Source organism: Chlamydiales bacterium, from assembly GCA_031292375.1.
Lineage (GTDB): Bacteria > Chlamydiota > Chlamydiia > Chlamydiales > VFKH01 > JARLHF01.
Genome location: JARLHF010000009.1, coordinates 1 through 49,807 on the forward strand (window position 1 = coordinate 1; position 49,807 = coordinate 49,807).

49 protein-coding genes are annotated in these 49,807 nt (G+C 36.9%); 40 read left to right on the forward strand and 9 right to left on the reverse strand.

Going from position 1 to position 49,807, the window contains the following annotated elements:
- Nucleotides 1–521 precede the first annotated feature (521 nt).
- The 3 genes from P4L16_01665 (at nt 522) to P4L16_01675 (ending at nt 1,343) form a co-directional block, all read left to right on the forward strand.
- Complete coding sequence (locus P4L16_01665; GenBank protein MDR3623827.1) at nt 522–782, forward strand: hypothetical protein; 261 nt, start codon at nt 522–524, stop codon at nt 780–782.
- Nucleotides 783–860: 78 nt separating this feature from the next.
- Nucleotides 861–1,061: a hypothetical protein gene (locus P4L16_01670; GenBank protein ID MDR3623828.1), complete on the forward strand. Its 201-nt coding sequence runs from the start codon at nt 861–863 to the stop codon at nt 1,059–1,061.
- A 24-nt stretch (nt 1,062–1,085) separates the two neighbouring features.
- Nucleotides 1,086–1,343 (forward strand): hypothetical protein, encoded by a 258-nt coding sequence (locus P4L16_01675; GenBank protein MDR3623829.1) that lies wholly within the window; start codon nt 1,086–1,088, stop codon nt 1,341–1,343.
- A gap of 5 nt (nt 1,344–1,348) precedes the next feature.
- Here P4L16_01675 and P4L16_01680 read toward each other — a convergent pair whose 3' ends face one another.
- Together P4L16_01680 and P4L16_01685 are read right to left on the reverse strand one after the other, a co-directional pair.
- Complete coding sequence (locus P4L16_01680; GenBank protein ID MDR3623830.1) at nt 1,349–2,272, reverse strand: DMT family transporter; 924 nt, start codon at nt 2,270–2,272, stop codon at nt 1,349–1,351.
- A gap of 74 nt (nt 2,273–2,346) precedes the next feature.
- Nucleotides 2,347–3,741, reverse strand: coding sequence for a protein kinase (locus P4L16_01685; protein MDR3623831.1), 1,395 nt, complete (start codon nt 3,739–3,741; stop codon nt 2,347–2,349).
- 181 nt (nt 3,742–3,922) lie between these two features.
- Between P4L16_01685 and P4L16_01690 the strand changes: the two genes are divergently transcribed.
- The 10 genes from P4L16_01690 (at nt 3,923) to P4L16_01735 (ending at nt 14,024) form a co-directional block, all read left to right on the forward strand.
- Entirely contained in the window at nt 3,923–4,915 is a 993-nt protein-coding gene (locus P4L16_01690) for an SDR family oxidoreductase (GenBank protein MDR3623832.1), read from the forward strand.
- 11 nt (nt 4,916–4,926) lie between these two features.
- Nucleotides 4,927–5,937 (forward strand): SDR family oxidoreductase, encoded by a 1,011-nt coding sequence (locus tag P4L16_01695; GenBank protein ID MDR3623833.1) that lies wholly within the window; start codon nt 4,927–4,929, stop codon nt 5,935–5,937.
- Nucleotides 5,928–6,536, forward strand: a complete 609-nt coding sequence (locus P4L16_01700) for an SIS domain-containing protein (protein ID MDR3623834.1) — start codon at nt 5,928–5,930, stop codon at nt 6,534–6,536. The genes P4L16_01695 and P4L16_01700 overlap by 10 nt, the downstream gene beginning before the upstream one ends.
- Nucleotides 6,526–8,052 (forward strand): PfkB family carbohydrate kinase, encoded by a 1,527-nt coding sequence (locus tag P4L16_01705; GenBank protein ID MDR3623835.1) that lies wholly within the window; start codon nt 6,526–6,528, stop codon nt 8,050–8,052. Before P4L16_01700 ends, P4L16_01705 begins: the two co-directional genes overlap by 11 nt.
- Nucleotides 8,049–9,035, forward strand: a complete 987-nt coding sequence (locus tag P4L16_01710) for a thiamine pyrophosphate-dependent dehydrogenase E1 component subunit alpha (GenBank protein MDR3623836.1) — start codon at nt 8,049–8,051, stop codon at nt 9,033–9,035. The genes P4L16_01705 and P4L16_01710 overlap by 4 nt, the downstream gene beginning before the upstream one ends.
- A complete protein-coding gene (locus tag P4L16_01715; GenBank protein MDR3623837.1) occupies nt 9,032–10,105 on the forward strand; it encodes an alpha-ketoacid dehydrogenase subunit beta in 1,074 nt (357 codons plus the stop codon). Before P4L16_01710 ends, P4L16_01715 begins: the two co-directional genes overlap by 4 nt.
- Before the next feature lie 116 nt (nt 10,106–10,221).
- Nucleotides 10,222–10,539 carry a DUF2442 domain-containing protein gene (locus tag P4L16_01720; protein ID MDR3623838.1) on the forward strand — a complete coding sequence of 106 codons (318 nt, stop codon included), beginning with the start codon at nt 10,222–10,224 and terminating at the stop codon, nt 10,537–10,539.
- Between the two features lie 4 nt (nt 10,540–10,543).
- Nucleotides 10,544–11,533: a GDP-mannose 4,6-dehydratase gene (locus P4L16_01725; protein MDR3623839.1), complete on the forward strand. Its 990-nt coding sequence runs from the start codon at nt 10,544–10,546 to the stop codon at nt 11,531–11,533.
- Between the two features lie 6 nt (nt 11,534–11,539).
- Nucleotides 11,540–12,199, forward strand: coding sequence for a methyltransferase domain-containing protein (locus tag P4L16_01730; protein ID MDR3623840.1), 660 nt, complete (start codon nt 11,540–11,542; stop codon nt 12,197–12,199).
- Nucleotides 12,200–12,230: 31 nt separating this feature from the next.
- Nucleotides 12,231–14,024 (forward strand): thiamine pyrophosphate-binding protein, encoded by a 1,794-nt coding sequence (locus P4L16_01735; GenBank protein MDR3623841.1) that lies wholly within the window; start codon nt 12,231–12,233, stop codon nt 14,022–14,024.
- An 8-nt stretch (nt 14,025–14,032) separates the two neighbouring features.
- Here P4L16_01735 and P4L16_01740 read toward each other — a convergent pair whose 3' ends face one another.
- Nucleotides 14,033–14,890 (reverse strand): FkbM family methyltransferase, encoded by an 858-nt coding sequence (locus tag P4L16_01740; protein MDR3623842.1) that lies wholly within the window; start codon nt 14,888–14,890, stop codon nt 14,033–14,035.
- 197 nt (nt 14,891–15,087) lie between these two features.
- Between P4L16_01740 and P4L16_01745 the strand changes: the two genes are divergently transcribed.
- Nucleotides 15,088–15,930, forward strand: a complete 843-nt coding sequence (locus tag P4L16_01745) for an SDR family NAD(P)-dependent oxidoreductase (protein MDR3623843.1) — start codon at nt 15,088–15,090, stop codon at nt 15,928–15,930.
- On the opposite strand, the gene P4L16_01750 is transcribed toward P4L16_01745, so the two are convergent.
- The gene (locus P4L16_01750) at nt 15,931–16,587 is read right to left on the reverse strand and encodes a VTT domain-containing protein (protein ID MDR3623844.1); all 657 of its coding nucleotides are present in this window, start codon (nt 16,585–16,587) and stop codon (nt 15,931–15,933) included.
- A 132-nt stretch (nt 16,588–16,719) separates the two neighbouring features.
- Between P4L16_01750 and P4L16_01755 the strand changes: the two genes are divergently transcribed.
- The 15 genes from P4L16_01755 (at nt 16,720) to P4L16_01825 (ending at nt 32,317) form a co-directional block, all read left to right on the forward strand.
- Nucleotides 16,720–17,556, forward strand: coding sequence for an SDR family NAD(P)-dependent oxidoreductase (locus P4L16_01755; protein MDR3623845.1), 837 nt, complete (start codon nt 16,720–16,722; stop codon nt 17,554–17,556).
- A gap of 3 nt (nt 17,557–17,559) precedes the next feature.
- Nucleotides 17,560–19,461 carry an ABC transporter ATP-binding protein gene (locus tag P4L16_01760; GenBank protein MDR3623846.1) on the forward strand — a complete coding sequence of 634 codons (1,902 nt, stop codon included), beginning with the start codon at nt 17,560–17,562 and terminating at the stop codon, nt 19,459–19,461.
- A 63-nt stretch (nt 19,462–19,524) separates the two neighbouring features.
- Nucleotides 19,525–20,781, forward strand: a complete 1,257-nt coding sequence (locus P4L16_01765) for a TIGR04372 family glycosyltransferase (protein MDR3623847.1) — start codon at nt 19,525–19,527, stop codon at nt 20,779–20,781.
- Nucleotides 20,782–22,215, forward strand: coding sequence for a TIGR04372 family glycosyltransferase (locus P4L16_01770; GenBank protein MDR3623848.1), 1,434 nt, complete (start codon nt 20,782–20,784; stop codon nt 22,213–22,215).
- Nucleotides 22,216–22,228: 13 nt separating this feature from the next.
- Nucleotides 22,229–23,035 (forward strand): phytanoyl-CoA dioxygenase family protein, encoded by an 807-nt coding sequence (locus P4L16_01775; GenBank protein ID MDR3623849.1) that lies wholly within the window; start codon nt 22,229–22,231, stop codon nt 23,033–23,035.
- 2 nt (nt 23,036–23,037) lie between these two features.
- The gene (locus P4L16_01780; GenBank protein MDR3623850.1) at nt 23,038–24,348 is read left to right on the forward strand and encodes a putative sugar O-methyltransferase; all 1,311 of its coding nucleotides are present in this window, start codon (nt 23,038–23,040) and stop codon (nt 24,346–24,348) included.
- A gap of 1 nt (nt 24,349) precedes the next feature.
- Complete coding sequence (locus P4L16_01785; protein MDR3623851.1) at nt 24,350–25,261, forward strand: sugar nucleotide-binding protein; 912 nt, start codon at nt 24,350–24,352, stop codon at nt 25,259–25,261.
- Between the two features lie 15 nt (nt 25,262–25,276).
- Nucleotides 25,277–25,960 carry a methyltransferase domain-containing protein gene (locus tag P4L16_01790; GenBank protein ID MDR3623852.1) on the forward strand — a complete coding sequence of 228 codons (684 nt, stop codon included), beginning with the start codon at nt 25,277–25,279 and terminating at the stop codon, nt 25,958–25,960.
- Between the two features lie 13 nt (nt 25,961–25,973).
- The gene (locus P4L16_01795; protein ID MDR3623853.1) at nt 25,974–26,789 is read left to right on the forward strand and encodes a phytanoyl-CoA dioxygenase family protein; all 816 of its coding nucleotides are present in this window, start codon (nt 25,974–25,976) and stop codon (nt 26,787–26,789) included.
- A gap of 5 nt (nt 26,790–26,794) precedes the next feature.
- Nucleotides 26,795–27,466, forward strand: coding sequence for a class I SAM-dependent methyltransferase (locus P4L16_01800; protein ID MDR3623854.1), 672 nt, complete (start codon nt 26,795–26,797; stop codon nt 27,464–27,466).
- Between the two features lie 14 nt (nt 27,467–27,480).
- Nucleotides 27,481–28,518: a zinc-binding dehydrogenase gene (locus P4L16_01805; GenBank protein MDR3623855.1), complete on the forward strand. Its 1,038-nt coding sequence runs from the start codon at nt 27,481–27,483 to the stop codon at nt 28,516–28,518.
- A 6-nt stretch (nt 28,519–28,524) separates the two neighbouring features.
- Nucleotides 28,525–29,403, forward strand: a complete 879-nt coding sequence (locus tag P4L16_01810) for a glycosyltransferase (GenBank protein MDR3623856.1) — start codon at nt 28,525–28,527, stop codon at nt 29,401–29,403.
- Nucleotides 29,404–29,415: 12 nt separating this feature from the next.
- Nucleotides 29,416–30,738, forward strand: coding sequence for a glycosyltransferase (locus P4L16_01815; GenBank protein ID MDR3623857.1), 1,323 nt, complete (start codon nt 29,416–29,418; stop codon nt 30,736–30,738).
- On the forward strand, nt 30,729–31,496 hold the full coding sequence (locus P4L16_01820; protein MDR3623858.1) for an FkbM family methyltransferase: 768 nt from the start codon (nt 30,729–30,731) through the stop codon (nt 31,494–31,496). The genes P4L16_01815 and P4L16_01820 overlap by 10 nt, the downstream gene beginning before the upstream one ends.
- 2 nt (nt 31,497–31,498) lie before the next feature.
- Entirely contained in the window at nt 31,499–32,317 is an 819-nt protein-coding gene (locus P4L16_01825; GenBank protein ID MDR3623859.1) for a class I SAM-dependent methyltransferase, read from the forward strand.
- Here the strand turns inward: P4L16_01825 and P4L16_01830 are convergent.
- Genes P4L16_01830 through P4L16_01840 form a run of 3 tightly spaced genes read right to left on the reverse strand, consistent with a single transcriptional unit; the run spans nt 32,312 to nt 34,976 of the window.
- Nucleotides 32,312–33,256 carry an NAD(P)-dependent oxidoreductase gene (locus P4L16_01830; GenBank protein ID MDR3623860.1) on the reverse strand — a complete coding sequence of 315 codons (945 nt, stop codon included), beginning with the start codon at nt 33,254–33,256 and terminating at the stop codon, nt 32,312–32,314. The genes P4L16_01825 and P4L16_01830 overlap by 6 nt on opposite strands.
- Nucleotides 33,257–33,268: 12 nt before the next feature.
- Complete coding sequence (locus P4L16_01835; protein ID MDR3623861.1) at nt 33,269–33,970, reverse strand: nucleotidyltransferase family protein; 702 nt, start codon at nt 33,968–33,970, stop codon at nt 33,269–33,271.
- 7 nt (nt 33,971–33,977) lie between these two features.
- On the reverse strand, nt 33,978–34,976 hold the full coding sequence (locus tag P4L16_01840; protein MDR3623862.1) for a hypothetical protein: 999 nt from the start codon (nt 34,974–34,976) through the stop codon (nt 33,978–33,980).
- A gap of 171 nt (nt 34,977–35,147) precedes the next feature.
- Here P4L16_01840 and P4L16_01845 point away from each other — a divergent pair, with 171 nt between their 5' ends.
- Genes P4L16_01845 through pyk form a run of 11 tightly spaced genes read left to right on the forward strand, consistent with a single transcriptional unit; the run spans nt 35,148 to nt 48,160 of the window.
- On the forward strand, nt 35,148–36,047 hold the full coding sequence (locus P4L16_01845; GenBank protein MDR3623863.1) for a glycosyltransferase family 2 protein: 900 nt from the start codon (nt 35,148–35,150) through the stop codon (nt 36,045–36,047).
- 10 nt (nt 36,048–36,057) lie between these two features.
- Nucleotides 36,058–37,263, forward strand: a complete 1,206-nt coding sequence (locus tag P4L16_01850) for a class I SAM-dependent methyltransferase (GenBank protein ID MDR3623864.1) — start codon at nt 36,058–36,060, stop codon at nt 37,261–37,263.
- Nucleotides 37,260–38,192, forward strand: a complete 933-nt coding sequence (locus P4L16_01855) for an NAD-dependent epimerase/dehydratase family protein (GenBank protein ID MDR3623865.1) — start codon at nt 37,260–37,262, stop codon at nt 38,190–38,192. Before P4L16_01850 ends, P4L16_01855 begins: the two co-directional genes overlap by 4 nt.
- The gene (locus P4L16_01860) at nt 38,192–39,316 is read left to right on the forward strand and encodes a hypothetical protein (protein MDR3623866.1); all 1,125 of its coding nucleotides are present in this window, start codon (nt 38,192–38,194) and stop codon (nt 39,314–39,316) included. The genes P4L16_01855 and P4L16_01860 overlap by 1 nt, the downstream gene beginning before the upstream one ends.
- Entirely contained in the window at nt 39,313–40,464 is a 1,152-nt protein-coding gene (locus P4L16_01865; protein MDR3623867.1) for a glycosyltransferase family 9 protein, read from the forward strand. The genes P4L16_01860 and P4L16_01865 overlap by 4 nt, the downstream gene beginning before the upstream one ends.
- Complete coding sequence (locus P4L16_01870; protein ID MDR3623868.1) at nt 40,461–41,777, forward strand: O-antigen ligase family protein; 1,317 nt, start codon at nt 40,461–40,463, stop codon at nt 41,775–41,777. Before P4L16_01865 ends, P4L16_01870 begins: the two co-directional genes overlap by 4 nt.
- On the forward strand, nt 41,774–42,706 hold the full coding sequence (locus P4L16_01875; protein ID MDR3623869.1) for a GDP-mannose 4,6-dehydratase: 933 nt from the start codon (nt 41,774–41,776) through the stop codon (nt 42,704–42,706). Before P4L16_01870 ends, P4L16_01875 begins: the two co-directional genes overlap by 4 nt.
- A complete protein-coding gene (gene gmd, locus P4L16_01880; protein ID MDR3623870.1) occupies nt 42,688–43,860 on the forward strand; it encodes a GDP-mannose 4,6-dehydratase in 1,173 nt (390 codons plus the stop codon). Before P4L16_01875 ends, gmd begins: the two co-directional genes overlap by 19 nt.
- Before the next feature lie 15 nt (nt 43,861–43,875).
- Nucleotides 43,876–44,985, forward strand: coding sequence for a glycosyltransferase family 4 protein (locus P4L16_01885; GenBank protein ID MDR3623871.1), 1,110 nt, complete (start codon nt 43,876–43,878; stop codon nt 44,983–44,985).
- Between the two features lie 5 nt (nt 44,986–44,990).
- Nucleotides 44,991–46,391, forward strand: coding sequence for a mannose-1-phosphate guanylyltransferase/mannose-6-phosphate isomerase (locus tag P4L16_01890; GenBank protein ID MDR3623872.1), 1,401 nt, complete (start codon nt 44,991–44,993; stop codon nt 46,389–46,391).
- Nucleotides 46,388–48,160: a pyruvate kinase gene (pyk, locus tag P4L16_01895; protein MDR3623873.1), complete on the forward strand. Its 1,773-nt coding sequence runs from the start codon at nt 46,388–46,390 to the stop codon at nt 48,158–48,160. The genes P4L16_01890 and pyk overlap by 4 nt, the downstream gene beginning before the upstream one ends.
- On the opposite strand, the gene P4L16_01900 is transcribed toward pyk, so the two are convergent.
- Together P4L16_01900 and P4L16_01905 are read right to left on the reverse strand one after the other, a co-directional pair.
- Nucleotides 48,130–49,281 carry an ATP-binding protein gene (locus P4L16_01900; GenBank protein MDR3623874.1) on the reverse strand — a complete coding sequence of 384 codons (1,152 nt, stop codon included), beginning with the start codon at nt 49,279–49,281 and terminating at the stop codon, nt 48,130–48,132. The two genes, pyk and P4L16_01900, sit on opposite strands and share 31 nt — an antisense overlap.
- A gap of 126 nt (nt 49,282–49,407) precedes the next feature.
- Nucleotides 49,408–49,807: GxxExxY protein (locus P4L16_01905; GenBank protein MDR3623875.1), on the reverse strand; the 400-nt coding region annotated here is incomplete at its 5' end.

Sequence of the window (49,807 nt, forward strand, 5' to 3'; positions counted from 1 at the left end):
ATCCTATTCATTCTGTTCAACTTCTTACATACTTGCGCTTAACAAGACATGAACTAGGTTTACTCATTAATTTTGGCAATAAACAAGTAAAAAACGGTGTAGAACGCATCATAAATGATAAATTATAAGTCTCCGTGTCTCCGCGTCTCCGTGTTTTAATTATTCAAGTTATTGATTAGCAGATAGTTGAAAATCGAGCTGGCGTTATTTTACACAGGGCAAATGCCTATAAATCAGGCCTTCAGCCTGCAAATCATATCCTGGTATTACCAGGGCATTCGCCCTAGGATAGTGCCTTTAGATTGCAGGCTGAAGACCTCTCGTTATAAAAGCCTAGGGCATTCGCCTTAGGTAATGATTGCCATGTGTAGTTTTTAGGGCGGACGCCCTGCGTTATAAAATCTTAGGGCATCGCCGTAGGAAAAGCTAATTTATTATAATAAACATAATTTGACAAATTAGAGATTTGTTAATACAATACAGTTTTATAGACAGGGAATAATTCCCAAGAGGAGGTCTGTATGAAAAAGATAAATAAAACAAAAGATATATCAAAAATTCCTAAAGCTGCACCTGCAAAATATGAAGATAAAAAATACCTAAAAGGAAAATCTCTTAAAAAAACTAGAGGTGGCCAAGGTGGTATAATTAATAATTACTCAGGGGCTTCAATAGGCGGTGCTTCTTCTGGCAAAGAGACAATTATTATGTCATCAAATAATAATGATGACAATTACAATACTGGAGGAGTCGTTGGGCGTGGACGTATTAGCGACCTATAAGGCATTATGTCTATTATTTAAAGCGGGAGGATTTTTCCCGCTTTATTTATAAATAATATTTATTAATTAGAGGCAGATATGAAACATAAAACAAACAAGTCTTATGAATTAAAAAAAGGCTCGCCCAAGAATTTAAAGAAAAAAAATCTGAAAAAGACCACAGGAGGATTTACTGTAGGTGGTTCTAGTGGCGGCAATGAAACAATTAATATGAATTCAGATAATGAAGATTTTAATAATATGAGTGATGTAACTATTAATTTTGGTAATCCATTTTAAAAAACGCGAGTTTTGGGAGGCATTGTGAAAAAATCAGGAAAAATTAAGCATGAGAGAAAAAGTACTCCTAAAAAAAATAAAAAAACTCCTTTGAAGCGAAAAAATCTTAAAAAGGCCTCAGGAGGTAGTTTACTTACAGACGTGGAGGGCTTATTTGATATAGGAGAGGGAGTAAGCACAATTGCAAGTGGTGGTAGTTTAGGTAGCACAAGTAGTACTACAACTAATACCAAGTCTTTTACTAACGATTTTGATAATATTAATGCCACCCTTAATTTTTAAAGGTTTTATTGAGATGGAACGGGCTGTGGTTTTTTTATCATGTTTTTGAGCTCTTCTCTATAGAAAATCATGAGAGCTATACTGATGGTCCCAAGAGAGACCCAATAGTGCCAAGTAATGCTTTCATCCCTAAAGAACCAACCAAAGAAAGTCCCAAAAAGAGGGCATAAGAAGCCTGCAAAAGTTACAAAAGTAATAGAGTACTTTTTCAAAAGAGTACCATACATATTGTAAAATACAACATTAGATAAGAAGATAAGGATAAGCACATATTTTAAAAAAGGTAGAAACTCGGTAACCGGAATACCAGATGACCAATCTTCTGTACCAAGCGATGTGCAAAAAGCGCCAATTCCGCCCACTAGCATTGCAAGTCCATTAATTAAAATAAGAGAATAGCCCTTATTCATTAACTTCTTAATGTCAAACCATGCATAGGATGCAGAGGCTACTGCTACAAGCAGCACAATTTCTGGTATGGAGATGTTGAAAAAGTCTGTTGTAACAAGCAAGCCTGAATTTTGTGAGAAGAGGATGGGACAAAGTCCAAGCACACCAAGGGTCATTCCGATAACTTTTTTTGAAGTAAGGCGCTCTTTTAAGAGAAAAAATGAGAGTATTGCTGCAATAAATGGAGTTAGTGAGTAAATCAAATTCGTTTTTGAAGAGGAGACATATTGCAGAGCCCAAAATTCTGCAATAAAGGCAATGTATACGTGAAAAAAAGCAACTCTTAAAAAGAGAAAAATATCTTCTTTTTTTATTTTAAAAACTTTACGTCTGAAGAGAAACAGGTAACTTAAAAGAAGTATTCCTGCAAGGGTCATTCGAAATCCAATTAAAAAGATAGGGGATGCATAGTCGAGAGCAAATTTTGCAAAAACAAATGTGGAGGCAAGAAGCGCATAAAGAAGAATAATTAGGTACATAAAGCAAGTAGACTCCTCTATAAAATAAATATTTGCACGAGTCTATCATAAAATGAGTATATACACAAACAAGTTTAAGGATTTTGCTTGAGTTGTTTGATCTTTGCTTCAAGGTGTGTTTGATATTTTTCAAGAGCTTCTTTTGCAGAGAGCCGCTTTGCAGGATCTTGTCGCAATAGGTCATATTGAAGGTATGATAAGGGGTTATTTTCTATACTTCCCTCCAGGTATGATATAGTTTCGGGAATAGGTAGATCTTCTTTAAGCTTATACGGATGTTTTCTAGTTTCCATAAAGCGGATGATCCCGCCAAGTGCCCAAGCATCGAGTTTAGAAGTTGTTGCTTGTCGTATTTGTTCATTTTCATTCTCGAGAGATTCGAAAACTTTATCACGGAGTACAGAGTACTCGGGTGCAAAATAAGCACGAGTGCCGGCAATCCATAGGGGGTCAGTGCTCTTTTCTTCCACTGCTAAGCCAAAATCTGCAATGAATGCATGTACAGTGCCATCGCGCTCTGTTGATAAAAAAATATTAGCAGGTTTTAAATCGCGATGGATTACGCCTTTTTCCTCCATGAGAGCTGCTCCCTTAAGAAGGTCTAGTGTAATTTGGAGTTGTTGCAACTTAGAGAGATTTTGATAGGAGGCTTTTAGATCACTCTCATATAGCGGTTGTATGAAGAACTTTTTTCGAGTTTTGCCATCGACAGTAATGATTTCGGAAAGTTCTGCAATACCTGCGCCTTTGCATTTTTCGAGAAATACAACTTCTTTATCTAGCTCTTTCTCATCTACCTCTTTCATCATTCGTGCAACGGCATAAAAATCACCTGTATCAGCATTAACGGCTCTTCTAACTGTTTTAAAACTTCCTTCTCCTATAATGTCGTCTCCAAGTCGCCTTTTATTGAGATGGACGATGATTTGACCCTTAGGAGTTATTTGTAGAGCTCGAGGTATTTCTTTAGAGGCTCTTATGTATATCGTTTTTCCACTTGTTGTAGCTTGCTTGACAAGGTCATTTTTGTGTTTTATGATATAGGTAGAAATTTTTAGTACTTCGTTTGGAGATAGGCCAAGATTTTGTATGGCTTTAGCATGCTTGGCAACAGCTTGAGCTTCTTTGGTAAACAAAGTTTCAAGAGTGCCTGCTTTTGCAGCTTCAAATATAGAGTCTTTCGTGAGACCCAAACGCTTGGCCATACTCCTGATATTTACTTCAACGTGTTTGTTTCCTATGAGTGCAGGAACAAATCTTCTAAATATTGAGCGAGTTTCTTGCTTTCTGAGTTTATTAAGTTCTTTAGTATAGCTCTTTTCAGTAAGAGTTCTATAGGCAATTTGTGCTACGCTCCCTTCTGTTTCTGAAAGAACAATGCGCGGTTTAAATTTTCCTTTAGTCTCAGGAAGTGCTAGCTTATCGAATTGAAATTTTGAGCCTTCTCCAAGATCGCTTATATCAGACATTTTCTTACCTGTTGCTTTGATTGATATATATAATTATAATATTTAATATTCAATAAAAGAGTACTGCCAATGAAACAACCTCATTTTCAACACTTTCTACCGGAATAGATTTTCTTGTTGTTTTTTATTTTTTACTGCTTTACAAACTAGCCTTTTATGTGCTTGTTTTTAGGTGAAAAGAATGAAAGTATTAGTTGCAGGTGGTGCAGGTTATGTTGGCTCAAGACTTGTTCCTGAGTTGTTGAATAAGGGTTATGAGGTTACTGTTTTTGATTTGTATCTTTATGGAGATGATGTTTTTTCACATCTCAAAAATAATGTGAAATTAAAAGAGATAAAAGCTGATATTCGTGATCTTCAAAGAGTTGAAAAAGCACTTATCGGACAAGACGCCGTAATTCATTTGGCATGCATTTCTAATGATCCAAGTTTTGAACTTAATCCAGAGCTTGGAAAATCGATTAATTTAGATGCGTTTGAGCCTTTTGTTCAGCTTGCAAAGAAGGCGGGTGTCAGACGCTTTGTTTATGCCTCATCCTCCTCTGTATATGGTGTTAAGGCTGAATCAAATGTTACAGAAGAGATGTCTTTAGAGCCCCTTACGGATTATTCTAAGTTTAAAGCGGATTGTGAAGAGATCTTGTTAAAGTACAAAGATCCAAGCTTTATATGTACTGTATTGCGTCCTGCAACGGTATGTGGATATGCACCTCGTCAAAGGCTTGATCTTGTTGTCAATATTTTGGTTAATCTGGCTTATAATACGGGCAGAGTAAAAGTGCTCGGCGGCGCTCAAATGAGACCTAATATCCATGTAGAAGATATGGTAAGGGCTTATATTCATGTTTTAGAGATGCCTGAAGAGAAAGTGCAAGGTGAAATATTTAATGTAGGCTATCACAACCATACTGTAATGAATCTTGGAAAGATGGCGGCCGAAATAGTTGGTAAGAAAAGAAGCGTAGAGCTTGTTGTTGAGTCAACAAATGATAATCGTTCTTACCATGTTTCATCAGATAAAATTGCAAAAAAACTTGGGTTTATGCCTAAATATACGATAGAAGATGCGATGAGTAGTTTAGTAGATGCTTTTGAAAAGGGACATCTACCTAATTCTTTGGATGATGCGCGCTATTATAATATTAAAGTGATGAAGGCTGTCAATCTGCAGTAAGAGGAGTATTTATGAGAGCGTTAGTTACGGGAGGCGCTGGGTTTATTGGTAGCCATTTGGTAGAGCGCCTCTTGCAAGAGGGGCATGAAGTTATTGTTCTTGACAACCTTGCAGGTGGTCATTTAAAAAATTTAAGATCTGTGCAGAACCATCCAGCTTTTTCTTTTGAAAAGGTCGATATTCGAAATATTCAAGAGATTGAACCCTTTTTTAATGCAGTAGACTGGGTCTTTCATTTAGCTGCGATGGCAGATATCGTGCCATCAATTGAAAAACCAGATCTTTATTATGAAGTCAATGTGAATGGTACTTTTAATGTATTAGAATGTGCAAAGCGTGCAAAAGTAAAACGCTTTGTCTATGTAGCTTCTTCTTCTTGTTATGGCATAGCAAAAGAATACCCAACGCAAGAGAGCGCAACAATTTCTCCAGAATACCCTTATGCTTTGACGAAGAATTTGGGAGAGCAGCTTGTAATGCATTGGGAAAAGTTATATCATCTACCTGCTGTATCCCTTCGTTTTTTTAATGTATATGGACCAAGATCTAGAACAACGGGTGCTTATGGCGCTGTATTTGGTGTCTTTTTGGCACAAAAATTAAATAATAGGCCTTATACAGTTGTAGGAGATGGTAAGCAGACAAGAGACTTTACCTATGTAACAGATGTTGTGGATGCTGTATATAAAGCTGCATGTTCTGAGCTTAGTGGTAAAATCTTTAATGTGGGAAGCTCTGGACATTATAGTGTGAACCGTTTGGTGGAGCTTTTGGGTGGCGATGTTGTTTATATCCCCAAACGTCCAGGAGAGCCAGATTGTACCTTTGCAGATGTTTCTAAAATCCAGGCAGAGCTTGGCTGGAAAGCTTCCATCTCTTTTGAAGAAGGAATTAAAAAGATGTTAGAGCATATAGATGAATTTCGTGATGCTCCTCTTTGGGATCCAGAGAGCATTAAAGTAGCAACAGCTTCTTGGTTTCGCTATTTGGATCCAAAAAAGGATGAGTGCATATGTTCGTAAAAAGGTTGGAAGAGCTTGTTCAATTGGTTAAAGAGTGTGTGTACACAACGCATGAAGGCGTAATAGAAGAAGAGAGTGCTCTTCAGCTTGCTCATAGCTTGCTACATGATACAGAAGAGGCAAAGGGTATTGTGTATGTTATTGGTAATGGGGGAAGTGCAGGTATTGCTTCTCACTTTTGTACAGACCTTTTAAAAGCTTTAGGAATACCTGCCAGTACACTCGTAGATTCGAATTTATTGACATGTATCGGAAATGATCTTGGATATGAAAATGTGTTTAGTAAGCCTCTTCAAACATTGATGCACTCACAAGACCTTCTTGTTGCTATCAGTAGCTCTGGTAAGTCACCAAATATTATCAATGCAGCAGATGTTGCAAGAGAAAAGGGTGCTAAAGTAATTACGTTGAGTGGTTTTGCAAATAATAATCCTCTGAGAACTAAGGGAGATCTCAACTTTTGGCTAAAAGCCTCTGATTATGGTCTTGTGGAAACAGGGCATTTTTCGCTATTACACACAATTGTTGATAGTTGGAAGGATCGTAAAATGGCTAGTTATAAATCACTTTTACAATCGATGATGACACATGCACACTAAAATTAAGACATTTCAAGAAATTCAAAATATTTTACGCGATGATAAGCAAAATGGATTCTCTGTTGTTCAGTGTCATGGTGTTTTTGATTTACTTCATCCAGGACACATTAGGCACCTTGCAGAGGCTAAAAAGCAAGGAGATAAGCTTATCGTAACACTTACTCCTGATCGCTTTGTGAACAAAGGGCCAGGACGCCCTGCTTTTAATGAACAATTGCGCTGTGAAACGCTTGCGGCAATTGTTGCAGTTGACTATGTTGTTCTTAACGAGACTGCAGATGCGGTTTCATGTATTCAAAAAATTAAGCCAGATGTCTATGTGAAGGGCGTAGAGTATGTAGATCACGCAGCAGATGTAACGGGAAAAATTTCTGAAGAAGTAAGCGCCGTTAATTCTGTGGGTGGAAAAGTTCACTATACAGATGATATCGTATTTAGTTCTTCTTCTCTTATCAATCGCTACATCGATCCAGTAGCTCCTGTGGTGACGGAGTTTTTAGAGAAAATTAAAAAAGAGTACCGAATAGAGGATGTCATCCGAGCAATTGATGGGCTTTCTACTTTAAAAGTTTTGGTTGTAGGTGATGCGATCATTGATGAATATCAATATGTATCTCCTCTTGGCCAATCGGGTAAAGGACTTCACATGGCTGCTCGTTGTTTAGAAAAAGAGGTGTTTCTTGGTGGATCTCTAATTGTCGCAAATCACGTGGCAGGTTTTGCTGGTCAAGTTGATCTAATCACATCTGTTGGCAGGGAGTGTCCTCATCTGCAGTTTATTCATCAAGCATTAGATCCAAAAGTAGGTAAGCAGTTTACCTATATTGATAAAGCAACAACACTTACAAAGAAGCGTTATGTTTTAAAAGATGGTAAGACACTTTCGAAACTTTTTGAAACATACTCTACAAATGAGTCTCTTCTTACAAGTGAGCAGACAGAAGAAATTGTTGCTGATTTGCGCGTGCATGCAAAGGAGTATGATGTTGTTATCGCTTGCGACTTTGGCAATGGTTTTACTAATCCAAAAATTGTGGAAGCACTCTCTTTGGCACCTACTTTTCTAGCGGTGAACACGCAGACTAATAGTGGCAATAGGGGCTTTAATGTAGTGACTCACTATAAGAGAGCAGATTTTATTTCACTCAATGAACCAGAGCTTCGCTTAGCAGCGCATGACAGACATAATCCTTTAGAAGATGTTGTAGAAAAAGTTGCACATAAATTAAACTGTCCCTCTGTTGCAATAACAAGAGGTGTAGAGGGAGTTGAATGTTATGCTCGAGAGACTTCTTCTTTTACAATACCAGCGCTTACCACAAATGTAATTGACCGTATAGGAGCAGGAGACAGCTTTTTAGCTATAGCGTCTTTGGGCCTTGCAAAAGGGTATTCTTTTCCTCTCTCTGGTTTTTTAGGTTCTGTGGCAGCAGCTATGGATGTGCAAATTGTTGGTAATAGAGAATCTGTACAGAAAGCTCCTTTTTGTAAATATGTGACAAGGCTTTTAAAATGATGGAAGATGTAAAAGAAGATATAGCCTTGCAATTATTTTATAAGACTTTGCGTATACGGATGGTAGAAGAGGCTATTGCAGAAAAATATTCAGAGCAACAGATGCGCTGCCCTGTCCACTTAAGCATTGGACAAGAGGCTATTGCTGTTGGAGTGTGTGCGCATTTAACGGCTCGAGATTATTTAATCAGTAATCACAGAGCTCATGCTCACTATCTTGCAAAAGGTGGCAATTTAAAGCGTATGATAGCAGAAATTTATGGAAAAGAGACAGGCTGCTCTTCTGGAAGGGGAGGCTCTATGCATCTTGTGGATTTAGATGTGGGTATGCTTGGATCAACTCCCATTGTTGGTGGTAGCATTCCTGTTGCAGTAGGTGCTGCCTTTGGATCCGTTTTAAAGGGTGAAAATCGTGTTACCGTACTTTTTATAGGTGAGGGTGCAACAGAAGAGGGTGTTTTTTCTGAAGCGCTCAATTTTGCAGCCTTGAAGAAGCTACCTGTGCTTTTTGTTTGTGAAAACAATTTTTATTCTGTTTATTCGCCCTTATCTGTACGGCAACCAGAAGAGAGAGATCGCGTGGCTATTGCAAAAGCTCATGGCTTTTTTACAAAAGAAGGAGATGGCAATCGCGTTGAAGAGGTTCATCAACTCTCTGGTTTGGCAATTCAACACATAAGAGAGGGCAAGGGGCCTGCGTATGTTGAATTTACAACATACAGATTTAGAGAGCATTGTGGGCCTAATTTTGATAATAATATAGGGTACCGAGAAGAGTCGGAATATTTAGATTGGAAAAAATCATGCCCTGTGGATGCATTTTTAGCCTATTTGCTGGAAAAAAAGCTTGTGTCAGATCTTTCTATTGAAGAGGCAAGAAAAGAAATCGCATTAGAAATTGAAGAAGCTTTTGATTTTGCCAAAAGTAGTCCTTTTCCTGTTTATGATCCCAATGTTGATACCACTTATGTAAGGGCACTATGAGTCGTCACATCAAATTTCACGAAGCAATCTTAGAAGCAACAGATCAAGTGATGGAATTGGATCCTAGAGTATACATTATGGGTCTTGGTGTTCCAGATCCTAAAGGTACCTTCGGAACAACGCTTGGATTGCAAAAAAAGTATGGTGAAAACCGAGTAATGGATATGCCAACTTCTGAGAATGCCATGACGGGTATTGCTATTGGCTCTGCAATTGTTGGTATGCGACCTATCATGACACATCAAAGGGTGGATTTTTTTTTACTCGCTCTTGATCAACTGATTAATAACGCTGCTAAGTGGCACTATATGTTTGGCGGTAAAATGCAAGTGCCTCTTGTGATTCGTCTGATTATTGGTAGGGGCTGGGGGCAAGGGCCACAACATTCACAAACCTTGCACAATATTTTTGCACATATACCAGGTTTAAAAGTTGTAATGCCATCTACGCCCTTTGATGCAAAAGGATTGCTTGTGGCATCTGTTGAGGATAATAATCCTGTTGTATTTATTGAGCATCGTTGGTTGCATGGGATCTTTGGAGAGGTGCCTGAAAAGTTATATGAGGTGCCTTTAGGCAAAGCCAAAGTGATCAAAGAAGGCACTGATGTTACATTAGTTGCATGTTCTCAGATGACACTTGAGGCCTGGAAAGCTGCAAATGCTTTAGAAAAAGAGGGTATTTCTGCAGAAGTTGTGGACCTTCGCACAATTAAGCCGCTAGATAAAGAAACCGTTCTTGACTCCGTTAGAAAGACAGGAAGGCTTGTTGTATGTGACCCTGATTGGAAGACTTGCGGGCTTGCAGCCGAAGTGATTGCGTTTGTTACGGAAGAGGCTTTTGGGGACTTAAAATCTCCTCCTGTTCGCATCACTTATCCAGATTCCTTGAGTCCGACGAGTTGGATGCTTGCAAATCACTATTACCCAACCTCTAAAGATATTGAGATCAAAGTGCTGGAAATAATGCATAAGAGTCCACAAGCAAAATTATTATTACAAGAGTTGTTACAAGATTTAAGTCAAAAGCCACATGATGTGCCAGACAATGCATTTACAGGGCCATTTTAGCCTGAGAGGAAACTAATGCCAGAAATCAGTCGTTTTTTAGGAATAGTTATTAAGATGTTTTTTGATGATCATAATACACCTCATTAATTTAAAAAAATTAAGGGTCTTGTGTGGTTATGAGAGTAAAAAAAGTCGAGTATGTTGATGGATATAGATTGAAACTACAGTTTAGCGATAAAAAAGTAAAAATTATTGATTTTGCAGATAAATTACAGAACACTAAAGGTATTTTTAAAGAATTAAAGGACTTTGAATTTTTTAAACAGGTATCTTTAGATGACTGTCTATTGAGTATTTGCTGGCCAAATGGTGCAGATATATGTCCAGATGTTTTGTACAGTATGGGTGAGGATGTTAAAGAGGTAAAGAAATTTATATCGAAACAAAAAATGGTAGAGCATAATCGTAGAAGGATCAAGAAGGGATTGCTATAGTAGTATGGAAAAAGTATTAGTCATTGGAAGTAACTCCTTTTCTGGGAGTGATTTTATCGACCTTCTTCTTGAAGAGGGAAATTATCAAGTGCTTGGAGTTAGCAGATCACCAGAAAAGCCTGCTCTCTTTCTTCCTTATAAGCAAAGAGATTGTTCTAACTTTCGCTTTCGGCAAATCGATCTGAATACAGACTTTGCAGAATTGAAAGATTTGCTTGAGAGCTTTAAGCCCGATTATGTTGTGAATTTTGCAGCCCAAAGTGAAGTGGCTCCCAGTTGGCAAAACCCAGACCATTGGTTTCAAACGAATGCGGTTGCACTCACTCGCCTTGCAAACATGCTCAAAGACCAGCCCTACTTAAAACGTTACGTGCACATTTCATCTCCTGAAGTATATGGAACTTGTGTGGGGAACATTAAAGAGGATGCTCCTTTAAATCCAAGCACCCCTTATGCAGCATCGAAAGCTGCAGGGGATTTATCACTCTTTACGTTCGCCAAGAATTTTCATTTTCCTCTTGTAATGGTGCGAGCAACAAACGTTTATGGGGCAGGACAACAGCTTTTTAAAATTATTCCTCGTTCTATCATTTACTTAAAAACGGGTAAGAAGATAGAGCTGCACGGAGGCGGTGTTGCTGTTAAGTCTTATATTCATATCCGTGATGTCTCTAAGGGAGAGCTTATGGCTATGAAGCAGGGAAAAATTGGAGAGATCTACCATTTTTCTCCAGATCAAGGTGTTGCTGTAAAAGATGTAGTCGATATGATTTGCCATAAAATGCAGATACCTTTTGATAAGGCAACCATTGCGGTTGAGGAGCGTCTTGGACAAGATAAGGCGTATACAATTGATTCGCAAAAGGCAAGGCAAGAGTTTGGATGGTCACCTAAGATCACGCTCGAGCAAGGCATTCAAGATACGGTGTCCTGGGTGTCTAAAAATTTAGAAACTATTGAAAAAGAACCACTACAATACATTCATAAGGCTTAAAACAGTATGGGAAATGAAGTAGATCTACTTGCAAACTATCCAAAAGCAAAGAGAAATGTTGAAGAGCGTGGCAATACAAAAACAGAAGAGGATAGATCCATTGCTCGCCAGTTTGGAAAGGAGTTTTTTGATGGAGATAGAAAGACAGGTTATGGTGGTTTTAACTATCAGCCGCGTTTTTGGCAGCCGGTGGTTCCAACTTTTTTAGAGTATTATCATTTAAAGCCAAAAGATAGGGTTTTGGATGTTGGTTGCGCAAAAGGCTTTATGCTTTATGATATGATGCAAATGGTTCCAGGTCTTGAAATTCAAGGTGTTGATGTCTCTTCTTACGCTATTGAAAATGCTATTGAAGAGGTAAAGTCTTTTGTACAGGTTGCAGACGCTAGAAAATTGCCCTTTCCAGATAACTCTTTTGATCTTGTGATTTCCATTAACACGGTGCACAATCTTGAAAAAGATGATCTTGCAATGGCTTTACAAGAGATTGAAAGAGTGAGTCGTGGCAAGAGTTTTATAACCGTGGATGCTTATCGTGATGAGCGTGAAAAAGAGCTAATGTATGCTTGGAATTTGACAGCGAAGACCATTATGCATGTAGATGAATGGAAGGCTTTTTTCAAACAGGTAGGTTACACAGGTGACTTTTATTGGTTTATACCTTAGTAACTCAGGTTAGTACACAGGATTTATATTTATGAAATTAGCTGATTATGTTGTAGATTTTTTTGTAAAACAGGGGATTAGTCATAACTTTTTAGTCTCTGGTGGTGCAGTTATTCATCTTGTAGACTCCACTGCAAAGCATGATCAAATCATGCCTGTGTGTGTGCAACATGAAGAACATGGTGCTGCTGCTGCTGATATGTATGCGCGTGTTACAGGAAATTTGGGTCTTACAATGACGACAAGTGGCCCTGGAGCTACAAATATTGTAACTAGCGTATGCAATGCCTATACAGATTCTATACCTATGGTTTGTATTACAGGGCAAGTTTCAACATTTCGAATTAAAAAAAGTGAGAAGCTTCGCCAACGTGGGTTTCAAGAAACAGATGTTGTATCGATTTTTTCAAGTATTACAAAATACGCCAAATTGATAAGAGATCCTTTAACGATCCGCTATGAGCTTGAAAAAGCTGTTTATATAGCAAAAGAGGGACGTCCAGGTCCTGTTCTGTTAGATATTCCAGATGATCTTCAAAGAGTGGATATCGATCCAGATAACTTAGTGTCTTATATGCCCTCTAGTGAACTTCCAGTTGTTTCAAATGATATTGTCAGACAGCTTTTTCAGATGATAGCAGATTCTAAACGTCCTGTTTTTGTTATAGGAGCAGGAGTGCATTGCGCCAAAGTGGAAGAGGCTGTAACTGTTTTTTTAAGGCATTTTAAAGTACCTGTTCTTTTGACGTGGGGTGCTTTTGATCTACTTGCCTTTGATGATGAGCTCAATATGGGAGGAGTTGGTGTTTGTGGGCCAAGAGCTGGTAATTTTGCTGTACAAAATGCGGACCTTGTTGTAGCTATGGGCACGCGTCTTTCTCCAATGATAACAGGGGGCAAGCAAAATTTATTTGCACCTGGTGCAAAAAAAATAATGATTGATGTCGATGAGGAAGAGCTCAAGAAGTTTGATAAAGACACATTTGTTTTAGATTTGCAAATTCATTCAGACCTTGGCAAGTTTTTTAAAGTATGTGAAAGTTTTTATATAGAGAATATTGAAGATAGGTTTTCTTCTTGGAGGAAGCTTATCCATGAGTGGATGCGAGAGTACCCTGTTTGCAATCTTGATGATTATCACCGTAAAGACCGCGTGAACCCTTATGTTTTTATTAAGGAGATGTCTGGTTTGGCAAAAGAGGGTGATATTATTATTGCTGATACAGGAGCAAATGTCAGTTGGACGCTGCAGGCGTTTGAAACTAAAAAAAGGCAAAGAATATTTTCTGCTTGGAACCATACTCCAATGGGGTATTCTCTTCCAGCAAGTGTAGGTGCTGCTTTTGCTACGAAGGAAGATGTCATTTGTATTATTGGCGATGGCGGACTCATGATGTGTTTGCAAGAGCTTGCAACGGCTCGTAGACATAATTTGCCCATTAAAATTTTCATATTCGATAATAAGGGACATGGTATTCAAAAGCAGACAATTGATACATGGCTCAATTCTCATTATGTTGCTGTTGACGAAGCTTCTGGCCTTTATTTTCCGGATTATCATAAATTGGCAGAAAGTTTTCATATTCCCTATTTTTGTATTAGGAATCACAGTGATTTGCTGTCTAATTTTAATGCCATTTGGAACACTCCAGGACTTTTTATTTGTAACGTTGAGATGATTGAAAATCAAAAAATCGTTCCCATGCTCAAGTTTGGAGCAGGTCTTGAAGACTTAGATCCAAAGCTTCCCAAAGAGGAGCTTGCAAAGATTATGTCTCAATGCATGCACTTAGCACAGTGTGAAGTAGATTTGTACACATCGTAAATGATGCGCTATTCCCAAGGCATCTCTTTTTTAGAAGAAATGAACAGAGAGCCTTCTCGGTAAGATATAGGCATATCGCTGGATTTTTTGACCTTTTCCCAGCCAAGTTTTTGTGCAAACATGTTGATCTGTAGTTTGCTTAAGTGAGCATAAATTTTTTCGGCGTTTTCTTCAGTACCTATTTCTACAAAAGCATCTGTATTTTTCCAGTCATCTTTTGTTGTAGCCATAATAATCTGATCCTCATGACTCTCTACATCCATTTTAATTAGATCTGCTGAAGAAATAAGTTTTTTAATATCAAATACAGGTACTGTAAAGCGTTCAAGATCGCCATAGGGCTGTTTAGATCCTGCTAAATGGCTTGAAGTTGTATTGCCAATTACTCGAACAAATTCAGCAGTTCCATCTTTTATTGAGACAGCTGCTTGGTGTAGTACAATATTGTTTATATCATTGAGAGCAAGCATCTCTTGTAACTTAGCAAAGTGTTTGGGATCTGGCTCGAACGATTCTACGCTATAGCCGCACTTTGAGAGTAATATGGAGTGTAGCCCTATGTTTGCACCGATATCTAAAGCTTTTTTATAGCGGTGGCGGTTAATCCAGTAAAAACTAAAGATCACGAGTTCATCAAGTCCAAATAGATCAAGTGTATTGACAGCTCCCATACTGAAGAAAGGCAAACTTAGGTTTCCAAATGGCTCAAAAGGCTTTTTTTCGCTAGAATTATCATGAAATACTTGTTCAACTGCAGGCTTTGTAATCTTTTCTAGTAGTTGATAGGGTTTGGTTGTTCTTGCATGAAAAGCTTTAATAGAGGGAAGGGTTTGCAGGATATCAGAGAGGATAGATGTTGTTGTCATAAAATGCCTTTTTACAGGGAAGATTTAGTTGTACGTAAGAAGTCTATTGGGAAAATGTTGTCAGACTAGTTGATTTAGCTCAAGTAACTTTTTCTAATGGATATAAAAATAAGTGAATAGTAACCTGAGTTTTGGGTTTAAATTATACGCAAACCAATTCTTGAACTTGTTTGTGTATATATAAATTAAGGAAAAACATGTCGTCAAAGCAAATAAATGCAATTATTATTTCAGCCTCTAGTGATATTGGAGCTGAAATGTGTAAGGAGTGGTATGAAAAGGGGTGGAAAGTATGCGGAACTTATCGTACCAAGACGCATTTGTTAGAAGATCTTGAACAAAGGCATGCAATAGATTTAGTTGCTTGTGATTTATCGTCCAAAGCTTCATTAATTGATGCAAGCTCAAAGTTGATAGAGCACTGTCCTTCTTGGGACGTTCTTGTGTTTGCGACTGGTAATTTAGAGCCAGTGGGTTTGTTTGAGTCTCTTGATTTTGATGAATGGGAAAAGGGCATACAAGTTAATTTGCTTGCTCAGTTGCATATGCTTCATAGACTCTTGCCCTACAGAAATAAAAATACAGAATTGCCACAGCCCTCTGTTTTGTTTTTTGCAGGAGGAGGAACCAATGGTGCCGTGCTGAATTATACAAGCTATACATTATCCAAAATTGCACTTATAAAGATGTGTGAGTTATTGGATGCCGAAATGCCAGATACGCGCTTTACAATAGTGGGTCCTGGTTGGGTTAAAACAAAGATACATGAGGCAACACTACAGGCTGGCATGCTTGCTGGTAAGAATCAGCAACAAACGAAAGATAAGCTAAATAGCAAGGAGTGTACTCCCATGGAAGATGTCATCCAGTGCTGTAATTGGCTAATTACGACATCTTCTCTTGGAGTATGTGGAAGAAATTTTAGTGTCGTATATGACCTTTGGGGTACTCGCAAGCTAGAAGAAAGTTTAGAGTTGGATCCTCATTTGTACAAACTTCGAAGGTGTGGCAATTCTCTATTACAAAAAGACTCTCTTTAGTTAGTCATCTAGAGTGTTGGCTGGTTTTGTTTTATTTCGTAAGATGAATGCAATTAGGGCGTTGCGAGTTTCTTTGTCTTTTAAAGCATGGAATAATGCAGGAGACAAGGAAATAAGTATGATAGCAATAATGATAGGTAGTAGGTAATGGTCGATATTAGGTATGACTTTACCCAAATAATAGCCTGTAATAGGCAGTCCCATTGCCCAGAGTATGCCTCCAACGATATTATATATCAAAAACTTCTTGTAGGGCATTGTTCCAATGCCTGCAATGATAGGTGCAAATGTTCGAATAATGGGTACAAAGCGTGCAAGTATAATTGCCTTTCCACCATGTTTTTCGTAAAATGCTTGAGCTTTAAGTAAGTTGTTTTTATGGAAAAGAAAAGAGTCTTTTTTGCAAAAGAGTTTCTTCCCAAAACGTATGCCACACGCATATCCAACGCCATCACCTATGATCGCTGCAATAAAACAGGTTATGACTAACACAGGTAAGCTTAAAAAATCTTGCGCGGCCAAAAAGCCTGCAGTAAATAGCAAGCTATCTCCTGGTAAAAAGAAACCAATCAATAAGCCCGACTCTGCAAATATGATGAGGAATAGTCCTAGGTAACTTGTCGACTTAATCAGATCTATAAAGTAATCAGAAAACATGTTATGGTCCTTGCAGCCCTTAAGAGTATAGCGATAGGGCAAAGAATTTACAAGCAAAGTTTTAAGTAGAATTTTTTAATATGAGGGCGTATAAAAGGATGCTTCTATTTGTGTGAATAAAGAGGTGCTTGTGTGAATAAAGAAGGAGATACAACTAAAACATTAGTGGTAGGTGCTGCAAGTGGCATTGGTAGGGCAGTTGTTTCATCACTTCTTGATCAATCCAATGATTTTGTTATTGCTGCAGACTGTGATCTTATGCGTCTAAAGGAAGTAAAAACATTGTTGAAGGCTAAAAATGTAAGTAAGTTTGAAACGCTTAAATTAGATATTTCCGACCCTGTTTCCATTCAGCAGACGGTTCAGGAGATAGAAAAAGTATATGGCAAGCTGGATACTTTAATTGTAACTGCTGCTATCCACTCTGCCTGCCCTGTTGAGTATTTAACAGATTCGATGATTGATCGTGTCTTGAATGTAAACCTAGTTGGACATATTAAATTTGTAAAAAGTATGCTTCCACTCATGCAAAAAGATGCTCATATTATTGGAGTAAGTTCTATTGCAGCTGGGCTTACAGTTCCCATGGAATCTCTTTATTCGGCGTCAAAGGCAGGTCTTGAGGCGTTTTATGAGGCTTTAGCTGTGGAATTAGCTTATCGTAAAATAAAAGTTTCTATTATTCATCCAGGAAATGTTAACACAGGCTTTAATGAAAAAGGGAATGATTATCAGCCAACTGGAAACCGGGTTGTTGATGAGGGGTATAAACGAGTTGTTAAAAGCATTGATAGCTCACATGGAATGCCACCCAAAGAAGTTGCAGCTGTTATTGTTAAGGCTTTGAAATCAAGAAGACCTAAATTTTGTTATGTTGTAGGGTCAAACGCCATGAAGGCAACATTAGCAGTGCGTTTTTTAGGGCGCAATTTGGCTCTTAAGTTAATAGCTAAGTATTTCGGTTTTTAATTTATGTGCGGCATTTTGGCTCACCTTGCTTTTAAGCAAAAAAATAAGATTGCTTTTAAGCAAAAAAATAAGATTGCTTTTAAGCAAAAAAATAAGAATGGTTATGTGCTATGGGAGATGTTTTTTGCAGGAGGCAAAAAGAATTTCCTACTGTTGTTGGGGGTTATCCTGACAAATTTTTTATCTGCATTTCTAGAGGGGATATCTTTTGCTTTAATGTTGATAGCTCTTGCAGTGCTTGGTGGAAGCCCTTTAAATTTAAAGATTTATCCATTTCTGTCTAATTCTTTTTTTGAACAATTTATTCAAAGTATGTCGTCTCAGGGGTTATTTACTTTGTTTATTGTTCTTGCAGTAGTTATGCAGGCATTACGTAGTGGTTTTGCTGCTTGGGGACAAGTGTATACAACATTCTTAAGTACATCTATTGAAAGTGAAGCACAGCACAGAATTTATCATCAAATTTTAAGACTTAGTTTTCCCTGTATTAGCACATACAAGGTGGGTGACCTTGTAGAATATGCTAATACACCCTCTAGAATTGTGAGTGTGATGAGCTCATTTAACCAGTTTCTGGTTTCTTTATTGACTATTATAGCACTTGTTTTTGTGATGTCTATGATTTCGCTATCTTTAACGATTGTTGTGCTCACTTTATTTATTATTTTGGGGGTAGTGCAGAAGCGAATAGTGAAAAAAATTACTGTAGCTTCAAGAAAATTAACTGAGCATCTTGTTGAATTTAGCAAGCATACAATACAAAGTTTAAATGGGATAAGAACGATTTTTACATTTAATCGCCAAAGGAATGTAGAAGATAAAATACACAATACTATTTTGGAAATGGTGGGTGCTAATAGAAAATTGAATTTATTAAATTCATCTATTATGCCCCTTAACGAACTTATTGGTATTAGTCTTGTGGGTACATGTCTTATTATTGGCCCGTTTTTACTAGATGGAGAGCCTTCTTTTGTGCTTCCTCTTTTACTTACATTTATTACAGTAACTTATAGGCTTGCATCAAGGATGCAAGCCCTAATGGTGGGTTTTGGTGCAATAGCCTTTCAGATGGGAGGCATTTTGCGTCTGCAAGAGATTTTAAGTGATGATGACAAAGAGTTTGCGCCTATTCAGGGAGATCCATTCCCAGGGTTATTTCAAATGATTGAATTTAGACATATATCTCTTAATTATTCAAAGCATCATGAATTTGCTGTAAGAGATCTTACATTTTCAGTTCCAAAAGGATCTGTGTTGGCGTTAGTTGGAAGTTCGGGTGCTGGTAAATCATCCATAGTTGATTTGTTGTTAAGGCTTTACGAGCCAACTTCAGGGGAAATTTTTATAGATGGAAGAGATTTAACGCAGTACAGTATAGGAAGCTGGAGAGATGCCTTGGGCGTTGTAAGTCAAGATACATTCATTTTTAATGAATCGATTGAAGAGAATATTTGTTTTGGTTGCCAGGATGTTTCTGAAGAGCAAATAGTAAATGCTGCAAAGATGGCAGGTGCTCATGAGTTTATTTCAAGGCTATCCTCTGGTTATCATACTGTTGTAGGCGAAAGAGGGTATAGACTTTCTGGTGGAGAAAGACAACGTATTGCACTTGCAAGAGCTTTTTTACGAAGGCCAGAAGTTTTAGTGTTAGATGAGGCTACAAGTAACCTTGATAGCCATTCAGAAAGCTTGATTCAAGAAGCAGTAGAAAAATCTCGTGAGGATAGAACTATAATTGTGGTGGCTCACAGGCTTTCTACTATTGTGAAAGCAGATCAAATTTTGGTGTTGGATAAAGGATTTATTGTAGAGCAAGGCACACACATGAGCCTGCTTCAGAAAAATGGAAAGTATGCTTATCTCTGGAAGATGCAGTCACATCCTAGTGACAATAGGCATTAGGCGGTTATTATTTTGGAGAGTTTATTAGAGCAATTACAAAAAATAAAGTTTTCCAAAGAGGGAATGGCTAAATTATGGACTGGAGTAATAAAAAGAATACAATTTGCTTATGAAGGAAGAGTGGCTCCTGTAGTTGCTAGATATATTTTTATACTTTATTGGCCTCTTTACAAATTATGTAAATATTTAGACGTTTGTTTTGTTGTTAACATTGAAAGTGGAGCAGGTCATACTTCATTAGAACTAGATAATTTCTTTTTAATGCGGTACTTAAAAGAAATCGATGAAAATAAACGTTATGTGTGGATAAAATCGAATGATCCTTTGATAAGAACTTGTATGCAGTTGTACCATCATAAGTTTACTTTGGCACTGAGTAGCACGTGGGTATATGATCTTATATTGCCGATGCTTATGCGCTACAGAGAAATAACTATAGATGTTGGTTTATCACGTTTGAAATATCAATTGAGAGAGGATTTAAAATTTTTTCTGCAAAAGCGTTGTACGCATTTATACGAAATATCTAAAGCAGAATGGCTTCTTATCCAGAGAGATAATTACAAAAGACAACAGGCAAGTCTTGGTTATTATCCATTAAGAGAGCATAGAAATGCAAATGCTGATGAGTTACTTAAGTTTTTAGGAAAAAAAGGGAGTTTACTTGCTCTTATCCATATTAAAGATGTTCTTAGAAATTCAATAGCAGAGCCTTTAGATTGCAAAACGTATATGGAATCTTTGGTATACCTACAAGGATTGGGTTATCAATTGGTCTTAGTAGGTAGGGAAAAAATGCCAGAGGCGTTTTTGCAGTTTAACATATTGAATTATGCTGAATCAAATATTGCCTCTTTTAAAAATGATCTTCTTCTTTTTGGTATGGCAAATATTGCGATAGTTTGTGCGTCGGGTGTTGTGAATCTTGCTGATCGACAAAATACCCCATCTTTGTACTTAAATTTTTGGCATATAGGCACGCCAACGTGTGCACAGAATAGTGTGTGCGTGCCTGCTTTAGTATCTAAGAAGACGGGGCAATTTTTGACATTTCAAGAGCAGCATGCACTTTATAAGTCACTTCCAGATATAGGCTCAGAAACCTTTCCTTATCGAGATTATGTGGCTAGAAATGCATCTTCTGATGAAGTTTTGGCTGGTCTTAAAGAAGTAATTGAGTTAAAAGATAGGACTGTTTCTCAGACGGCATTACAGAAAGGAATGAAGGCATTGGACTATGATGCACCTATTTCCTATGCGATGTCTCGATATAGCGAGTATTTTTTAAATAAGCATAGACATCTATTCCAAGAGGATTAAATGGTAGCAAAGAATCCGACAGCATTTAAGCAAATGTCGTTTAAAGATATTGCTAAAAAAAGTGTAAAGTTTGTTCTTAGAAGGCCTGCACGGTTGTTTCGCTATTTTTATAGAGTCGTAAATTTTTTTATATTTCCATGGATTTATCGATATTATTCTTCTAGGTTGGAAAAAATTCCAGAAACATCTCAGGTCTTTCTTGCAACAAGACAAGATTTTGGTTGTCTCATGACTTTAATTCACTATGTCTACTGTTGGCATAACTACCGAAAGGTTAATACTTGCCTGTTTGTTTTGACAACAGAGTTTGATAGGGTTTTACAGCTTGTTGCGAACATGACTCCAGAGACTACCATTATCTGTTTTAATCGCACTTTTTTAAAGTTGCTGGTTTTTCTTTTTGGCACATCAAATGTTCAGATGAGGACTTTGAATAGAGTATACGCTCAGTTATGTGCAGAAAGACCAAATGCGCTTTATATTTTTGAGAGATCAATGCGCGAATACCTAGTATTCCCAGCTACTAATTACATCAAATTTTTTGATGAAGATTTAAAAAAAGTTGAAGAAATAGGAAGAAAGTTTACAGATGCGTATTTGAAAGCAAGAAAGTTTCTTGATTATCGCATTGATCGTTATGCTGATTTCTTGAATTTATACTATCAAGGTCCCTTAGATAAACCGCATCTTAGGGCAGATTGTAATTTTGAATTGTTGCAGAAAAATTTATGTATTTCTGTTCCTTATGTAGTTTTAAACATAAGTCGTAATAACTATTTTGATAACATTTGCAAGAGTGTTCTTACAAATAAAGGAACGTGTTATCCAGAAAGATATAATACCGTAATTGATTATCTTATTGAAAAAGGGTACTGGGTCGTGCTACAGGGAAGAAAAGAGCAGCCCATGTTTGAACCAAGAGATAAATTTATTGATTACTCAAAAAGTTCTTACTGCTGTGTCCAGAATGATTTTGCTCTATTTGCTAACTGCGCGTTTTTTATTAGTTCAAAGTCAGGCCCAGAAAATTTTGGTACCGTTTGTAATATCCCTATGTTGGGTTTAAACTATACAGAGCTTTGCTCAATGACGGGTAATTTAAGGCTGAGGTACTATCCAAAGTTTATCAGAGAAATTTCAACAGGACGTTTTTTATCTTGGCAAGAAATGCTAAAAAGTCCAGTCTTTTTTGACTTAGGCCATCATGCTTTTCTTGAAGATGTTGAATATGTAGAAATGCAAGAAGAGGAACTTATTGCGGCTGTTGATGAATTTTTGCCATCTGTAACTAATCCAAAACAAGATTGGTTAAAACTTACAGAAAAACAAAGAGAATTTAAGAACTTATTAAATCCTGGGCACATGGATTTGTATTACATAAAAGGATTGCCTTGTGAGTCTTATCTTACGGCAAGTCAGTTTCGGTACAGTTAAGAGGAGAAAAAGAATGGAACAAAGCGTGAGTATAAGCATTAAAGAAAATGAAGAGATGCAACGCAATGGATTTATGATCATCCCATTTCCTGATGAATTATCAACAAGTATGGTCTCTCATATAAAATCCTTTGTTCAGGGCTCTGTGCATGATAAAGAAGAGGTCATGGATCATGAGACCTCTTTAACGGATCTGGTGACGATGTTGTCGGATGAAGAATTTGTAAAGCGCTACAGTAAGCCCCAAAGAATGTTTCCAGAACAAGTTACAAAAAAAGCCATTGCCTGGGTGGAAGGTTTAGCTTCTTTTTTGGGAGGCTCTCGTGCGGGGGTGAACTTTGTATCTGAGGATGAATATACACAGAATGCTAAATTGAATAGATACTCTTATGATGTTTTTTGGAGGTGCGTGCGCCCTAGAAAGGCTGATATAGGTGCACCGCATTGTGATTATCAATTTTGGGAATTGGCAAAGGGTACTAAAGCAGAGCCCATTGTTCCTTTTGAGTATAAGGAGCGCTGGAAAATATGGGTTCCACTTCTTGGATGTAATTCTCAAAATAGCTTGCATGTTATACCAGGTAGCCATTTGGAAGATGTTCCCATTGATTACATTAGTACAAAGAATGGAATTAAGCCCGATATTCAAGAGGAGTGGTTGAAACAAAATAGTTATAAATTTGTATGCCCATTGGATAAGTTTCAAGATTGCTGCATCCTTTTTCATGATAAATTAGTTCATAAGGGAACTCCAAATCATGGTCAAGAATTACGTATTTCTGGAGAGCTAACCATACTGTTACAGCAATTAGAGGCATAATCATGATTAAGAATAATTTACTAGGTATTTTGAGTTTTTTTGTTTGGATGAGTTTTACCTTTTCTTGTCTTTCTTTTGAGCGTACCTTGACGAAAGAAGATGAAAAAACCATCATTTCTGAAGCCAATAAGCACCTTGAAGGATACTTAAGAGGCGATGTATCAAAATCCAGCAGCATTACGTGGGATGAGTTTTTGTCTAGGATGAGGAGTGATATTTTAAATTTACATTCAGTAGAAGATATTGTTGGGTACGCACAAACTAGAATAGCTTTTGATCACCGAAGAAAACCCTCAATAGAAGAAATTACGGCTTATGAAAATACTTTGATGGCAGAGTTTCCACATTTTGCGAAGAGTATTGAGCTAATGAGTGACTCGTGTTATTCATGCTCAGATTCTTTATGTTACTACAATGGACGCCCTGTTAATATTGTCTTTTACTATCACTATAGATACATCCTTCAGTGCCTAAGTTACATTAAAAATCCTAAAACAATTTGTGAAATTGGTAGCGGATATGGTGCGATAGCTCGATTATGGACACTAAATCCTATTTGCGCTTCTGATATGTATATATTGCTAGATTTTCCAGAGTGTCTGTTTTTTGCAGAAGTCTTTTTAAAGGCTAATTTTATACATGATGAAAAAGTTGTAGTTTTACATATTGATGATGTAGCCCCTGAAGAGCTAACTCATTTGAGTAAGTTATATAAAGTTATACTGTTATGCCCTGTGGGCAAGGAAAAATTATTACAATCGATTCCTATAGATTTGGTTACAAATACTGGATCTATGCAGGAGATGACTCAAGAATGGATTGATTACTGGATGCAATGGTTAGATCAATCTAAGGCCAAATACTTCTATTCCTTAAATTATTTTGGATTGGAATTTACAAGAAAACCCTCTCATTCTGCAAATACTTATGCGCCACGCCTCTCTAATCAGTGGGTCAGTTTATTAAAAACAACAAAAGTACCATTTTGCCCTCCTTTTAGTGTGGGAAGTACTTTTGCAGAGATAATAGCAGAGAGGAATCCTGACGCTTTTAGTAGAGAAGCGTTGAGAAGTAATTTTTGGGTAGCTTTGGATCAAAAATTAGATATGCAAGGATTTTTGGATTGCCTTGATATTCTGCGGCTATGCCCTGAAGAGGACCTTATATGGGCATTGGTACAGAAAATTTCTTACGACATGCGTTGTGTCCCACAAGAAACGTATTATTTAGTTGAGTGGTTAAAAAAGCATGGATCTGTTTCATTTTTAATGGATAAGAGCGATCTGTTGAATGAATATGGAAATATAGATTAAAATGACTGGCAAAAATTTTAGTTTACCCGGAAAAACATTGGTAATAGGGGCAGAGAGTTTTCTTGGAAAGCAAATGCTGAAGGCCTATCAAGTTTTTTATCCTGGTACTCTTGGCACGCATTATAAGTCATTAAATCCAAGGTTGTGCATTGATTTGCTGCGTCCTAACTTAAGTAGGTTAGAGCTTACTTCTGGGGAATATACGCATGCCTTTATTGCTGCAGCAAATACAAAGCTTGCTTTATGCGAAGAAGAAAAAAATATGCCTTTTCGTAGGAATGTAGAAGGAGTACTAGAGCTAGTTAAGCAGCTGGTTGCTTTGAATATCCAACCTATTTTATTTTCTTCGGATTATGTTTTTGATGGGGTTACTGGAGAATACACTGAAGAGTCTGCAACGTGCCCTGTTAATGAATATGGAAGGCAAAAAGAGGAAATGGAAAGAGGCATTCGCAAGATCTGCGGAGATAATTATTTGTTATTAAGATGCAGCAAAGTTTTTGGATTGGAACTAGGTGATGGAACGCTTGTTGATCAAATTGTCTCACCCCTTATAAGAAATGAGCCTGTTAAGGCAGCCTATGACCAAATTTTTAGCCCTATTTATATTCAAGACGTAGTAGACGCAGTTATTTGTTTGCAGGCTTTGAGTGCTAAAGGTCTTTTTAATTTATGTGGTAAGGAAGTTTGGAGTCGTTTAGATTTGGCAAAAACAATTGCTAAGACTTTATTGATAGATGAAAAACTTGTTGAAGAGATCTCTTTAAGTGATTTGAAAAGACCTTATAAATTACCAAAGCGTACGAATATGAATTGTAATAGGTTTTATACATACACAGGAATGCAGCTTACCCCACTTAGTAGTTGTATTGAAAGCTTAAAGAAATATGCGCTTACAACGCGATTTAGATAGAAGAGGACATATATTATGAAACTTATAGAGCAAAATGATTTAAATGAGGAAGAGATGAAGTGTAGTATATCTGAAGGGGATGTTTCAAAACAAATAGCTTCTTTTGGAAATCATTGGTCATTTAACTTTAGAAACGATCCAAAAAGGCTTGCCTTTGTTTTATCACGCTATAAATTCGCTGCTAAAATGGCTTGCAAAGGAATGTCCGTTCTGGAACTGGGTTGTAGCGAGGGGATTGGTGCTCCAATACTAGCTGAACATGCTGAACATTACACAGGAGTCGATCTTGATAAACCAGCTATTGATACGGCAAAAACGAATTTTCAAGAACCTAAATATAAGTTTATTTTTGATGATTTTATGGGTAGAAAATATGGGGCTTTTGACGGCGTTGTGAGTTTAGATGTAGTGGAGCATATTTTACCTGAGTTTGAAACAATTTATTTTGACACGGTGGTAAATAACTTATCAGAAAAGGGAATTTGCGTGATTGGCACTCCTAATATTACTTCGGTTCCCTATGCTTCAGAGTATAGCCAACTTGGACATGTGAATATGTATTCACAAGAGAGGCTTGCAAATGTTTTAAAGAAATATTTTCATTATGTCTTTCCATTTGGCATGAATGATGAAATTGTCCATACTGGTTTTGCTGCAATGTCACATTACATTGTGTGTGTATGTTGTTATAAAAAGTAATACAGGATTTTTTATGGATCATTTGTTAGATCATTTTTTAGAAAATGGTTGGATCGTTCTGGATCTTCTGAACCCATTGCCTGTAATTGAGGCAAGAGAGGGGCTGCAGGGGCAATTAAATGCTTTGTTACAAAAGAATGTGCCTCTTGAAGAATATCATAATATAGCAGAGCAAGATGCTTTTCATACCGATATACAAGTAAAAATGACTCAGTTTTTTCGAGAACAGAAGTATGCAAGAGAAATCCTAAAAGGTCAGAAGCAGTTTTTCAAAGAGCTTTTAGGAAGGGATTTACTGATTCAAGCAAATCCTTATCTTAGAATGACTCGCCCATTTAAAAAACAAGATAATATAGGATATCATCGGGATACATTTTATGGAGGATCTCCTTATGAAGTATCTGTGCTTGTACCTTTTGTTGATTTAAAAGCAGAAAGTAGCTTGAAAGTTATGTCAAAATCACATTATTTCTCTGAGTCTCTTTTTCCAACATTTAAAGTAGAAAATGAAGATAAGCAAGTGACTAAGGGATCTGCTAAGCATCAGTTGGGCTTCTTATATGCTCCAAAGCTTATGGACCCTGCAATAGAAGAACAGATGCAAGCAGTTCCATTAAAAATGGGCCAGGCACTGCTTTTTAGTCTGGCTACAGTACATGGAAGTGTTGAAAATAGAGGTGATATTACAAGATGGAGCTCAGATATGCGTGTTTTAAATGCGCTAGCTCCAGTGGATCTGAGTGCGCGTCCAGATTATTACGAAACGCTGTGTCTGTCACCTGTGACAGCATCAGTAAAAAAATATGAGCAAGCTAATAGGGAGGCTTAATAGTTATGCAAGAGACGAAATCAAATTGGGCTTCTGTAGCTGAACAAATGAAGAATGAGCCTCCAATTATTTTTGGAGAGAATGTATCTCATTGCTTTTATAGAGAGCCAAGAAAAATGTTGAATTTTCTTTCTTATTATAAGTTCGCGGCTAAGTTAATAGGAGTGGGAAAAAAAGTTTTAGATATAGGCTGTGACGAAGGGCTTGGAACGGTTGTTATTGGTAAAGAGTGCGGCTTTGCTAAAGGTATAGATGTTAACGAAGTTGCAATTGAGGCTGCAAGAGGGAATTTTACCTCTTCGAATGTAGAGTTTGAAGTTCAAAATGTTTTGCAAAAAAGTACTCAAGAGCTTTGGGATGCGGTGATCAGCTTTGGTTTCATTGAAAATGTGCTTTTAGAGAATGTTTCTAAGTTTTTTAAGAAGATCACTTCCTCATTAAAAGAGGATGGACTTGCAGTGATTGGCACACCTAGCCTTATCAGTCAACAATTTGTATCTGAAACATCTAAAAAAGGCTATGTGAATATTTATTCTCCAGAAAGGCTTGAAAAAGAGATGAAAGAGCATTTTGAGTTTGTATTTATGTTCGCTGCAAATGACGAAGTTGTACATGCTGGGTTTTTACCGCTTGCAGAGTATCTTATTGTGGTTGGCTGTAAGAAGAAAAATAAGTAACGCGAGTTTTATATATGCAATCATTAGCTGCTGTATTAGTGGAATTACATTCTCCTCTAGAGTTTATAGATCTTGAATTTCCTGCTTTAAAGAGAGGGCAAGTATTAGTAAAAATGGCCTTTAGTGGTATTTGTAGAACTCAAATTAATGAAATTAAAGGATTTAAAGGAAAAGACAACTATCTTCCACACACTCTTGGCCATGAGGGGTCAGCAGTTGTTATGGAAGTAGGAGAAGGAGTTTCTAAAGTAAAGCCTGGAGATCATGTTGTTACAACGTGGATAAAGGGAAGTGGTTTAGAAGAGAGATCTGTGGTTTATAAACATAAGAATATGCAAGTTAATTCTGGCGCTATTAGCACCTTTATGGATTATTCTATTATCTCTGAAAATCGCTTAGTGCCCATCCCTAAAGATTTTTCTTTAAGAGAGGCTGCATTGTTTGGATGTGCAATTCCAACGGGTGCAGGTATCATTTTTAATGATTTAAGATTACAAAAAGGTTCTACTGTAGCTATTTTTGGAGTGGGTGGGATAGGGTTAAGTGCTGTTCTTGCTGCATATGCAAAGGAAGCCGAAATCATTATTGCTGTAGACATGGAAGATGATAAGTTGTTAATAGCAAAAAAAATGGGTGCTACACATACAATTAATGCTGGAAAAGAAAATGTTTTAGATGAGATTTCTAAAATTACAAAAAATGTTGGTTTAGATTATGCAGTAGAGTCCGCTGGATATAAAAATGTAATGGAAGTGGCTTTTAAAGCTGTAAAAGATAAAGGTGGTGTATGTGTGCTTGCTGGAAACGTACCTTTTGGAACATGTATAGAATGTGATCCTTTTGATTTTATTAAAGGAAAAAAAATGATAGGTAGTTGGGGTGGTGGTGTGGACCCTGATAGAGACATCCCCTTATTTTTGGATCTTTTTATGAAGAGAAAGATGAATTTATCAGAAATGATTACACATGATGTTCCTCTTGAAGAGCTTAACGAGGCAATTCAGATGGTTGAAGACAGGAAAGCTGCAAGAGCATTAATTCATTTTGGATGAGATATCGTGGTAGCTATTTCTTATATTTTACCAAATTATAACCATGGACATTATCTTCCAGAGGCATTAGACAGTGTTTTAAGGCAGTCAGTAGACTCAATGGAAATTGTAGTTGTTGATGATGCCTCTTCTGATAATAGTATAGAGATAATCAAGGAATATCAGAGTAAGTATTCGCAGATTAAATTAATCGTTCATGAAAAAAATCAAGGTCCAGTTACTGCTCTCAACAGAGGAATCAAAGAATCAGTAGGTGAGTACATTGCTCTTGGAGCGGCTGACGATAAAGTTCTTCCTGGTTTTTTTCAGGAATCAACCGATCTTTTGAATCAATTTCCAAATGCGGGTCTCTGTACAACAAACTTTTGTTATTTTTATGATGGAGAAAGTAAGGAACATGTAAAAGCAAGCATTTTGAATGTAAAAGAACCTTGTGTTTTTACGGTTAATGAAGTTGTGAATTTAATCAAAAAATATAATTTTTGGATACCTGGTAATGGTTCAGTCTTAAGAAAATCATGCATAGTAGAGTGTGGCCTATTAAAGGAAGACTTGAAGTCGTTATGTGATTGGTTTTTATGCCTTGCAATAGCATTTCGTTATGGGGTATGTTACATCCCAAAGGCGTTAACTGCATTTAGAATGAGTGTAAATAGTTATTCATTACGCTCTCCTCAACATAAGCTGTATGATGCCTTATTTCAGCGTTTAGATAGTCCAGAATATAGTGATATTAAAGAGCTATTTTTGAAGTCGGGTATTTTTTTTCAGCTTGATAAAGCAATTTTTCCCTATCTTTTTAAAAAAAAAGGGTGCAAGAAGTATGTTTTTTCTATTTTTATGCAGAAATTTCGACAAAAAATGCACAACTTAAGAGAGCAATAAGAGGATAGCTTAATGACTTATCGTATTTTAAGAATATGTGCAGCATATCCTTATATAAACTCGTTTGAAGAGGCCTATCGCCAAAAGAAGGGGCATTTACTTACCTATGGCGAGGTACTTCAATCTTTTCAGCAAGAGGGGCTTGTAATTCCTGGTGGTTGGGCTAAGTGCATGAAAGAGTTACAGTGGCAAGCAGAAGATATTATTCCAGATTTCACAATATTACAATGGCATTGGGCAAAAGAGCAGGGCATTGCCCTAACGCCTCAAGAGCCATTTTTTTCTGAGCAAATTTTTTTAAAACAAGTTGAACATTTTAAGCCGGACGTAATTTTTTTTGAAAGGGGAGGGATACTGACGATCTCACAGGCTCTGCGACGTACTTTAAAAGATCGTTTTCCTTTTTTATGTGCTGTTGTTGGACTATGGGGCGATGATTTGCAGGTCGGCTGGGAGTGGCATGGCTTTAATGATCTGGACATTTTGTTTGGAACTTATACTTCTCGTGTTGAGTGTATTCGACAAGCAGGTATATCAAGTGATTTAATGCCGCTTTGCTTCGATCATAACTTAGCTTGTAAGATGATCGCAAAACAGGAAAAACCTATTTTTGATTTTGTATTTGCAGGAACTTCTGGCTATCGTTTTGATGATCACCAAGAGCGCTATGAAATGCTCTGTGCTTTGATGCAAGCTACGCCATTGCATTTATGGTGCTCTGAAAAACGTTTTGAAAGGGATTCTAAATGGGTAGAAAGTGTGCTTGCTTTTTTGCATTTTATTGGAAAGAGGATGGATGAAAGTACATTACAGAGGATAGATAAGTGGATATCAAAATCTGAGAAATTATCGTGTACAATCAATCATATGATTAGAATTAAAAAGGGACTTGCTCCCAAAGATCCTTTGTATTGGCGAAAAAATAAGCCTCTTGGAAATTTATTCCCTTCAAGGGTAACTCCAGCTTTGTTTGGAACAAGATATTATCAATTGCTTGGGCAGTCGAAAATTGTTTTTAATCGACATCGAGATGATAAATCAGAATTTGGTAACATACGTATGTTTGAAGTAACGGGTATGGGCTCTTGTCTATTAACGGATAGAGGCTGGGAATCTAGGGGGTTATTTGAGCTGGATCAAGAGATTGTTGCCTATTCCTCAGTAGAAGAATGTATTGAAAAGGCAAATTATTTACTTGAAAACGAACCAGTACGTAGCAGGATTGCACATGCAGGTCACATACGAACACTAAAAGAGCACACCGTTTTTCATCGCTGCGAGCAACTTGCTCATGCCCTTACAAATTATTTAAAAGGGAATCATGTATGTTTTTAAGAGTTAAGTCATATCTAAAAAGTAGAGTATCTGTTGAGAAATGGATTGAGTTAAGTCATTTTAAAAATAGTTTAAAGGTCTCTTTTAGTAGACTATGTTTTGGATTTGGCACAAAATCCTATGCGCAGTTTGGAGAAGACATGATTTTAAAATCAATTTTTGATGGCCAAAAAAAGGGGTTTTATGTGGATGTTGGGGCACACCATCCAAAAAATCTCTCAAATACGTTTTATTTTTACAAGCGAGGTTGGAAAGGTATTAATATTGATGCAATGCCAGGGAGTATGAAGAAGTTTCTTCATAAGCGAAAAAGAGATATTAACTTGGAAGTGGCTATTTCAGATAAAGAGCAATTTTTAGATTTTTATACATTTAATAAGTCAGCTATTAATAGCTTTTCTAGGGAACATGTAGAAGAGCTTGAAAATGTGGAGAATGTAGTTGTATCAAAACAAAAAATTTCAACAACAACGCTTGCAAAAGTTTTGGATCAATATTTTCCTAAGCAGCAGTGTATCGATTTTCTTTCAATAGATGTAGAAGGGTTAGATTTAAGTGTTTTGCAATCGAATAATTGGAGTAAATATCGCCCAAAGGCAATTGTTGTAGAGGATCTTAAAGTCTCTTTAAATGATTTACAGAGTAGTTCAGTTTATCAATATTTAAGAAGCAAGGGTTATGTATTATGTTCGCTATCTGGGCCGTCGCTAATCTTCATACGAGAAGATGTTAATTGGTACAACAATAGAGAGGTATAGTAATGAAAACAATTCAAACTTATGCCAATGAGTGGGAAAAAAATGCCCAGAAAGATGCCTTTTGGGCGATTTTAACAGATTTAACAAAGCTGGGGGGCAAGTGGGATAAAGAAGAATTTTTTAAAACTGGAAAAGAAGAAATACAAACGCTTTTACACTATATGCAAGGCCATAGTGAACTTCAGATTGTTCAATTTGATAAATGTGTAGATTTTGGATGCGGTCTTGGCAGATTAAGTAAAGGACTCAGCCATCATTTTAAGCAGGTAATAGGAATTGATATTTCTCAATACATGATTATAGAGGCTAAAAAGTATAATCCTGGCATTGAATTCATATGTAATCAAGAAGAGAATCTAAGAGTGCTTTCAGGCTCTTCTATAGACTTTGTTTATTCTAATATTGTTCTTCAACATATGCACCCTTATTTTCAAAAGATGTATATCAGAGAATTTGCAAGAATTTTAAAGCCAAATGGATGGGCTGTTTTTCAGGTACCAGTGGAGCGTAATATGCGAACGTTTAAGGATTTTGTAAAAAAGTGGTTGGGTGCTATGCTCCCACGTTTTCTTAAAAAGTGCCTTATAAATAAGCTGTTAAAAGGGGATAGTGATTTTGAAATTGAGATGAATTGCTGCAAGGAAAAGGAAATAGTAAAGGTTGCTGCTGAGAATGGGTTAGTTGTAAAGCAGATTGTATGGTCAAATGCCACTCACCCTGATTTCAATGGTAAGTTACGTTTTTTTGACAGGAAGCAGCCTTGCGTAAAGGCAAAGCTGGGACCTTTTATTAGCAATACTTATTTTGCAAAAAAACTATAAGTTATTGAAGTTGCTTTGGACAAGGAGGGGGTAGGCTTTAATGATCTCTTTAATGCCATCATCGAGTGTTTTTGTGGGTTTCCAGCCAAGAGACTCTAACTTTTCATTGCTTACAATGTAGTCACGCTTGTCTGGATCCTCTCCAATTGCAGCCCCATGGATATAAAGTTTGGGAATATGTTCTTTGATCTTTTCACACAATTCTCTTTTGCTTAAGTTGGCACTTGACAGGCCTACATTAAAAGCTTCACCTTTCATTTTATCATAATTGTTGATAGCAAAGATAAAAGCGTTTGCAACATCTTGTACATGGATGAAGTTGCGCTTAAAATGCTCTTCAAAGAGAACAATTGCCTTGTCGTGGCAAGCTCTAAAGGTAAAATCATTGACAAGAAGGTCAAGGCGCATTCTTGGAGATACTCCAAAAACAGTTGCCAATCTAAAGCATACAGCTCTCTTTGATGCAAGAAGCTCTTTTTCGATATCTACCTTAAGTCTTCCGTAAAGTGACACAGGGTTTAGAGGGCTCTCTTCCGTACAAAACTGAGATTTTTCCCCGATGCCATATCCACTATTAGTGTTGGGAAATAGGATTTTTTGCTTTTCATTTGTGTGCTTTAAAATAAGTCTTATAGCATCAAAGTTTACTATTTGTGTAAGAGAAGGTAGCATGTTGCAGGCAGGTGCTCCTACAATTGCAGCAAGAGGAATAATAATGTCTGCACCCTTAAGTAGATGTTGCATTAAAGGCTCATTTGCAACATCGCCCTTAATCAAGTGAAAGTTAGGGTGACTACAGCACTGTAAGAGTGAGAGTTGTTTATACATCAAGTTATCGATGACAGTTACGTGAAAACCCTTTTGTAAGAGCATGGGAACTAGTGTGGAGCCAATGTATCCAGCGCCTCCTGTAACGATAACTTTTTGGGAATGTGTCATGTAGATCCTTAATTATGCCAGTTGATTGAGTAATGTTTGAGCCCTTTTAAATGAGTCTGGAGTTCCTATATCGATAAAAGTGCCAGCGCAAGGGGATGTATAGATTTTCTTTTGTAGTAGACTTGGAAATAGATCCTTTTCTAAGGAAAAAACATCTCCAAAGGATAGAGAGTTAAAGATGGAGCGTTTGGCAAGATAGACGCCGCCACTGATGGACCCTTTCTCTTTTTGCGCAGATTTTTCCTCAAATGAAAGGATCCTATTATTTTCTTTGTCGATCACTAATTTACCATAGCGACTTACATCCTCTACTTCAAGAGAAGTAAAAACTATATCAGCATCCATTTCTTGTTGTTTGTGGATGAGTGCTGAAAGGGAAAAATCCAAGTAGGAGTCGCCATTGAGAATAAGAACAAGTTCTGATGTAGTTAGTGATAGCGCTTTTTTTATAGCCCCTCCTGTGCCAAGAGGAGTCTCTTCTAAAGAAAAGGCAAGAGGGATCAAGCTTTTATATTGGGCGTAATGATCAATGATTTGATTTGCTCTGTATCCTACTGCAAGAATGGCTTTAGAAATAATTTGGAATAGGGATAGCTGCTTGAGTAGTATATCTAGAAAGGCAGATCCATTGATAGGCGCAAGTGGCTTTGGAAGGTCTGGAACTGCTTCTTTTAAACGCGTGCCAAGGCCACCTGCTAAGATGATTGCTTCCATTTAGAATTTATTCCTTCATATAGATAATGCTTGCACCTGTGTTTTCGAAGCGCACTTTGACTTCAAGAAGATCTTTTAGAGCTTCTTTTACTTTATGTTGCCTTTCAGGTGGTACAAAAAGGGCCAAAAAGCCACCGCTTCCAGCGCCGCACAGCTTGCCAGCATAAGCACCAGCATTTCTTGCCGCAGAATAAGCTTGATCTATAAATGAAGAGGATACTTTGCTAGATAATTGTTTTTTCATCTCCCAGCTTTCGTGTAGAAGGAAGCTAAGCTCTGGAATCATATTCTCTCTAGAGGAGTTTGCAATGATCTCTTCTGCTTTGTAGACCATATCAACCATTTTGAGAAGGTGTTCATCATTGGATTTATTATGAGTCTTTTCTATTTGTTCTTTTACAACATCACTTGCATGCCTTGTAAGACCTGTATAAAACATCATGAGGTGATTATTAAGATCTTGTAGTTTTTCTTGAGATACGATTACAGGCCTGGATTGAATTCCTGAGTTGCTAAATTCAATTACGTTGAATCCTCCAAGAGATGAGTGAAACTGATCTTGAGAGCCAACATTTTCTTTGATCATGGATTGTTCTATATGACATGCTTCTTCTGCAAGCCTTTGTTTAGAAACTTTTTGGCCACAAAAAGCATATAAGCTATTTAAGAAGCCTACTGTGAAAGAGGAAGAGGAGCCAAGACCTGTTCTTGCAGGTAAGTCAGAAAAAATATGGATATCGAGGTTTTGGTCGATACCTTTAAATTTAAGGCATTCTCTGATGCTTGGATGTTCAATATGGTCTACTGAATTAACAAGCTCAGTTTTAGAGTAGGCAATGCGAATTTTATGGTCAAAGAAGCCGCTTTGGGTGCTAATACTTACGTGAGTATATTTGTCGATAGACGTGCCAAGAACAGCTCCTTTATTTCTAAGATAAAATCCAGGATAATCGGTGCCACCACCAAAAAAACTAATTCTTACAGGGGTCCTTGAAATGATGATCATTATTTCTTTCTCATAAAAATCTAAAGCATCACAAGATATTTAAATGGAAGTTCTTCTGTCAACTCAATTGTTATAGTTGTAATTTTTTGGCATAAGAGAGTAATCTTTTTTGAAGTTATACATAAACAAGTTCAAGAAGTGGTTTGTGTATAGAAGTAATTTGGAGTTTTTATGACGGTGCTTTCAGTTGTTTTAGCTAATTATAATCATGCGCACTTTCTTCCAGAAGCTTTGGATGCTATTTTGAGTCAATCAGTTGACTCTATGGAAGTTTTGATTTTGGATGATGCTTCTACGGATAATAGTATTGAGGTAATTAAGGAGTATCAAAAGCGGTTTCCTCAAATTCGCTTAATTGCTCGCGAAAAAAACGGAGGGCCTATTATTGCAGCAAATCAAGGGATAGGGGAGTCAAAAGGAAAATACATAGCTACTTGTTCTGCTGATGATAAAGTGCTACCTGGGTTTTTTAAAGAGTGCATTGAGATGTTAGAGCGATTTCCGAAAGCTGCTCTTTGCACAACAAATTTTTGCTGCTTTACGGAAGGGGAGACAAAAAAATTTGCAGAAAGAGGACTTATTCATGTTAAGCAACCCTGTTTTCTTGAGCCCCAAGATATCATTAAGGCAATTAAAAAATATGACTTCTGGATTCCTGGAAATGGATCTATTTTTAGAAAGTCTTCTCTTCTTGAAGCAGGTCTTTTAAGGCAGGATTTAAAGGCATTATGTGATTGGTTTTTAAACACTACAGTAGCTATTCGCCACGGCATATGTTACATTCCTCGTCCGCTTGCCTCATTTAGAATCGTTAAAAATAGTTATTCTTCAAAAAGTCCTCAAGCACTGTTGTATGATGCTTTATTTAATATTCTAGAAGAGCCTCAATTGCAAGATATGAAAAAGGCTTTTTTTGCTTCCGGTATGGTATTTCAACTGGATAAGGCAATTTTTTCCTACATACGCAATAAGCAAGGGCTAAAAAAATATTATCCAAGAATTGTGATTCAGAAGTTGATAAGAAAATTGTTTAGAAATAGATATAAAAGAATGCTTCAAGAGGTAGTTTAAGAGAGATAGTATGCTGTGTCGAGTATGTGATGCAAATCATTTTAGTTTGGCTGTAGATTTAAAAGATCAGCCTTGGGGAAATCATTTTCTTAGCAAAGAAGAAGTAGGAAAAGAGCCATACTATCCTTTGCGTGTTATTTATTGCCATAAATGTAAAACAGCGCAGTTGGATTTTACTGTAAAGAAAGAGGTGATGTTTACGGATCATACCTATCTTTCAGGAGTTACACGTTCTTTAACTGAGCATTTTAATCAAACGGCAATCGATGTAGATAATAGATTTTTTAAGGGTAATCAAGAAAAAACAATGCTAGATATTGGCTCCAACGATGGTAGTCAGCTTGCTTGCTATCAAAATCAGGGATTTGATGTGCTTGGAGTAGAGTCTTCTAGGCGTGTTGCACAGATTGCCAATGAAAAAGGATTGCCAACAGTTCATGCTTTTTTTAATTTGGAAACAGCTGAAAAAATAGATAGAACATTTGATGTGATCAATGCATCGGGTGTTTTTTTCCATTTAGAAGAATTGCACTCAGTTACAGAGGCCATCAAGAAAGTTCTTAAAAAGGATGGCATATTTGTTGTTCAGTTTTTATACATGAAAAGTATCATGGAGAATGTAGCTTTTGATCAGATTTACCATGAACACCTTTTATTTTATACGTTAAGGACGATAGATACCCTTTTGCAGCGTCATGGCTTGGAACTTTTTGATGCTTATTTATCGCCTATTCATGGGGGATCCATGATAGCTTTTGTCTCTCATAAAGGCTCAAAAATGCAGACAGAGAGGCTTTTAAAGCTCAAGAGGGAAGAGGAAGACTCTGGTTGTAATGAGCTTAAAGCTTATATACAGTTTGCAAAACGTATAGAGATTTTAAAGGAAGAGAATTTATCTTATTTGTCTTATAAGAAAAGCAAAGGCAAGACGATTTATGGCATGGGAGCTCCTGTAAAGGGGAATACGCTTCTTAATTATTTTGATATTGGCAAAGAACTTTTAGATTGCCTTATTGAAAAAAACGAATTGAGAAAAGGTCTTTTTAGCCCAGGAAAACACCTTCCTATCTTGATTGAAAAGGAGCTTGTCTCTCCTCCAGATGTTTATTATGTGCTTGCATGGAATTTTAAGCGCGAAATCTTAAAAAATAATCAAGAATTAATAAAAAAAGGCGTTGAATTTTATTTTCCTATTGATCCAGAGAGGAATGTATGAATATTTTAGTTACGGGTGCAAGGGGTTTTTTAGGTAACTTTCTCTGCTCGGTGTTAGAGTCGCAAGGACATACACTTGTTAAAGTGCATTCTCAGAATTGCGATTTAACAAACAAATTTTCTTTGAGGCAATTTGATGATACTTGTTTTGATCAGATCTACCACTTAGCTGCATGGACGCAAGCGGGTGACTTTTGCTTACACCATCCTGCGGAGCAATGGTTGATTAATCAGAAAATTAACACAAACGTTTTAGATTGGTGGTTACTTAAACAACAAAATGCCAAAATGATTTGTATGGGAACAAGCTGCGTATACGACCCAGAACTGCCTTTAGAGGAAGAATATTATTTGAAGGGGCAGCCTATAGATAGTTTGTTCACATATGCTATGACAAAAAAGATGCTTCTTTGTGGTCTTCAAGCCTTAAATAAACAATTTGGTTTGAATTATCTCTATCTTGTTCCTTCTACACTTTATGGTCCTGGCTATCATACAGATGGAAGGCAAATGCATTTTATCTTTGACCTTATTAGAAAAATACTAAGAGGCCTGTTTTACAATGAACCTGTGGTCCTTTGGGGAGATGGGAATCAAAAAAGAGAACTTGTTCACATCAATGATTTTGTAAAAACACTTATAGCTCTTGTTGACATGGAAACCAATCATGTAATCAATATAGGTGCTGGCATTGAGCATTCTATAGCAGAATTTGCAAGAGAAATTTGTGAGCAGGTTGGTTACTCTTTTTCTTCTATTCAATTTGATATAAGTAAATATGTAGGAGCAAAATCAAAAGTATTATCTATTAAAAAACTAAAGCAGATTGTTCCTGAATACCAAACACTTTCTTTAAAAGAGGGCTTAAAAGAGACGATCGCTTGGTTTTTACAAAATAGAGAAGTTCTTATACCCATTAAGAGTAATTGATGAAAGTGTGGTCTTTAATACCAATGCTGCGCTATGAAGAGGGGCATCCTTATCAATATAATTTAGCAGTAGGTAAAGCATGTGGATTAAATGGATGGAAACATGAGGCATTAGTTCCAAGGTCATGTTGTATAGAAAATTTACCTGAAAGTTGGCTAAAAGTTCTAGGGAATGATCGCATTAGTGAGAAGCATGGCGTGGTATTATGGAAGACTCCTCTATCTAAATTAAAGATTTTTTTAAAGGTCTTTTTTCCCCTTTGTAAAGCCCTGTCTAAAGTAAAATATGAAAAGGGAAGAAAGGTTATTTTCTTAGAACAGTTTTTTGTTCCTCAAATGGTGGGATTTACCTTGGCCATGTGTTTAATGAGGCCGAAAGCTGAGGTTTGGTTTGTTCACCGCTATTCTCCAGAGCAACTTGGATTTAAGGCTAAAATATACAAATGCATGCATCAATTGCTAATTTGTTTTCTTGGAAAAGAGAAGATAAAGCTTTTTGCAGATAGTGAGCTTTTGGCAAAAAGTCAAAGAGAATTTTTTAGACAGGAAGTAATCATTTTGCCCGTACCCCATACAGATTATTGTAATGGGCTTGTTAAAGAGAAAAAGGAAAAAGATACACTTCTTTGGTGGCCAGGAGGGTATACAACCGTTGCAAAAGGCTTAAAAGTTATTCAAGATCTTGTTAAAAGGGATTTGAAAGGTAATTTTAAACTTGTTGTAGCAGATAGTGCTCGGGAACATTTAAAAGAGTACGTTGTTCCTATTCAATTCATTTCAAGCGCGCTTTCAAGAAAAGAATATATGAAATGGATGAATAAAACAGATCTGGTGCTTTTGCCCTATGATCCCGAAATCTATCATTTTGCAACTTCTGGAATATTTGTAGAGGCAATTGTTGCGGGAAAAATACCCGTAGTTACGGATGGCACATGGATGGCTTATGAGTTAAAGAGGTTTCAGTTACAAGATTTTATTGTAGATTGGCATCGTAAAGACCTTTTTGAACATTTTCAAGAGATTCTTGCAGATAAGCGTCTAAAAATTTTATTAGAAAAAATGCAAAAGACGTATGGTGATTATCATTCGATACAAGGGTTTGCAGATATTATTAGCAAGGTATGAACAGAAAAAACTATTTAGTACGCTATCCTGGAATTAAATACATCCTTTGGATGATAGACTCTTTTCTGTCTTTGAGAAAGCCCCTCTTTAGGGGTGTCATTTTGCCTCCTAAGCGTATTTTGCTTAGCAATCTTGCTCATTTGGGTGATATTGTGAATGCAACGGCTGTATTGCCTGTGTTAAAGCAAGCATTTCCTGGAGTGAAAATTGGCTTTGTTGTGGGTAGCTCATCAAAGGATCTTATAGAAAATCACCCCATGATTGATCATATTCATGTAGTGGATCATTGGAAATTTAATCGTTCTAATATTTCTTTTTTTGCAAAAATAAAGCAGTATTATAGAAGCAAAAATATGGCCCTAAAAGAAATTCAAAAGCAGCGCTACGATGTAGCAATGGACCTTTATTTCTACCTTGGAAATGCAATACCTTTATTGAAAAAAGCTAATATTCCTGTTCGTATTGGCTTTACAAGCGGAGGATTTGGCCCATTATTGACCCACCCAGTTGATTGGAAGTTTGAAAAAGGGCAAGTTATTGAGTATTATAACGAATTACTTAGTCTGTTGCCTATTTCTCAAAGTAATTTACTTGCATTGAGGCCAACGCTTTCATTCAAGGATGAAGTTCTTTACCATCGTCTGAGAAAACGCTTTAACTTAGAAAAAAAATATATCGTTTTTCATCCAGGGGCAGGGGCGCAATTTAAAGAGTGGCCACTTTCTAATTGGAGAAAATTGTTAGAAGAGTGCGTTGCGAAAGGATATGCAGTTGTGATTACAGGACAGGGAAAAAGAGAGAAAGAAATTGCTGTAAAACTTGTTCAAGATGTACCAAATGTCATAACTTGCGTAAGTCTGCTTACATTGAAGGAGTTTGTTGTACTTTTGCAAAAAGCAGATCTGTTAGTAGGTGTTGACTCTGCCGCTGGCCACATAGCTTCAGCTGTTGGAACGCAATCACTGCTCATTTATCCAGGTATAAACCGTATAAATGAATGGGCGCCTATTACTGGAGCACATGTTTTGCAAAAGCCTGTGCTTTGCGCTCCTTGTTTTAAAAGAAAAGGATGCAAAAGTATGGAGTGTGTACAAGGTGTTTTGGTTGAAGATGTTTTATTGCAAATAGTTCAGAGGGTAATTAAGTGAATGCTCTTCAAAAGATTAGAAATGCGCGTCTTGTAGTTTTTACAATCATTTGTATGAGTCTTTTGTTTACTTTAACAAACCTAATACCACTTAGCCTTACATTTGGGGTGCTTATTATTTTATTGCCAGCACTACTATTAGGACAAAAAACATGGCATCCGATTCTTATTATAACGAGTGTTTTGTTGTTTTATTTTTTGTGTTGGACCCTTATATATAGTCCTTCGGCTTTTTTAGATTACTCTTTCTATCGAAGAGATGGCAATGTATTTGCAACTCTTTTGCCCATTGTTCTTTTTGGTGCCATGTGCTTTCCTATGGATGTAGAGAAGCTGGCAGAATATTTTGTTTATATTGTAAGTAGCATTAATTTTATAGCAGCTCTAGGTTATAAGTTTTTTGGCATAGGCCAAGAGCTTGCAGGTTCTTGTTATTGTTTTATGTTTTTAACACATAATGCGGCAGGAGGCTTTTTAGCGATGCTTTCAGCACTTTCTCTGGCATTGTGGCTGCGTAATAAGACGACGCCTTTATTACTGATAGTAATTGGGAATTTGACTACTCTTTACATGTCAGATTCAAGGGGGAGTGTTTTGGCGCTCGTAGGAGCCGTTTTTATGCATTATGTGTTAAAAGAGCGGCATATTAAAAAGATTATGACTTTAGTTGTTATAATCACGGTTGTAACTATAAGCATTACTTATACTTTATGGGATTCTTATGGAAGGGACTTGAATTATTCTACAGCAGACATGGATTCAATAGAACAAAATGTTCAGTTAAATTTTGAGAGAAGTTATACATTCGTTGATAGAGTGCTTTTTTTGTGGCCAAGGGCTGTATATCTATGGTTATATTCTCCTGTTTTTGGAACAGGATTTGGAAGTTATAATGATTTACCCTATAATCTAGAGGGACTAGAACATATTTTTATGATAAATATCCCCAAAGAATACATTTACTCTGATGGACATGCTCATCATACATTCTTTCACATCCTTGCAGAAACAGGCCTCTTGGGGTTTTTATTTACTCTATTATTTCTTGTGACTATGCATCGATTCATCTTAAGTCTAAATTCTTCTTTTCTTCGTAGTAGCCTTGGACTTATGTTTTGGGTGGCAGTTTGGTCTTCGATGACGGAACATAGGCTTTTTACACCCTCCCAAATGTTACCATTTACTATTTTATTAGGATTGACGCTTGGTAATGAAAGAGTAAAGTCTGTAGTATTACAAAATATTAAGGCACTCAAATTCCCGTTGCAGCAATATGGCTTTTTAAAGCAGATTCGTGGTATTGTTAGAAAATGAAGATCCTTTTGACAGGTGATAGTGGTTTTGTTGGGCAATATGTAAAACAACATGTAAAGCAACATATAGATATTGTTCTTTTAAGGGACGCCAACGGAAACAAGAACGGAAATAGGATAGATCTTTGTGATGAGAATAAGCTTTATAGTTTCATTGCATTGCACGCTATCGATCATGTAATTCACTTAGCAGCGCAAAGTCATGTTCCAACATCTTTTGAAGATCCAAAAAGAACTTTTGAAGTGAATTTTTTTGGTACTTTTAATTTATTAAATGCATTAAAAAAAGCAGGATTTAAGGGAAAATTTTTATATGTAGGCTCTTCTGAGGTTTATGGTCTTGTCAAAGAAGAAGAGTTGCCAATTATCGAATCACAACTCTTGAAGCCAAGAAACCCTTACGCAGTAAGCAAAGTGTCTGCAGAGGCGCTTTGTTATCAGTGGAGCCTTTCGGAGCAGTTTGATATAGTGATGGCAAGACCGTTTAATCATATAGGGCCTTTTCAGAGTGATAGATTTGTTGTATCTAGTTTTGCAAAGCAGATCATGCAGATTAAATTGAAAATACAAGAGCCTGTTATTGATGTAGGGGACATCTATGTGACTCGAGATTTTACCGATGTAAGAGATGTTGTAGATGCTTATTTACTTCTTCTTGAAAAAGGAGAAAATAGTGAAGTCTACAATGTATGTACGGGTGTTGAGCATTCTTTAGAGTGCATTTTAAAAGAACTTCTTAAGATTGCGCAAGTAGATGCTTCTATAGGTACTTCTAAGAACTTAATGCGTCCTTCTGAGCAAAGGCGAATGCGTGGAAGCTTTCAAAAATTAAAAGATCATACGGGCTGGAGCCCTAAAATACCCTTTCATAAGACACTGCAAGATATTTTAAATGGTTGGGAGAAAACATTATGCCAAAAAGAGCATTGATTACAGGAATTACGGGTCAAGATGGAGCCTACCTTGCAAGATTTTTGCTTCAAAAGGGTTATAGCGTTCATGGCCTTCAAAGAAGAGCATCTACTCTCAATACAACACGTATTGACTCGATACTTACAGAATATCAAGAAAGTTGCTTGTTTCATCTTCATGAGGGGGATTTATCGGATGGGCCTGCTTTAAATCAGATTATAAAAAGTGTTGAGCCAGATGAAATTTATAATTTAGGCGCTCAAAGCCATGTGGCAACATCTTTTGAATTGCCAGAATATACAGCAAATGTAAGTGGGCTTGGGACACTTCGTCTTTTGGAGGCATGTCGTCTTTTAGGCCTTGAGAAAAAAACGCGTTTTTATCAGGCATCTACTTCAGAATTGTTTGGAAAGGTTCAGGAAGTTCCGCAGAGAGAGACAACGCCTTTTTATCCAAGATCTCCCTATGCTATTGCTAAACTTTTTGCGTATTGGACAACGATTAATTATAGAGAGTCGTATGGAATGTATGCCTGTAATGGAATTTTGTTTAATCATGAGTCACCCTTTCGTGGAGATAATTTTGTAACAAGAAAGATTACAAGGGGGCTTTCTCGTGTCTTACATGGAATACAAAAATGTCTTTATATGGGAAATTTGGATGCTAAGAGAGATTGGGGGCATGCAAAAGATTATGTTGAAATGCAGTGGATGATGTTACAGCAAGATAAGGCTGAGGATTTTGTTATAGCAACAGGTGTGCAGCACTCGGTAAGAAAATTTATAGAGCTTGCACTTGCAGAAGTAGGTATAGAGCTTGATTTTGATGGTACAGGTGTATCTGAGGTGGGTATTGTACGTAAAGTTCCCAAGGAATATAGTGTTCATGTAAAAGAGGGCGCTGTAATTGTTGCAGTAGATAGTAAACACTTTAGACCAGCAGAAGTAGACACCCTTTTGGGCGATGCAAGCTTTGCCTACCAAAAGCTTGGATGGAAGCCTAAAATATCCTTTGAGGAGTTAGTAAAAGAGATGATGCATCACGATATGAAGTTAGCAAGTTTGCATAAAATAGACTTTAATTTTTTACATCAGATGCCAGAAAACATAGTTGAAGGGGTTAAAAAAATGTTTGCGCCTCAAGTTTATGAGAAATTAGAGTTACCTTCCTAAAATAGGGCACAATGTATGCGCGTTGCAATTGTTCATGACTGGCTTAAGACCTATGCGGGATCAGAGCGTGTTTTGGAGCAGATGCTCTTAGTCTATCCAGAAGCAGATCTTTTTAGTGTAGTTGATTTTGTTCCAAAGAATGAAAGAGCTTTTATTCAAAATAAACAAGTGACAACAACATTTATACAAAAACTTCCTTTTGCAAAAAATAAGTTTCGCTTATTTTTGCCTCTCATGCCCCTTGCAATTGAGCAGCTTGATGTAAGTTGTTATGATTTGGTCATTTCAAGTAGTCACGCAGTTGCAAAGGGGGTAATTACAGGTCCTGGTCAGTTGCATATATGCATGTGTTATTCTCCTATTCGTTATGCATGGGATCTACAGCACCAATACTTGCACGAAACAGGTTTAAACCATGGAATGAAGGGAGCTATTGCAAAATACCTGTTGCATAGGATGCGCCTTTGGGATGTTAGGACTGCACATGGGGTAGATCATTTCATTGCAATTTCTCAATTTATTGCAAAGCGCATTCGAAAGGTATATGGAAGAGATTCTACAGTTATCTATCCACCTGTTGACATCTCTGGTTTTTCCTTTGAAGATCAAAAGCAAGAGTTTTATCTAACGGCATCTAGGATGGTTCCTTATAAAAAAATAGACCTCATCGTAGATGCTTTTTCAAAGATGCCAGAAAAAAAGCTAGTTGTTATTGGAGATGGTCCTGATTATAACAAGATACGAAAAAAAGTGAGCAATAATATTACTTTACTTGGTTTTCAACCTTTTAATGTGTTAAAAGATTACATGCAAAGGGCAAAAGCTTTTGTATTTGCAGCAAAAGAAGATTTTGGTATAGCTCCCCTAGAAGCGCAAGCTTGTGGTACCCCTGTGATTGGCTTGGGATCTGGTGGGCTTTTGGAGACAATAAAGGGTTCATCTCACGATGAGCCTACAGGTTGTTTTTTTATGGAACAAACAGAAGAATCTATTATTGAAGCTGTAGAGTATTTTGAGCGTTTGCAAAAGAAGATTGATTTGCAAGAGTGTCGCAGCAATGCAGCAAGATTCTCTTCAGAGAGGTTTAGACAGGAGTTTCGAGCATTTATTGATAGCAAGGTTTAGTGAATATGAAAGCATTAATTTTGGCAGGTGGAAGTGGCACTAGATTATGGCCTGTATCAAGAAGTGCCTATCCTAAACAGTTTTTAAGTTTTGGAGAAAGTGAGTCCTTTTTACAAAAGACAATTAGAAGGAAATTGTCTTGTATGCCTGCAAGAGACATTTTTATCTTAGCTCATGAAGAATATATTCATGATATTAATAAACAGGTAAAAGAAATAAGCCTTGAAGTTGCAGACAATATTTTGTTGGAACCGCATAGAAGAAATACAGCCCCTGCAATTGCTCTTGCATTAAAATACATTGTAGATAGGAAAAGGGGGACATTAGATGATGTTCTTATAGTATCTCCTGCGGATCATATATTTAGTCCGGAAGAAGATTTTGAGGGCTATGTCAGACGAGCAGAATACCTTGCAAAAAAAGGGCATATTGTCACATTTGGTATCCAGCCAACCTATCCAGAGACTGGCTATGGTTATATTAAACGAGAAAAGCAGGTTTTGTATGAGGATGGAACTGCAAAAGTAAATAAATTTGTAGAAAAACCTAATTTTGAAACCGCTGAGCGCTATGTCTCTAGTGGCGAGTACCTCTGGAATTCTGGGATGTTTGCCTTTTCGGTAGGCGTCATGTTGAAAGAGATGGAGGATTTTACACCAGACGTTCATAGATTGTTAGAGGGCTCATACGATGATGCTTATAAAAACTTTCATCAGATGCCCTCCCTTTCTATTGACTATGGAGTTATGGAAAAATCGCAAAAGGCGGTTGTGCTACCTTTGAACTTATCTTGGTCTGATATTGGATCGTGGGATAATGTTTATGAAATGCTTCCAAAAGATGTTAATCAAAATGCAACACTTGGTTCTGTGGTTGATATAGACACTAAAAATTGTTTGATCTTAGGTGGTAAAAGACTTGTTGCAACAATTGGCTTAGAAGATATGCTTATTGTCGAAACGGATGATGTGATTTTGATTGCTAAGAAAAATGAGTCTCAAAAAGTTAAAAGTCTTGTTGATAAGCTTAAAATGGCAAATAGAAAAGAAGTTGTAGAGCATGTAACTGTCAATAGGCCTTGGGGAACTTATACAATTTTAGATCAAGACACGCGTTATAAAATTAAAAAAATACTAGTAAGTCCCGGGCAGATATTGAGCTTACAAAAACATTACCATCGAAGTGAGCATTGGGTTATTGTAAAAGGGACTGCAAAAGTTACTATTGGTGATCAAGAAACATATGTTCATGAAAATGAGAGTATTTATGTTCCAAAGGGATCATTGCATAGAGTAGAAAATCCAGGAAAAGTGCCTCTGGAAATTATAGAGGCTCAAGTGGGGGAATATCTTGGAGAAGATGATATCGTACGGTTTGAAGATATTTATGGTAGGGGTAATAGATGACAACAAGAACTAAGATTATTTGTACAATTGGGCCTGCATGCAATACTGTTGAGAAGATGATAGCCCTTATGGAAGCTGGGATGAATGTAGCTCGTCTCAACTTTAGCCATGGAACGCATGATGCGCACTTATCTAGTATCAACAATCTTAAAGAGGCAAGGAAGAGATCAAATAAGCCTCTTGCAATCCTTCTCGATACTAAAGGTCCTGAAATAAGAGTTGGTAAAGTAGAGGGGGATGGACTCTCACTTACTGCAGGACAACATCTTCTTCTTGTTAAAGAGGAGGTAATGGGTACTAAGGATGGTGTAACAGTTGTGCCTTCCATTATTTTTGAGTCAGTACACGAAGGTATGACAGTGCTTTTTGATAATGGATTCATTTCTTCAAGGATCGTAAAAGTTGTGCAAGATGGCTTTATTGTAGAAATTGATAATCCTGGTATTTTAAAGTCAAACAAGGGTGTAAATATTCCCAATAAGGCAGTAGACCTACCTGCTATGACAGAAAAGGATATTGAAGATATCTGTTTTGGTTGTAGGCATGACATTGACTTGATAGCAGCTTCTTTTGTGCGCTCAGCAGAAAATGTTTTGGAGATCAAACGCCTCCTCATTAAAGAGGGAAAGCCTGATATTTTAGTATTTGCAAAAATTGAAAGCTTTCAGGGAGTAGAAAATTTTGATGCTATAGTACAAGTTGCAGATGGAATCATGATAGCAAGAGGGGATTTAGGTGTTGAATTGCCAGTCTACCAAGTGCCAAGATTACAGAAGATGATGATTAGAAAAAGCTGTCTTGCAGGAAAGCCTATAGTGACAGCTACACAGATGCTTGAATCGATGATGAATAATCCAAGGCCTACAAGGGCCGATGTTTCAGATATCGCAAATGCTATCTATGATAGCACATCTTGTGTAATGCTCTCTGGAGAAACAGCTGTTGGTTTATATCCTGTTGAAACGGTACGTGTTATGAAAAGTGTGATACAAGAGGCCGAGGGAGACTTTAATTACCGAGAATTCTTTTATCATGATGTCAAACGAGTTTATCATGATATTGCCTCTTCTGTTACCCTTGCAAGTGTTAAAACGGCTTATAGTGCGGGTGCAAAGGCAATTTTTACCTTTACTAGCAGTGGAAGAACCGCTCGTCTTATTTCAAGGTTGCGTCCTGAAAAGCCCATTATTGCAATGACCCCAAGTGAAAAAATTTATAATCAGCTCTCATTTAATTGGGGAGTTGTTCCTTTCCTTTGCAAAGATGCAACAACTTTTGAAGCTGCATTTGCAAAAATTTCTCAGTTTGCATTGGAAATGGGTTTGGTAAATTATGGCGATCTTGTTGTAGTAACTGCGGGCAACCCATTTGGAGTTTCTGGAACGACTAACATGATGTTGGTAGAGAGCATAGGAGATGTTGTAGTTAGGGGAAGTAAAGGTTCTGGCTCTGTTATAAGTGGAAAAGTTGCAATTGTTTTAGCGCCAGATTCTCGTTTAGAAAAAAATACTAAGGGCTGCTTAGTTGTAGTTACAAGGTGTAATGATTCTTATATTCCTATTATTAAAAATGCTCTTGGTATAATTTTACAAAACCATGTGGATGATGTAGATTCAGAGCGCTATGTTATGGCTATTGCAAAATCTCTTGGAATACCTGTGATTGTGCAGGCTGACGCTGCTTGCCATGTCTTGAAAGATGGGCAAGTGATTACAATCGATCCACAAAAAGGACTCGTTTACAAAGGTGTTGTAGAGGGATTGGGTTGAATTATCCAGAGAGGGCGGGCAGAGATCTTTTCGTCGAGTGGAAAGCTGTCATTACCTGGATGAATAACAAATAGGTGATCAAGGTTTAAATCTTTGCAAGCAGTTTGCATAGAGGCTGTTTTACGTACCCTATCTGTATATTTGAATTCAAACCCTATTCTCTTTCCATTTTTAAAGATTAAAAGGTCTAACTCTGCTCCTGATTGTATTTTCCAAAAATAGCATTCTTCAGTACGTGCTTTAAACTCTTGAATAATCTCTTCTAAAGCAAAACCTTCCCAAAAAGAGCCCATTTTAGGATGAAAGCTTAGATCATTGAAAGAGTGAAGTCCAATTAAAGCATTTAAAATACCAGAATCTCGAAAATAAATTTTGGGTGTTTTTACTTGTCTTTTACTTAGATTTTCATGCCATGGTGTAAGTAATCTTATCATAAAGGTTCCAACTAAAATATCTAAATACTTGCGGGCGGTATGATGAGAAATTCCTAAAGATTTTCCAATTTCCGTGTTATTAAAAATTTGACCATGGTAGTGGGCAAGCATCATCCAAAACCTACGAATTTGCTCGGGAGGTATATGAAAGCCTAGGTTAGGGATGTCTCTTTCAAGAAAGGTTGTAATGTATTCTTGACGCCATAGAAAACTGGTCTCTTCATCTATAGCGAGAAAAGAACGAGGAAATCCACCCCTTACCCATAAGCGCATATCTCCTAGTACTTCATTTAAGTTAAAAGGGGAAAGTTCAATGTAGCCAATGCGTCCAGCTAGGCTTTCCGAAGATTGTTGAATAAGATCACGAGATGCACTTCCTAAAACTAAAAATTTTCTTTTTGCGCTATGCTCATCAACAAGTACACGAATGAGAGGAAAAAGATCAGGTCTTCTTTGAATTTCATCGATAATAATCAATGTATTCTTGATTTGTCCTAGTGTAAGTTGGGCAGATTCGAGACGAGCAAGATCGCTTGGTTTCTCAAGATCAAAATGAACATGGGGCTTTCCCTCAGCATAAACATGTGCTAAGGTAGTTTTACCTACTTGCCTTGGGCCAAGTAGTGCACAAACAGAATGTGCACGATAAGTTTGCTCTATTTTTTTAAGATAATCTTGTCTTTCCATAAAAATACCCTGTAATTTGGAACCTTATATTCCAGATTACAGGGTATTTTGGAAAAATACAATTAAATACTATCTTAATAACGCCAGCTCGATTTTCAACTACCTGCTAATCAATAACTTGAATAGTTAAAACACGGAGACGCGGAGACACGGAGATTTATCATTTATGATGCGTTCTACACCGTTTTTTACTTGTTTATTGCCAAAATTAATGAGTAAACCTAGTTCATGTCTTGTTAAGCGCAAGTATGTAAGAAGTTGAACAGAATGAATAGGATACTCTTTCTCTGTTGCTTTAATTTCAATGATAATTTTATTTTCAACTAGGATATCCAAATAAAGTGGTTCTCTAATTTTACACCCTTTGTATATTACATTTAGAGGGACTTGTGTTTGAATTTGCAATCCTTGCAACAACAATTCATGACATAATGCAGACTCATATACACTTTCAAGCAAACCAGGCCCTCCAAGCACCTTATGGACTTCAATAGCTGCTCCAATAATTTTATAAGACAAATCGTTA

Coding starts and splice junctions, on each gene's coding strand:
- P4L16_01665 (MDR3623827.1), top strand. CDS start 522: ATGAAAAAGATAAATAAAACAAAAGATATATCAAAAATTCCTAAAGCT.
- P4L16_01670 (MDR3623828.1), top strand. CDS start 861: ATGAAACATAAAACAAACAAGTCTTATGAATTAAAAAAAGGCTCGCCC.
- P4L16_01680 (MDR3623830.1), bottom strand. CDS start 2,272: ATGTACCTAATTATTCTTCTTTATGCGCTTCTTGCCTCCACATTTGTT.
- P4L16_01685 (MDR3623831.1), bottom strand. CDS start 3,741: ATGTCTGATATAAGCGATCTTGGAGAAGGCTCAAAATTTCAATTCGAT.
- P4L16_01690 (MDR3623832.1), top strand. CDS start 3,923: ATGAAAGTATTAGTTGCAGGTGGTGCAGGTTATGTTGGCTCAAGACTT.
- P4L16_01695 (MDR3623833.1), top strand. CDS start 4,927: ATGAGAGCGTTAGTTACGGGAGGCGCTGGGTTTATTGGTAGCCATTTG.
- P4L16_01700 (MDR3623834.1), top strand. CDS start 5,928: ATGTTCGTAAAAAGGTTGGAAGAGCTTGTTCAATTGGTTAAAGAGTGT.
- P4L16_01705 (MDR3623835.1), top strand. CDS start 6,526: ATGCACACTAAAATTAAGACATTTCAAGAAATTCAAAATATTTTACGC.
- P4L16_01710 (MDR3623836.1), top strand. CDS start 8,049: ATGATGGAAGATGTAAAAGAAGATATAGCCTTGCAATTATTTTATAAG.
- P4L16_01715 (MDR3623837.1), top strand. CDS start 9,032: ATGAGTCGTCACATCAAATTTCACGAAGCAATCTTAGAAGCAACAGAT.
- P4L16_01720 (MDR3623838.1), top strand. CDS start 10,222: ATGAGAGTAAAAAAAGTCGAGTATGTTGATGGATATAGATTGAAACTA.
- P4L16_01725 (MDR3623839.1), top strand. CDS start 10,544: ATGGAAAAAGTATTAGTCATTGGAAGTAACTCCTTTTCTGGGAGTGAT.
- P4L16_01730 (MDR3623840.1), top strand. CDS start 11,540: ATGGGAAATGAAGTAGATCTACTTGCAAACTATCCAAAAGCAAAGAGA.
- P4L16_01735 (MDR3623841.1), top strand. CDS start 12,231: ATGAAATTAGCTGATTATGTTGTAGATTTTTTTGTAAAACAGGGGATT.
- P4L16_01740 (MDR3623842.1), bottom strand. CDS start 14,890: ATGACAACAACATCTATCCTCTCTGATATCCTGCAAACCCTTCCCTCT.
- P4L16_01745 (MDR3623843.1), top strand. CDS start 15,088: ATGTCGTCAAAGCAAATAAATGCAATTATTATTTCAGCCTCTAGTGAT.
- P4L16_01750 (MDR3623844.1), bottom strand. CDS start 16,587: ATGTTTTCTGATTACTTTATAGATCTGATTAAGTCGACAAGTTACCTA.
- P4L16_01760 (MDR3623846.1), top strand. CDS start 17,560: ATGTGCGGCATTTTGGCTCACCTTGCTTTTAAGCAAAAAAATAAGATT.
- P4L16_01765 (MDR3623847.1), top strand. CDS start 19,525: ATGGCTAAATTATGGACTGGAGTAATAAAAAGAATACAATTTGCTTAT.
- P4L16_01770 (MDR3623848.1), top strand. CDS start 20,782: ATGGTAGCAAAGAATCCGACAGCATTTAAGCAAATGTCGTTTAAAGAT.
- P4L16_01775 (MDR3623849.1), top strand. CDS start 22,229: ATGGAACAAAGCGTGAGTATAAGCATTAAAGAAAATGAAGAGATGCAA.
- P4L16_01780 (MDR3623850.1), top strand. CDS start 23,038: ATGATTAAGAATAATTTACTAGGTATTTTGAGTTTTTTTGTTTGGATG.
- P4L16_01785 (MDR3623851.1), top strand. CDS start 24,350: ATGACTGGCAAAAATTTTAGTTTACCCGGAAAAACATTGGTAATAGGG.
- P4L16_01790 (MDR3623852.1), top strand. CDS start 25,277: ATGAAACTTATAGAGCAAAATGATTTAAATGAGGAAGAGATGAAGTGT.
- P4L16_01795 (MDR3623853.1), top strand. CDS start 25,974: ATGGATCATTTGTTAGATCATTTTTTAGAAAATGGTTGGATCGTTCTG.
- P4L16_01800 (MDR3623854.1), top strand. CDS start 26,795: ATGCAAGAGACGAAATCAAATTGGGCTTCTGTAGCTGAACAAATGAAG.
- P4L16_01805 (MDR3623855.1), top strand. CDS start 27,481: ATGCAATCATTAGCTGCTGTATTAGTGGAATTACATTCTCCTCTAGAG.
- P4L16_01815 (MDR3623857.1), top strand. CDS start 29,416: ATGACTTATCGTATTTTAAGAATATGTGCAGCATATCCTTATATAAAC.
- P4L16_01820 (MDR3623858.1), top strand. CDS start 30,729: ATGTTTTTAAGAGTTAAGTCATATCTAAAAAGTAGAGTATCTGTTGAG.
- P4L16_01825 (MDR3623859.1), top strand. CDS start 31,499: ATGAAAACAATTCAAACTTATGCCAATGAGTGGGAAAAAAATGCCCAG.
- P4L16_01830 (MDR3623860.1), bottom strand. CDS start 33,256: ATGACACATTCCCAAAAAGTTATCGTTACAGGAGGCGCTGGATACATT.
- P4L16_01835 (MDR3623861.1), bottom strand. CDS start 33,970: ATGGAAGCAATCATCTTAGCAGGTGGCCTTGGCACGCGTTTAAAAGAA.
- P4L16_01840 (MDR3623862.1), bottom strand. CDS start 34,976: ATGATCATCATTTCAAGGACCCCTGTAAGAATTAGTTTTTTTGGTGGT.
- P4L16_01845 (MDR3623863.1), top strand. CDS start 35,148: ATGACGGTGCTTTCAGTTGTTTTAGCTAATTATAATCATGCGCACTTT.
- P4L16_01850 (MDR3623864.1), top strand. CDS start 36,058: ATGCTGTGTCGAGTATGTGATGCAAATCATTTTAGTTTGGCTGTAGAT.
- P4L16_01855 (MDR3623865.1), top strand. CDS start 37,260: ATGAATATTTTAGTTACGGGTGCAAGGGGTTTTTTAGGTAACTTTCTC.
- P4L16_01860 (MDR3623866.1), top strand. CDS start 38,192: ATGAAAGTGTGGTCTTTAATACCAATGCTGCGCTATGAAGAGGGGCAT.
- P4L16_01865 (MDR3623867.1), top strand. CDS start 39,313: ATGAACAGAAAAAACTATTTAGTACGCTATCCTGGAATTAAATACATC.
- P4L16_01875 (MDR3623869.1), top strand. CDS start 41,774: ATGAAGATCCTTTTGACAGGTGATAGTGGTTTTGTTGGGCAATATGTA.
- gmd (MDR3623870.1), top strand. CDS start 42,688: ATGCCAAAAAGAGCATTGATTACAGGAATTACGGGTCAAGATGGAGCC.
- P4L16_01885 (MDR3623871.1), top strand. CDS start 43,876: ATGCGCGTTGCAATTGTTCATGACTGGCTTAAGACCTATGCGGGATCA.
- P4L16_01890 (MDR3623872.1), top strand. CDS start 44,991: ATGAAAGCATTAATTTTGGCAGGTGGAAGTGGCACTAGATTATGGCCT.
- pyk (MDR3623873.1), top strand. CDS start 46,388: ATGACAACAAGAACTAAGATTATTTGTACAATTGGGCCTGCATGCAAT.
- P4L16_01900 (MDR3623874.1), bottom strand. CDS start 49,281: ATGGAAAGACAAGATTATCTTAAAAAAATAGAGCAAACTTATCGTGCA.